Annotated in this window: 52 protein-coding genes, 1 tRNA gene and 2 pseudogenes (1 of these 55 cut by a window edge); 17 read left to right on the plus strand and 38 right to left on the minus strand. The window is 70.6% G+C overall.

Annotated elements, in window-relative coordinates; genetic code table 11:
* Positions 1-144 precede the first annotated feature (144 nt).
* From ACGFIK_RS20660 to ACGFIK_RS20685, 6 genes and pseudogenes are all read right to left on the minus strand, one after another.
* A pseudogene (locus tag ACGFIK_RS20660) lies at positions 145-216 on the minus strand (hypothetical protein); the annotation flags it as partial.
* Positions 212-667, minus strand: a complete 456-nt coding sequence (locus ACGFIK_RS20665; RefSeq protein WP_327022826.1) for a DUF4383 domain-containing protein — start codon at positions 665-667, stop codon at positions 212-214. The pseudogene ACGFIK_RS20660 and the gene ACGFIK_RS20665, both read right to left, overlap by 5 nt.
* Positions 668-804: 137 nt before the next feature.
* Positions 805-2607, minus strand: coding sequence for an ABC-F family ATP-binding cassette domain-containing protein (locus tag ACGFIK_RS20670; protein ID WP_357531229.1), 1803 nt, complete (start codon positions 2605-2607; stop codon positions 805-807).
* A 202-nt stretch (positions 2608-2809) separates the two neighbouring features.
* A complete protein-coding gene (locus tag ACGFIK_RS20675) occupies positions 2810-3757 on the minus strand; it encodes a 4-(cytidine 5'-diphospho)-2-C-methyl-D-erythritol kinase (protein WP_327022828.1) in 948 nt (315 codons plus the stop codon).
* A gap of 103 nt (positions 3758-3860) precedes the next feature.
* Positions 3861-4724: a 16S rRNA (adenine(1518)-N(6)/adenine(1519)-N(6))-dimethyltransferase RsmA gene (gene rsmA / locus ACGFIK_RS20680; protein WP_327022829.1), complete on the minus strand. Its 864-nt coding sequence runs from the start codon at positions 4722-4724 to the stop codon at positions 3861-3863.
* A 56-nt stretch (positions 4725-4780) separates the two neighbouring features.
* On the minus strand, positions 4781-5674 hold the full coding sequence (locus ACGFIK_RS20685) for a TatD family hydrolase (RefSeq protein WP_327022830.1): 894 nt from the start codon (positions 5672-5674) through the stop codon (positions 4781-4783).
* 102 nt (positions 5675-5776) lie between these two features.
* On the opposite strand from ACGFIK_RS20685, the gene ACGFIK_RS20690 reads away from it, so the two are divergent.
* Both ACGFIK_RS20690 and ACGFIK_RS20695 read left to right on the plus strand, forming a co-directional pair.
* Positions 5777-8686 (plus strand): hypothetical protein, encoded by a 2910-nt coding sequence (locus ACGFIK_RS20690; protein ID WP_327022831.1) that lies wholly within the window; start codon positions 5777-5779, stop codon positions 8684-8686.
* A gap of 129 nt (positions 8687-8815) precedes the next feature.
* Positions 8816-9667: an alpha/beta hydrolase gene (locus tag ACGFIK_RS20695; RefSeq protein ID WP_327027276.1), complete on the plus strand. Its 852-nt coding sequence runs from the start codon at positions 8816-8818 to the stop codon at positions 9665-9667.
* A 55-nt stretch (positions 9668-9722) separates the two neighbouring features.
* Here ACGFIK_RS20695 and metG read toward each other — a convergent pair whose 3' ends face one another.
* The gene (gene metG / locus ACGFIK_RS20700) at positions 9723-11525 is read right to left on the minus strand and encodes a methionine--tRNA ligase (protein WP_327022832.1); all 1803 of its coding nucleotides are present in this window, start codon (positions 11523-11525) and stop codon (positions 9723-9725) included.
* Between the two features lie 140 nt (positions 11526-11665).
* Between metG and ACGFIK_RS20705 the strand changes: the two genes are divergently transcribed.
* Complete coding sequence (locus ACGFIK_RS20705) at positions 11666-12559, plus strand: hypothetical protein (protein ID WP_327022833.1); 894 nt, start codon at positions 11666-11668, stop codon at positions 12557-12559.
* Between the two features lie 16 nt (positions 12560-12575).
* Here ACGFIK_RS20705 and rsmI read toward each other — a convergent pair whose 3' ends face one another.
* Entirely contained in the window at positions 12576-13445 is an 870-nt protein-coding gene (gene rsmI / locus ACGFIK_RS20710; protein ID WP_393340691.1) for a 16S rRNA (cytidine(1402)-2'-O)-methyltransferase, read from the minus strand.
* A gap of 66 nt (positions 13446-13511) precedes the next feature.
* Between rsmI and ACGFIK_RS20715 the strand changes: the two genes are divergently transcribed.
* Positions 13512-15206: a dolichyl-phosphate-mannose--protein mannosyltransferase gene (locus ACGFIK_RS20715; RefSeq protein WP_393340694.1), complete on the plus strand. Its 1695-nt coding sequence runs from the start codon at positions 13512-13514 to the stop codon at positions 15204-15206.
* Positions 15207-15537: 331 nt separating this feature from the next.
* Here ACGFIK_RS20715 and ACGFIK_RS20720 read toward each other — a convergent pair whose 3' ends face one another.
* The gene (locus ACGFIK_RS20720) at positions 15538-15843 is read right to left on the minus strand and encodes a hypothetical protein (RefSeq protein ID WP_327022835.1); all 306 of its coding nucleotides are present in this window, start codon (positions 15841-15843) and stop codon (positions 15538-15540) included.
* Positions 15844-16085: 242 nt separating this feature from the next.
* On the opposite strand from ACGFIK_RS20720, the gene ACGFIK_RS20725 reads away from it, so the two are divergent.
* The 5 genes from ACGFIK_RS20725 (at position 16086) to ACGFIK_RS20745 (ending at position 21702) form a co-directional block, all read left to right on the plus strand.
* The gene (locus ACGFIK_RS20725) at positions 16086-16742 is read left to right on the plus strand and encodes a 4'-phosphopantetheinyl transferase superfamily protein (RefSeq protein ID WP_327022836.1); all 657 of its coding nucleotides are present in this window, start codon (positions 16086-16088) and stop codon (positions 16740-16742) included.
* Between the two features lie 109 nt (positions 16743-16851).
* A complete protein-coding gene (locus ACGFIK_RS20730) occupies positions 16852-17829 on the plus strand; it encodes a hypothetical protein (protein ID WP_327022837.1) in 978 nt (325 codons plus the stop codon).
* A gap of 272 nt (positions 17830-18101) precedes the next feature.
* The gene (locus tag ACGFIK_RS20735; RefSeq protein ID WP_327022838.1) at positions 18102-19778 is read left to right on the plus strand and encodes an extracellular solute-binding protein; all 1677 of its coding nucleotides are present in this window, start codon (positions 18102-18104) and stop codon (positions 19776-19778) included.
* Entirely contained in the window at positions 19778-20782 is a 1005-nt protein-coding gene (locus tag ACGFIK_RS20740; protein ID WP_327022839.1) for an ABC transporter permease subunit, read from the plus strand. Before ACGFIK_RS20735 ends, ACGFIK_RS20740 begins: the two co-directional genes overlap by 1 nt.
* Positions 20779-21702: a carbohydrate ABC transporter permease gene (locus ACGFIK_RS20745; RefSeq protein WP_327022840.1), complete on the plus strand. Its 924-nt coding sequence runs from the start codon at positions 20779-20781 to the stop codon at positions 21700-21702. The genes ACGFIK_RS20740 and ACGFIK_RS20745 overlap by 4 nt, the downstream gene beginning before the upstream one ends.
* A gap of 4 nt (positions 21703-21706) precedes the next feature.
* Here ACGFIK_RS20745 and ACGFIK_RS20750 read toward each other — a convergent pair whose 3' ends face one another.
* From ACGFIK_RS20750 to ACGFIK_RS20790, 9 genes are all read right to left on the minus strand, one after another.
* Positions 21707-24121, minus strand: coding sequence for a DUF4132 domain-containing protein (locus tag ACGFIK_RS20750; RefSeq protein ID WP_393340698.1), 2415 nt, complete (start codon positions 24119-24121; stop codon positions 21707-21709).
* Positions 24121-24516: a hypothetical protein gene (locus tag ACGFIK_RS20755; protein WP_393340701.1), complete on the minus strand. Its 396-nt coding sequence runs from the start codon at positions 24514-24516 to the stop codon at positions 24121-24123. The genes ACGFIK_RS20750 and ACGFIK_RS20755 overlap by 1 nt, the downstream gene beginning before the upstream one ends.
* A 36-nt stretch (positions 24517-24552) precedes the next feature.
* Positions 24553-25962, minus strand: a complete 1410-nt coding sequence (locus ACGFIK_RS20760) for a family 43 glycosylhydrolase (RefSeq protein ID WP_393340704.1) — start codon at positions 25960-25962, stop codon at positions 24553-24555.
* A 208-nt stretch (positions 25963-26170) separates the two neighbouring features.
* Positions 26171-26914 (minus strand): 3-oxoacyl-ACP reductase family protein, encoded by a 744-nt coding sequence (locus ACGFIK_RS20765; protein ID WP_327022844.1) that lies wholly within the window; start codon positions 26912-26914, stop codon positions 26171-26173.
* Positions 26915-26967: 53 nt separating this feature from the next.
* Positions 26968-28113, minus strand: coding sequence for an RNA polymerase sigma factor (locus ACGFIK_RS20770; protein WP_393340707.1), 1146 nt, complete (start codon positions 28111-28113; stop codon positions 26968-26970).
* A 4-nt stretch (positions 28114-28117) separates the two neighbouring features.
* On the minus strand, positions 28118-28525 hold the full coding sequence (locus tag ACGFIK_RS20775; RefSeq protein ID WP_327022846.1) for a YciI family protein: 408 nt from the start codon (positions 28523-28525) through the stop codon (positions 28118-28120).
* Positions 28526-28611: 86 nt separating this feature from the next.
* Positions 28612-29592 carry a DUF2804 domain-containing protein gene (locus ACGFIK_RS20780; RefSeq protein ID WP_393340710.1) on the minus strand — a complete coding sequence of 327 codons (981 nt, stop codon included), beginning with the start codon at positions 29590-29592 and terminating at the stop codon, positions 28612-28614.
* A 17-nt stretch (positions 29593-29609) separates the two neighbouring features.
* Entirely contained in the window at positions 29610-30365 is a 756-nt protein-coding gene (locus ACGFIK_RS20785; RefSeq protein WP_393340713.1) for a MerR family DNA-binding transcriptional regulator, read from the minus strand.
* 2 nt (positions 30366-30367) lie between these two features.
* The gene (locus ACGFIK_RS20790; RefSeq protein ID WP_393340716.1) at positions 30368-31618 is read right to left on the minus strand and encodes an MFS transporter; all 1251 of its coding nucleotides are present in this window, start codon (positions 31616-31618) and stop codon (positions 30368-30370) included.
* A 179-nt stretch (positions 31619-31797) separates the two neighbouring features.
* Between ACGFIK_RS20790 and ACGFIK_RS20795 the strand changes: the two genes are divergently transcribed.
* The 4 genes from ACGFIK_RS20795 to ACGFIK_RS20810 all read left to right on the plus strand — a co-directional run bounded on the left by ACGFIK_RS20795 (position 31798) and on the right by ACGFIK_RS20810 (position 37357).
* The gene (locus tag ACGFIK_RS20795) at positions 31798-32493 is read left to right on the plus strand and encodes a proteasome protein (protein WP_393340719.1); all 696 of its coding nucleotides are present in this window, start codon (positions 31798-31800) and stop codon (positions 32491-32493) included.
* Positions 32494-33252: 759 nt separating this feature from the next.
* Positions 33253-33759, plus strand: a complete 507-nt coding sequence (locus ACGFIK_RS20800) for a hypothetical protein (RefSeq protein WP_393340722.1) — start codon at positions 33253-33255, stop codon at positions 33757-33759.
* Positions 33737-34906, plus strand: a complete 1170-nt coding sequence (locus ACGFIK_RS20805; protein ID WP_393340723.1) for a helix-turn-helix domain-containing protein — start codon at positions 33737-33739, stop codon at positions 34904-34906. Before ACGFIK_RS20800 ends, ACGFIK_RS20805 begins: the two co-directional genes overlap by 23 nt.
* A 705-nt stretch (positions 34907-35611) precedes the next feature.
* Complete coding sequence (locus ACGFIK_RS20810; protein WP_393340874.1) at positions 35612-37357, plus strand: IS481 family transposase; 1746 nt, start codon at positions 35612-35614, stop codon at positions 37355-37357.
* A gap of 31 nt (positions 37358-37388) precedes the next feature.
* Here the strand turns inward: ACGFIK_RS20810 and ACGFIK_RS20815 are convergent, their stop codons facing one another.
* The 7 genes and pseudogenes from ACGFIK_RS20815 to ACGFIK_RS20845 form a co-directional block, all read right to left on the minus strand.
* Complete coding sequence (locus ACGFIK_RS20815) at positions 37389-37739, minus strand: hypothetical protein (RefSeq protein ID WP_393340725.1); 351 nt, start codon at positions 37737-37739, stop codon at positions 37389-37391.
* Positions 37740-38098: 359 nt separating this feature from the next.
* Positions 38099-38175: transfer RNA gene (locus ACGFIK_RS20820), tRNA-Ala, on the minus strand.
* A 190-nt stretch (positions 38176-38365) separates the two neighbouring features.
* Complete coding sequence (locus ACGFIK_RS20825) at positions 38366-39202, minus strand: hypothetical protein (protein ID WP_393340727.1); 837 nt, start codon at positions 39200-39202, stop codon at positions 38366-38368.
* 190 nt (positions 39203-39392) lie between these two features.
* A complete protein-coding gene (locus tag ACGFIK_RS20830; RefSeq protein WP_327022852.1) occupies positions 39393-40034 on the minus strand; it encodes a GNAT family protein in 642 nt (213 codons plus the stop codon).
* Between the two features lie 21 nt (positions 40035-40055).
* A complete protein-coding gene (gene glp, locus ACGFIK_RS20835; RefSeq protein ID WP_393340729.1) occupies positions 40056-41369 on the minus strand; it encodes a gephyrin-like molybdotransferase Glp in 1314 nt (437 codons plus the stop codon).
* The gene (locus ACGFIK_RS20840) at positions 41366-42319 is read right to left on the minus strand and encodes a UTP--glucose-1-phosphate uridylyltransferase (RefSeq protein WP_393340732.1); all 954 of its coding nucleotides are present in this window, start codon (positions 42317-42319) and stop codon (positions 41366-41368) included. The genes glp and ACGFIK_RS20840 overlap by 4 nt, the downstream gene beginning before the upstream one ends.
* Before the next feature lie 9 nt (positions 42320-42328).
* Positions 42329-44604, minus strand: a pseudogene (locus tag ACGFIK_RS20845) (diguanylate cyclase).
* Between the two features lie 112 nt (positions 44605-44716).
* On the opposite strand from ACGFIK_RS20845, the gene ACGFIK_RS20850 reads away from it, so the two are divergent.
* Positions 44717-45355 (plus strand): 5-formyltetrahydrofolate cyclo-ligase, encoded by a 639-nt coding sequence (locus tag ACGFIK_RS20850; protein WP_393340876.1) that lies wholly within the window; start codon positions 44717-44719, stop codon positions 45353-45355.
* Positions 45356-45571: 216 nt separating this feature from the next.
* On the opposite strand, the gene ACGFIK_RS20855 is transcribed toward ACGFIK_RS20850, so the two are convergent.
* Complete coding sequence (locus ACGFIK_RS20855; protein WP_327027479.1) at positions 45572-45763, minus strand: hypothetical protein; 192 nt, start codon at positions 45761-45763, stop codon at positions 45572-45574.
* Positions 45764-45785: 22 nt separating this feature from the next.
* Positions 45786-45959: a hypothetical protein gene (locus tag ACGFIK_RS20860; RefSeq protein WP_327022857.1), complete on the minus strand. Its 174-nt coding sequence runs from the start codon at positions 45957-45959 to the stop codon at positions 45786-45788.
* Positions 45960-46181: 222 nt separating this feature from the next.
* Between ACGFIK_RS20860 and ACGFIK_RS20865 the strand changes: the two genes are divergently transcribed.
* Entirely contained in the window at positions 46182-46514 is a 333-nt protein-coding gene (locus tag ACGFIK_RS20865; RefSeq protein ID WP_327022858.1) for a hypothetical protein, read from the plus strand.
* Between the two features lie 6 nt (positions 46515-46520).
* Here ACGFIK_RS20865 and ACGFIK_RS20870 read toward each other — a convergent pair whose 3' ends face one another.
* Positions 46521-47006 (minus strand): DUF2231 domain-containing protein, encoded by a 486-nt coding sequence (locus tag ACGFIK_RS20870; protein ID WP_393340735.1) that lies wholly within the window; start codon positions 47004-47006, stop codon positions 46521-46523.
* 180 nt (positions 47007-47186) lie between these two features.
* Between ACGFIK_RS20870 and ACGFIK_RS20875 the strand changes: the two genes are divergently transcribed.
* Complete coding sequence (locus ACGFIK_RS20875; RefSeq protein WP_327022859.1) at positions 47187-47615, plus strand: Fur family transcriptional regulator; 429 nt, start codon at positions 47187-47189, stop codon at positions 47613-47615.
* 45 nt (positions 47616-47660) lie between these two features.
* Positions 47661-48521 carry an oxygenase MpaB family protein gene (locus tag ACGFIK_RS20880; protein WP_327022860.1) on the plus strand — a complete coding sequence of 287 codons (861 nt, stop codon included), beginning with the start codon at positions 47661-47663 and terminating at the stop codon, positions 48519-48521.
* A 19-nt stretch (positions 48522-48540) separates the two neighbouring features.
* Here ACGFIK_RS20880 and ACGFIK_RS20885 read toward each other — a convergent pair whose 3' ends face one another.
* The 10 genes from ACGFIK_RS20885 to ACGFIK_RS20930 form a co-directional block, all read right to left on the minus strand.
* Positions 48541-49383, minus strand: a complete 843-nt coding sequence (locus ACGFIK_RS20885; protein ID WP_327027280.1) for a PD-(D/E)XK nuclease family protein — start codon at positions 49381-49383, stop codon at positions 48541-48543.
* A 136-nt stretch (positions 49384-49519) separates the two neighbouring features.
* A complete protein-coding gene (locus tag ACGFIK_RS20890) occupies positions 49520-50134 on the minus strand; it encodes a MarC family protein (protein WP_327022861.1) in 615 nt (204 codons plus the stop codon).
* Positions 50135-50167: 33 nt separating this feature from the next.
* Positions 50168-51028 carry a PHP domain-containing protein gene (locus tag ACGFIK_RS20895; RefSeq protein WP_327022862.1) on the minus strand — a complete coding sequence of 287 codons (861 nt, stop codon included), beginning with the start codon at positions 51026-51028 and terminating at the stop codon, positions 50168-50170.
* A gap of 9 nt (positions 51029-51037) precedes the next feature.
* Positions 51038-52267 carry a hypothetical protein gene (locus ACGFIK_RS20900; protein ID WP_327022863.1) on the minus strand — a complete coding sequence of 410 codons (1230 nt, stop codon included), beginning with the start codon at positions 52265-52267 and terminating at the stop codon, positions 51038-51040.
* Between the two features lie 50 nt (positions 52268-52317).
* A complete protein-coding gene (locus tag ACGFIK_RS20905) occupies positions 52318-53103 on the minus strand; it encodes a SigE family RNA polymerase sigma factor (RefSeq protein ID WP_327022864.1) in 786 nt (261 codons plus the stop codon).
* Between the two features lie 100 nt (positions 53104-53203).
* On the minus strand, positions 53204-54091 hold the full coding sequence (locus ACGFIK_RS20910; protein ID WP_327022865.1) for a PH domain-containing protein: 888 nt from the start codon (positions 54089-54091) through the stop codon (positions 53204-53206).
* 6 nt (positions 54092-54097) lie between these two features.
* The gene (locus ACGFIK_RS20915; protein WP_007455302.1) at positions 54098-54256 is read right to left on the minus strand and encodes a hypothetical protein; all 159 of its coding nucleotides are present in this window, start codon (positions 54254-54256) and stop codon (positions 54098-54100) included.
* Positions 54257-54372: 116 nt separating this feature from the next.
* Positions 54373-55047: a TFIIB-type zinc ribbon-containing protein gene (locus tag ACGFIK_RS20920; RefSeq protein ID WP_327022866.1), complete on the minus strand. Its 675-nt coding sequence runs from the start codon at positions 55045-55047 to the stop codon at positions 54373-54375.
* Positions 55048-55133: 86 nt separating this feature from the next.
* Entirely contained in the window at positions 55134-55757 is a 624-nt protein-coding gene (locus tag ACGFIK_RS20925) for an RNA methyltransferase (RefSeq protein WP_327022867.1), read from the minus strand.
* Positions 55758-55806: 49 nt separating this feature from the next.
* Positions 55807-56218, minus strand: partial view of a hypothetical protein gene (locus ACGFIK_RS20930; RefSeq protein WP_393340740.1) — the 3' portion only. The gene runs 98 nt beyond the window's last position; the window shows 412 of its 510 coding nt (coding positions 99-510); its start codon lies beyond the right edge, outside the window — the gene reads right to left on this strand; the stop codon is at positions 55807-55809.

Raw genomic sequence — 56218 nt, forward strand, 5'->3', positions numbered from 1 at the left:
CGGTCGATCGCCCCCACCCCCCCCCCGCGCCGAACCTCCCCCCCCCCAACCCCCGGTGTTTTCGTCTGCCCCACCCGGCGTGGTGTAAACCCCCCCCCCCGCGGGCGGGGGGCCGCCCCCCCCCGAAACCCCACCGCAAGCAGGTCAAACCCCAGCGAAACCCCACCGCAAGACGGTCAGGCCCAAGCCGAACCCAAACCAGGAACCAGACTCAGAGCACGAGCCGAGCCTTCTGCCAAGCCTCGTGCTCCTCGTCCGTACCCACCTTGCTGTACATGCCGACCATCAGCAGGGTCAGGCTGAGCAGCATCAGCACGACGACCGTGGCCACGCTGAAGTTGAAGATGTTGGCCTCGGTGCGGATGAAGGCCAGCCCACCCAGGCTGACCACCATGATCAGGTACGCGCTCCACTGGTTGATCAGCACGTCCAGGTTGCGGCCGATCGCCGTACCGGCCAGCACGGCGGCGCCGAAGATGAGGCTCAGCAGCGAGAGGCCGAGGTTGGTCCCCTGCCCGAGCACCCGGGTGTCGCCCTGCCCGAAGAACGGGTCGCCTGCGCTGGCGAAGAAGCCGAGCACACCGAAGATCACCAGGTACAGACCGATCAGCCCGCCGATCGCCCGGTAGATCGGCCGCGCGGGGTGGTTGACGGGGGTGTGGGCCATTTCTGTGTCTCCAAGGCCGTTGGGTCAGGGTCTTCGGGCGATTCTCCCGCACCCTGTGGTGTGACGCCGCACACGGGGTCCCCGGCAGGCGGCGACGCCGCCGGTCGTCCGGTCCCCGGGCGGGGTCGGCGGGTGGCTCAGCCGGCCGGGATCTCCTCGGCCAGGGCGAGCCAGGCCAGCTCGATCTCTTCCCGTTCCGCGCGTACCTGGTGCAGTTGGGCGTCCAGTTCGGCGACCTTGGCGTAGTCGGTGGCGTGGGTGGCCAACTGGTCCAGCAGGGTGGCTTCCTTCTGCTCCAGCTTGCCGACCTGCCGTTCCAGTCGGGTCAGTTCCTTGCGGGCCTGTCGCGCCTCGGCGGCGCTCATCGCGCTGGTGGCGGTGGAAGCGGGGGTCGGCGCGGCGGCCGGGGCGGTCCCGGGGCGGTCCCGGTCTGCGGCGCGGCTGAGGTACTCCTCCACCCCGCCGGGCAGGTGCACCAGCCGCCCGTCGCCGAACATGCCGTACGCCGTGTCGGCCACCCGCTCGATGAGGTACCGGTCGTGGCTGGCCACCACGATGGTGCCGGGCCAGGAGTCGAGCAGGTCCTCCAGGGCGGCGAGGGTGTCCGTGTCGAGGTCGTTCGTGGGCTCGTCCAGCAGCAGCACGTTGGGTTCCCCGGCTAGCAGGCGCAGCATCTGCAACCGGCGGCGTTCGCCTCCGGACAGGTCGCCGACCGGGGTCCAGAGCCGCCGGTCGTCGAAGCCGAAGACCTCGGCGAGTTGGGCGGCGGAGATCTCCCGGTCACCCAGGCGTACCCGGCGGGCGACCTCCTCGACGGCTTCCAGGACGCGCAGTTCGCTGGGGAGTTCCCGCAGTTCCTGGGAGAGGAAGGCGGGTCGCACCGTGGAGCCGGTGACCAGCCGGCCGCCGTCGGGGCGGGTGATGCCGGCCAGCATCCGCAGCAGGGTGGTCTTGCCGGCACCGTTGGCGCCGAGGATGGCTACCCGGTCGCCGGGGCCGACCTGCCAGGTGGCGTCCTCGAGGATGGTCTTGGGGCCGGCGTGCAGCCGGACGTGCTCCAGGTCGTACACCTGCTTGCCGAGCCGGGCGGTGGCCAGGCGTTGCAGGGAGGTGGTGTCGCGCGGGGGTGGCACGTCGGCGATGAGGGCGTTGGCCGCGTCGATGCGGAACTTCGGTTTGGAGGTTCGGGCGGGTGCGCCTCGGCGCAGCCAGGCGATCTCCTTGCGGAGCAGGTTCTGCCGGCGGGCCTCGGTGGCGGCGGCCACCCGTTCGCGTTCGACGCGGGCCAGGGTCCAGGCCGCGTAGCCGCCCTCGTAGGCGCGGACGGTCTGGTCGGCCACCTCCCAGGTGGTGGTGCAGACCGCGTCGAGGAACCAGCGGTCGTGGGTGACCACGACGAGGGCGCCCTTGCGGCCGAGCAGGTGCCGGGCCAGCCAGTCGACGCCGCCGACGTCGAGGTGGTTGGTGGGCTCGTCGAGGATGAGCAGGTCGGCCTCGCGGACCAGCAGGGCGGCCAGGGCTACCCGGCGGCGTTCGCCACCGGACATCGGTCCTACCGGCGTGTCCAGACCCAGGTAGGGCATGCCGAGCCCGTCGAGGATGGCGCGTACGCCGGCGTCACCGGCCCATTCGTGCTCGGCGCCCATGCTCTCGGCGAGCCATTCGGTGCCGAGCACGACGTCACGGACGGTGGCCTCGGGGCTGAGGGTGAGGTTCTGGGGCAGCCAGGCGACCCGCAGGTCACGGCGGTGGGTGACCCGGCCGTCGTCCGGTTCCTCGGCGCGGGTGAGCAGCCGCAGCAGGGTCGACTTGCCGGCACCGTTGAGCCCGACCACGCCGATCCGGTCGGCGTCGTCGAGGCCGAGGGAGACGTTGGTGAGCAACGGCCCGGCAGCGCCGTAGCCCTTGGACACCCGGTCCAGGTTGACGATGTTGGCCACGAACCCACCTCTCATGATCAAGGCGTCCCGGTGCCGGCGGGCACCTGGGGACGCCTGACTCTCAGGGTACGCGGAGCGCCACCGCCACCGCCCACGGCCGGTACCGATGATCGCGCTCGTTCTGGGATCGAGTGGTCTCGACTCGCTACGAGGCCACTCGATCCCGGATCGAGCGTGATCTGGCAGGTGGCCGGAAAGCAGGTCAGGTGATGCGGGCGCCGTGGACCGGGCCGTGGGCGGTGCGGGCCTGCCGGCACACCTCGGCGGCGGTCAGCTCGGCGGCGATCCGTTGCGCGTCGGCGGCGTCGAGGGCCAGGAAGACGCAGGTGGGGCCGGAGCCGGAGACGATGCCGGCCAGGGCCCCGGCCGCCTCCCCGGCCTTCAGGGTGGCCGCCAGGGAGGGGCGCATGGACAGCGCGGCGTCCTGGAGGTCGTTGCCGAGGGCGCCGGCGAGCACCCGGGGGTCGCGCTGGCGCAGGGCGGCCAGCAGGGCGTCCGTGCTGCCCAGGGCCGGTCCGGCCGCCCCGGCCTCGCGCAGCCGGTCGAGTTCGCGGTACGCCTGGGGGGTGGACAGGCCGCCGTCGGCGATGGCGACCACCCAGTGCCAGGAGGTGGGGCGGGCCAGGACGGGGCTGATCGCCTCGCCCCGGCCGGTGCCGAGGGCGGTGCCGCCGTGGATCAGGAAGGGCACGTCCGAGCCGAGGTCGGCGGCGATGCCGGCCAGTTCCTCGCGGGACAGGCCGGTGCCCCAGAGGGCGTCGCAGGCGACCAGGGTGGCGGCGGCGTCCGCGCTGCCCCCGGCCAGGCCGCCGGCCAGGGGGATCTGCTTGCGCAGGTGCAGTCGGGCGTGGGGCATCACCCCGGCGTACCCGGCCAGGGCGTGGGCGGCCCGGATGACCAGGTTGGAGTCGTCCAGGGCGAGTTCACCGGTGCCCTCCCCCTCCATGGTCAGGGTCAGGGTGTCACCCCGTCGGGCGGTCAGCTCGTCGTAGATCGAGATCGCGTGGTAGACGGTGTTCAGTTCGTGGTAGCCGTCCCGGCGCAGCGGGCCCACCCCCAGGTGCAGGTTGACCTTGGCGGGCACCCGTACCTTCACCGGCCCGCTGGCCCCGCGCCGCTCGTCGTCCTCCGGTCGCCAGGCCTCGGTCACCGGGTGCCACCCCGCCCGTACGACGGCACGAACGACTTCTCCACGATCAGCTCCTCGGCGGTTGTCAGGCGGCCGGTCCCGCGTCGGCGTCAGCCTACTGGGCTCAGGAGGTACCGCTCCGGGCCGACGCGGCCACCGCGGCGAACTGTTCGACCGTGAGGGATTCCCCCCGGGCGCCGGGGTCCACTCCGGCGGCGGTGAGCGCCGCGGCGGCCCGGTCGGCACCCCCGGCCCAGCCGGACAGGGCGGCCCGCAGGGTCTTGCGACGCTGGGCGAACGCGGCGTCCACCACGGCGAAGACCCGCTCCCGGGGTACGTCGGTGCGGGGTGGTTCGCGGCGGGTGAAGGCGACCAGACCGGAGTCGACATTGGGTACCGGCCAGAACACGTTAGGTGGCACCTTCCCGGCGGCGCGGGCGTGGGCGTACCAGGCGAGTTTGACCGACGGGATGCCGTACACCTTCGAGCCGGGACCGGCGACGAGCCGGTCGGCGACCTCCTTCTGCACCATGACCAGTCCGTGCCGGAGGCTGGGCAGCACGGCGAGCAGGTGCAGCACCACCGGCACGGCCACGTTGTAGGGCAGGTTGGCCACCAGGGCCGTCGGGGCCGGGTCGGTCAGTTCGGTGCCGGTGATCCGCAGCGCGTCGGCGTGGTGCACGGTGAGCCGGGCGGCGTACGGGCCGGCGTGCCGGGCGGCGGTCTCCGGCAGCGCCGCCGCCAGGGTCGGATCGATCTCCACGGCGTGTACGTGGGCGGTGGCGGGCAGCAGGCCCAGGGTCAGCGAGCCGAGCCCCGGCCCGACCTCCAACGCCACGTCCTCGGCGGCTAGCCCGGCGGCGGCGACGATCCGGCGCACGGTGTTCGGGTCGTGCACGAAGTTCTGCCCGAACCGCTTGGTGGGGGCGACACCGAGCCGGGCGGCGAGGTCCCGGATCTGTGCCGGTCCGAGCAGGTCTGCGGCCATAGCCCGACAGCCTACGGGTAGCGAAGGGCCCGCTATTACCGCCTCGTGGAGGACGATCAGTGCCAGGGGCCGAAGGCACGCTCGCCGGTGGCGGAGATCGCGGCGCACAGGTCGTCCAGGTCGGCACCGGTGGTGGCGGCCAGGGCCCGCACGGTCAGCGGGATGAGGTACGAGGCGTTCGGTCGTCCCCGGTACGGCGTCGGGGTGAGGTACGGCGCATCCGTCTCGACCAGGATCTGGTCCAGCGGGGTCAGCGCGGCGGCTTCACGCAGCGGGGCGGCGCTGGCGAAGGTGACCGTCCCGGCGAAGCTGAGCAGGAATCCCCGGCGGACACATTCGGCGGCGAACTGGGCGTCGCCGGAGAAGCAGTGCATCACCACGGTGTCCGGGGCACCCTCGTCGTCGAGGATGCGCAGCACCTCGTCGTGGGCCTCCCGGTCGTGGATGACCAGGGTCTTGCCGTACCGCTTGGCGATGGCGATGTGGGCCCGGAAGCTCTCCTCCTGGGCGGCCCGGCCCTCGTCGCCGGTGCGGTAGTGGTCCATCCCGGTCTCGCCGATGCCGCGTACCCGGTCCCGGGCGGCCAGCGCCTCGATCTCCCGCAACGCGGCGTCGAGGTCGGCCAGCCGGGGTGCCTCGTTGGGGTGCAGCGCCACCGTGGCCAGTACGGCGGGATGCCGGTCGGCCACCTCGGCGCCCCACCGGGAGGAGTCGACATCGACGCCGACCTGGACCAACCGGTCGACCCCCACCGCGGCGGCGACCTCGATCGCGGCGGCGACCGGGTCGGCGGCGTCAGCGGCGCCTGGCACCCCGACCTCGCTGACGGTGATGTCCAGGTGGGTGTGGCTGTCGAGCACCGGCCGGGGCAACGGCTCGGGTGCGGGCGGGAACTCACCGGCGCGGCGGGCCGCGCGCTGGCTGCGGGACTCGGTCATCAGCGACAGCATCACACATCCGGCCGCTGCGCCCGCGCACCGCCCGGAAGATGTCGGACCTCATGGATATCGTCAGCGCTTCGGCGCCATCGCCGATGCATCCCGGAGGTACACATGATCCATAGAAGACTGCTCGGTGCCCTGACGGCACTGGCCGTCGGCACCACAGGCGTCGTGCTGGTCGTCTCCAGCCCGGCATCGGCGTACGGGCTGAGAAGCCTGGTCCCCACCACCTGGGCCTGGACCGATTCCACCGCACCCCACACCTCCTTCGTCGACCAGCGGAGCGACATCCCGGTCGGCCGTTGGCTGGACGAGGAGGAGAACACCCACACCTCCCGCTCCTACTTCACCTTCGACCTGACCGCGCTGCGGGGGCGGGTGGCACACGAGGCCTCCTTCGCGGCGCGGGAGAAGCTGGTCACGGACTGCACCCGTTCCGCACCGGTGCAGCTCTGGCGGACCGCCCCGGTCACCTCGACGACCTCCTGGAAGAAGCCGCCGAAAGAGCTGGAGTTGCTGACCACCCTGTCCCGGTCGGCCGACCAGAGCTGCCCCGGTGGCTACCTGACCCATGATCTGACCGAGACCCTGCGCGCCGCGCTGCAGCGAGGTGACCAGACCCTGACCCTCGGCCTGCGCATCGCCGCGTCGAGCGAGCGGGACAAGCGGCTCGGTCGTTGGCTGGCCGCCCTGCCCGGGATCTCCCTGCGGGACAACGGCGTGCCCACGGTCGGTGAGGTGGGCCACCACCCGAGCGGCGCCTGTGGCACCGCCGACGCACCCGTACCGGTCAACCGGCGGTCGACGGAGTTCCGGGCGCAGGTGACCGACCCCGACCAGAACGATCGGGCCCGTGCCACCTTCGCCGCCTGGCCGGTGGCCGCACCCGAGCAGCGGGTGGAGCGCGGTGGCCTCGGGTACGCCGGCGGCATCTTCCGCACCGAGTGGGACACCAGCGGCTACCCGCACGACACCCTCGTCGCCTGGGCGGCCCGAGCCGAGGACGGCTACGACCAGTCCGAGTGGTCCACGCCCTGCTACGTACGGGTGGACGGGGTGGCACCGGCGCAGGCACCGACCGTGACCTCGGCCGAGTATCCCGAGGGGCGGGGGTTCCCGGGGCACGGCGGGCCGGGCATCTCCGGGACCTTCGTGCTCGACTCGCAGGGCGAGGAGGACGTGACCCGTTACCGGGTCTACGACACCAGTGCCGGGATCAACGAGTGGATCGACGTGGCCCCCGGTACGGCGGCCAACTACACCTGGGCGCCCCGTCGCAGCGGTTCACACTCCTTCGAGGTGTGGGCCCTCGACGCGGTCGGCAACACCTCGCCGGTGCGGCGGTACGAGTTCATCGTCCGGGACACCGCGCCCCGGTTCGAGGTGCAGGTCGGGGGCGTGGGGTTGCCCAGCACGGTGACCATGCGCTCCCCGGTGGCCGAGGTGACCAGCTTCGGTTACCGCATCGATGACGGCACCGAGGTCCGGGTGCCCGCGACCGACGCGACGGCCAGTGTCGAGCTGACCTTCCCGGAGCGCGCCACGTACCAGTTGGTCGTCTCGGCGTACGTCGGCGACACCCTCTCCGGGGTTCGCAGCGAGACGGTGCACGTCTCCGACGCCCCGGTCGTGGAGTCGGCGGACTTCGCCTTCCCGGACCGTCCCGGGGTGGTCGGCCGGGAGGGCAGCTTCACCTTCCGACCGCGTACCACCGAGGTAGTGGCGTACCGCTACGCCTTCGGCAACGACGAGGAGATCCGGATCGACGCGGGGCCGACCGGGGTGGCGACCCTGACCTGGACGCCGTCCCAGGGGGGCGGGCACGCCCTGCGGGTGCGGTCGGAGCGGGCCGACGGTGCTCTCTCCGAGGTCGAGCGGTACGAGTTCAGCGTGACCGACCCTCGCCCGACGGTCCATTCCAACGACCTGGAGGTCTGGCCGCGCCAGGACGGTGCCGGGGTGCCGATACGGTTCTCGTTCCACAGCCGGATGGCGGAGGTCACCGAGTTCGTCTACCGCTTCGACGACGAGACGGAGCTGACCGTCCCGGCGGAGTTCGGCAGGGCGTGGGTGACCTGGACGCCGCAGTGGGCCGGGGAGCATGAGGTGACCGTGCGGGCCCGGTACTCCTCCGGCGAGCTGTCGCCGGCGGCCCAGTGGCCCTTCACGGTCTGGTCCGGGCCGGTGGTCCGGTCACCGCAGTACGACGAGATCAGCTCCGAGGGCCGGGTGGGTCGGGAGGCCACCTTCACCCTGCGGCCCGGCCTGCCCGGCGTGCAGCGGTACACCTACCGGTTCGAGGGCGGGGAGGAGCAGACGGTCGAGGCTTCGGCCGACGGTTCCGCCACCCTCACGTACACCCCGGGATATCCGGGCTACCAGACCCTTGAGGTCACCGGTGAGCATGCGGGCGGCATCACCTCCGAGACCCGGACGTACGCCTTCAGCGTCAAGAACGACCGGGTCTCGGTGTACGGGTTCTACAACGAGTGGGGTCCGCAGGGCGGCATCGGGGTGCCAGGCTGGATGTCGTTTCATTCAGAGTTGTTCCCGGACGTGGCCGAGTACGTCTACCGGCTCAACGACGGGCCGGAGCAGACCGTGGCCGCCGACCCGGAAGGCACCTCCACCCCGCTGACCATCACCCCGGACCGCAACGGCAGCAACACCCTCCAGGTACGGCAGCGGTTGCGGGACGGTCATCTCACCCCGCCCACGGAGTACACCTTCCTGGTGGGGACGGCGCCCCTGGTGGCCTCGCCGGAGTACCCCGCCGGGCAGTGGAGCGGTGGGGTCGGCATCGGCGGGCAGTTCACCTTCAGCGGCGGCACCACCGGCATCGTGGAGTTCGAGTATCGGATCGGTGCCGAGCCGCCGGTGACGGTGCCGGCGGTCGACGGCTCGGCGACCGTGGGCTGGACGCCCGCTGAGCCGGGGACTTATCAGATGTCGGTACGAGGACGCACCGGCGAGGACACCTGGACGGACACCGCGAACTACCAGGTCTACGTGCAGTACTGACGGCCGATCGGGTCGGTTGAGGTTCAACCGGTGGCCCCGGTTTCGCTTCTGCGGGACCGGGGCCACGCATATCGGTCGGCGGGAGGGGAATGCGCGAGCGACCGCGTCATGGCGACCGTAGGAGTGGAGATGCCCTTCATCACCGTCGGTACGGAAAACTCCGCACCGATCGATCTGTACTACGAGGATCATGGGTCCGGTCAGCCGATCGTGCTGATCCACGGTTTCCCTTTCAGCGGATCGACCTGGGAGAAGATCTCCGGGCCGCTGCTCTCGGCCGGATATCGGGTGATCACCTACGATCGGCGCGGTTTCGGCAACTCGGCCCAGCCCTCGTTCGGGTACGACTACGACACCTTCACGGCCGACTTCGACATCCTGATGACGGAGTTGGACCTGCGTAACGCGATCCTCGTCGGCCACTCGATGGGCACCGGGGAGGTGACGCGCTACCTGGGCGCGTACGGCTCGGAGCGGGTGGATCGGGCGATTCTGCTGGCGCCCCTGGCGCCGTACCTGACGAAGGCCCCGGACAATCCGGAGGGGGTCGACCCCAGCCTGCTGGAGGAGTTCAAGCAGGCGATCATCGACGACCGGTTCGCCTATCTGACCCAGTTCTGCAACGACTTCTTCAACTACGCCGAGAATCGGGGCACCCTGGTCAGCGATGAGGCGTACCGGGCGCACTGGGACATCGGTGCCCGGGCCTCGGCGATCGGCACCCACGACTGCGTGGACTCCTGGGGCACGGATTTCCGCAGCGACGTGTCCCGCATCGACGTGCCCGTGCTGATCGTCCAGGGCGACCAGGACCGGGTGTTGCCGTACCCCAAGACCGGTCAGCGGTTGCAGCCGATGCTGTCGGACAGCCGGCTGGTCACCCTCAAGGGCGCTCCGCACGGCACCCCGTGGACCAACGCCGACCAGGTACTCCAGGCGATCATGGAGTTCATCGGATCGCCCGTGCGGGCCCGGGCCTGACCGGCCCGGAAGACGGGCGCGGCCCCGGTGCGGGGGTCGCGCCCGTCACGCGATCTCAGCCGCCGAGCCGGGCCAGTTCCTCGTCCACGATGGAGGGGTCCAGCTTGCGGAAGACCGGCTTGGGCGCCGCGAGGGGCCGACCCACCTCGAGGGGTACGGACTCCCAGCGCGCGCCCTGGGTGTAGTCCCCGGTCAACACCGGGTACGCGGGCCCGCCGTCGAGGTCCTCGACCTGCTCGATGACCGGCATCGGGGCGTGCACCCCGGTGCCGCCGAGCAGCTCGTGGACCTTCTGCGCGGAGTGCGGCAGGAACGGGGTGAGCAGCGTGTTGGCGTCGCTGACCACCTGGAGGGCGACATGCAGGATGGTGCCCATCCGGGGCTTGTCGGCCTCGTCCTTGAGCTTCCAGGGGGCCTGCTCGGAGAGGTAGCGGTTGGCCTCGGCGACCACCTTCATCGCCTCACCGATGGCCTGCTTCTGCCGGTGCCGGGCGATCAGGTCACCCACGGTGGTGAACCCGGCGCGGGCCACCGCCAGCAGCGCCTCGTCGGCCTCGGTGAGGCCGTTCGGGTCGACCGCCGGGATCTGGCCGAAGTTCTTCGCCGCCATGGAGATCGACCGGTTGACCAGGTTGCCCCAGCCGGCGACGAGTTCGTCGTTGTTGCGGCGGAGGAACTCGGCCCAGGTGAAGTCGGTGTCGTTGCTCTCCGGGCCGGCCACCGCGATGAAGTAGCGCAGCGCGTCGGCGTCGTAGCGCTCCAGGAAGTCCCGGACGTAGATGACCACCCGACGGGAGGAGGAGAACTTGCGCCCCTCCATGGTCAGGAACTCGCTGGAGACCACCTCGGTGGGCAGGTTGAGCCGCCCCAGCTGCCCCGGTTCGCCGTCCCGGCTGCCCTCACCGGAGTAGCCGGCCAGCAGGGCCGGCCAGATGACCGAGTGGAAAACGATGTTGTCCTTGCCCATGAAGTAGTACGCCTGGGCGTCCTTACCGGCCCCGTCGGTGGACCACCACCTGCGCCAGGCTTCCGGGTCGCCGGTGCGGCGAGCCCACTCGATGGAGGCGGAGAGGTAGCCGATCACCGCGTCGAACCAGACGTAGATCCGCTTGTCGGTGCGCTCCCGCCAGCCGTCCAGCGGGATCGGCACCCCCCATTCCAGGTCGCGGGTGATGGCCCGGGGCTGGAGGTCGTCCAGCAGGTTGCGGGAGAACCGCAGCACGTTCGGGCGCCAGCCCTCGCGGGTGTCCAGCCACTGGCGGAGCACCTCGGCCAGGGCGGGCAGGTCGAGGAAGAAGTGCTCGGTCTCGACGAACTTGGGGGTCTCCCTGTTGATCTTCGACTTGGGGTTGATCAGGTCGATCGGGTCTAGCTGGTTGCCGCAGTTGTCGCACTGGTCGCCGCGGGCGCTGTCGTACCCGCAGATCGGGCAGGTGCCCTCGATGTACCGGTCGGGCAGGGTGCGGCCGGTGGAGGGGGAGATCGCCCCCATGGTGGTCTTCGGGACGATGTAGCCGTTGCGGTACATCCCCTCGAACAACTCCTGCACCACGGCGTAGTGGTTGCCGGTGGTGGTGCGGGTGAACAGGTCGTAGGAGAGGCCGAGGCCGTGCAGGTCCTCCACGATCACCCGGTTGTACCGGTCGGCCAGCTCCCGCGGGGTCAGCCCCTCGGCGTCGGCCTGCACCTGGATCGGGGTGCCGTGCTCGTCCGTGCCGGAGACCATGAGCACGTCGTGTCCGGCCATCCGCATGTACCGGGCGAAGACGTCGGAGGGAACGCCGAAACCGGAGACGTGGCCGATATGGCGGGGGCCGTTGGCGTACGGCCAGGCCACTGCCGCGAGAACGTGACTCATGCCGAGCAAGCCTAGTGACCCGGCACCGGAGCCCGCGAAGCAATAGGGGGTGCTGGGGGCCGCGCCACCCCGATCCCGTGTCCGATTTGTCATCGACACGCTGCCTGAGCTGCCGTCTGTGGCGAAACTGCGGGTGTCAAATGAACCGCGTGACCGGCAGCAGAGCCACCCGTGACCACGACGAAAGTCCTCCCCCGAACCCCCGGCCCGATCCGGGCCCGCGTACCCACCCGGTGGCACCCCAGCCCCGGGCGGTGCCGCCGGGGCGGTCCGAGAGCCCACCACCTGCGGGGGTCGCCGGGGTGGAGGTGGAGCCCACCACCGGAGCGCCGGTGGAGGCGCTGCCCCGGCGGGTTCCGCTGCGCTCCGCCGGGCGCGGTGGGCACCGGGCCGGGACCGGCGCGGCGGAGGACACCTTCTGGGCCCCGATCGAGCAGGTGCACTGGGACGGCACTCCGGTGCGACCGGAGGCGCACGGATCGGTCCACCCCTGGTGGCGTCCCTCCTGGCCGGTACGGCGTCGTCGCAGGCGGTCGAGTCATCCGCCGGACCCCCTGCCCGGGTTGACCGCGCTGGTCGGGTTGACCTTGACTGCGGCCTTCTTCGCCTGGGTCAGCGCCGGCCCGTTCTGGCTGACGGTCGGGCACGGCAGGACGGGCAGTGTGGTGGTGACCGACTGCACCGGCGGCGGGCTGTCCCAGCGCTGCCGGGGCAATTTCACCGCCGAGGACGATCGGTTCCGCAGCTACGGGGTCCGGGTCAGCGGGGTGCCCGAGCGGCTGGCCACCGCCGGCACGATCCTGCCCGCCCGGGTCACCGGCCCAAAGGCCGACATCGCGTACGCCGACCAGGGCGCCGGGGCGCACCTGCGCTGGGTGCTGGGCCTGCTGGGGGTGCTCGGCTGCGCCGCCGGCATCGCCCGGTGGACCGGCGCCACCCGACTGCCCGACCCGGCGGCCCGGCGCTGGGCGGTCGCCACCAGCTTCGGCGGCCCGCTGGTGATCACCCTCGGCTTCCTCCTCGCCGCCTGGTGAGGCCCGCGAGGGGCCCTTACGCCTGGTGTACCAGGGTGTAGATATCGCGCCGACGCAGGCCGAAGGTGGTCGCCACCTCGGTGATCGCATCACGGCGGGTCATGCCGGCGGCCTCCCGTTCGGCCACCTCGGCGCGCAGGGTGTCGTCGTCCGGGCGGCTGGCGGCCGCCGCCGGGGCGCCGCCCACCACCAGGGTGATCTCGCCGCGTGGTTCGCCGTCGGCGGCCCAGCGGGCCAACTCACCCAACGGGCGACGCAGCACCTCCTCGTACGTCTTGGTCAGTTCCCGGCACAGGGCGGCGGGTCGGTCGGCACCGAAGGTCTCGGCCAGGTCGGCCAGGGCGGCGGTGACCCGGTGCGGCGCCTCGAAGATGACCAGGGTCCGCTCCTCGGTGGCCAGCGCCCGCAACCGCGATCGGCGGGCGCCCGGACTGCGGGGCAGGAACCCCTCGAAGCAGAACCGGTCACTGGGCAGCCCGGACAGCGCCAGGGCGGTGGTGACCGCGCTGGGACCGGGTGCGGCGGTGACCGGGACCCCGGCGTCCAGGGCGGCCCGGACCAGTCGGTAGCCCGGATCGGAGACGCTCGGCATGCCGCCGTCGGTGACCAGGGCGACGAAGCTGCCGGCGGTCAACTCCTCGACCAGTTCGGGGGTACGACGCTCCTCGTTGCCCTCGAAGTAGGAGACGATCCGCCCGGGGATGGACACCTCCAGATCGCGGGCCAGCCGGACCAGCCGACGGGTGTCCTCGGCGGCCACCACGTCGGCCGTGCCGAGCACCTCGCGCAGCCGGGCGGAGGCGTCGGCGGGGTTGCCGAGCGGCGCACCGAGCAGAACCAGGCGGCCAAGTTCGGACATTTCACCCACGGATCCGCACTCCTTCATCGATGGTCGTACCGGAATCGGGGACGATGTACGCCATTGACCCCGTTGGCAGCCTACGATCGCCGGGTGACGAGTGCGTCGACAGCACACAGCGCGAGCGCCGACCAGCCGCAGCCGGAGGCCGGGCCCTCCACCGCCGGGGTGACAGACCGGGCCGAGGGGGGCATACCGGCGATGGTCCGTCGCCGGCTGGCCACCGTCGAGGCGCAGCTGGACGGCCGATCGTGGCTGGCCACGGCGGTGGTGGTGGCGATCGCGGCGATCCTCAGGTTCACCAACCTCGGCCACCCGCCAGGCAAGATCTTCGACGAGATCTACTACGCCCGGGACGCCTGGGCGCTGGTGGACAAGGGCGTCGAGTGGAACTACAAGGACGGCGGACCGTCGTACGTGGTCCACCCGCCCCTCGGCAAGTGGTTGATCGGCCTGGGCGAGTGGGCCTTCGGCTACTCCGATGTCGAGCACGGCATCTCCGTGCCCGGTCAGATCTTCACCACCTCCCCCGAGTTCGGCTGGCGCTTCTCGGCCGCTCTCATCGGCACCCTGTCCGTGCTGCTGCTGATCCGCATCGGCCGCCGACTGTTCGGCTCCACGGTGCTCGGCTGCGCCGCCGGTCTGCTGCTGGCGGTCGACGGGTACCACCTGGTGCTGTCGCGTACCGCCCTGCTCGACATCTTCCTGCTCTTCTTCGTGCTCGCCGCCTTCGGCGCCCTGGTGCTCGACCGGGACGCCACCCGGCGCCGCTGGGCCCGGGCCCTGGAGGCCGGGCTCGATCCGACCGCCCTGGGACGGGCCGGTCGCCCGCCGGGCGGCTGGCGCAACTGGCCCTGGTGGCGGCTGGCCACCGGGGTGCTGCTCGGCTGCGCCTTCGCGGTGAAGTGGAGCGCCCTGTTCTTCGTGCCGGTGTTCGCCCTGCTGATGCTGCTCTGGGATGTCGGCGCCCGCCGGTCGGCCGGGGTGCCCCGGCCCTGGCGGGCCACCCTGCTCGACGGGTTCCCCTGGATGGTGCTCGCCGGGGTGCTGATGGCGGTCACCTACGTGGCCACCTGGTCGGGCTGGCTGCTCAGCAACGAGGGCTACTACCGGCTCGCGGAGCGGTATCCGCAGGCCGGGCTCAGCGACACTCCGATCATCGGCCCGCTGTGGAACCTGGTGCAGTACCACCAGGCCGCCCTGGGCTTCCACAGCCAGCTGGACGACCCGCACAAGTACCAGTCGTGGCCGTGGCAGTGGCTGCTGCTGGGTCGGCCGGTGGCCTTCCACTGGGTGCAGCCGCAGGGCGGTTGCGGGGCGGCGGGATGTGCCGAGGAGATCCTGTTGCTCGGCACCCCGCTGCTGTGGTGGTCGTTCCTGCCGGCGCTGGCGGCACTGATCTGGCTGGGCCTGGCCCGGCGGGACTGGCGGGCCGCCGCGATCCTGCTCCCGGTGGCCGGTGGGCTGCTGCCCTGGTTCTGGTTCGCCCTGGACGGCCGGACGATGTTCTTCTTCTACGCCGCACCGGCCGTGCCGTTCCTCGTGCTGGCGGTGGTCTACGTGCTGGGGGCGATCGCCTCTCCGGCCGGGCTGAGCGGAACCCTGCCGGTCGATGGCGCGCACGAGGAGGCGAGTCGAGATCGCCGGATGATCGGGGCGGTGATCGCCGGGGCGTACGTGGCCCTGGTCGTGATCTGTTTCGCGTACTTCTATCCGATCTTCGTGGGCCAGAACATCCCGTACACGGAGTGGTCGGCCCGGATGTGGTTGGGCAATCGCTGGATCTGAGCGCGTCCGTGTGGTCCCGGGCCGGCCCGGGACCACACGGACTGCCGGCAGGTGGACCCTGATCGACGAAAGGCCCGCACCTTCGGGTGCGGGCCTTTCGGATTCTTTCGAGCAAAAGGACGCGCCCCGATCGCCTGCCACGGGGGAAGCGGGCGATTGGGGCGCGCACCAGAAGCTTAACCACCCATGACCAGCGGCACAACGGGGCGGCACGGGTCAGATTTCCGACCGGCCTCAGCCGGCCGCGTCACCAACCCGCGCGGTCACTGTCGTATGACTGATCGCAGTCGAGGGGTCGCTCGTTCAGGGGGCCACCGCAGGGGCGACGGACTCAGAACCTCCTGGGTCGGCGGGGCAACCAACCGAGGAAGCGGCCCTGCAGGGAGGTCGACCCACACCGGTGCAGATCCTCGGTGGCAGCAGCCAGGCAGGCGGCCAGGTAGACGCTGAGCATGGCGGGATCCGCCGCGTACTCGGACAGCAGCCGAGCACGCTTCTGCTCACACGGCCAGTCCGCGCCACAGGTGCCGCAGGTCCAGCCGGGCACTACCGGCGCATGATCACCTAGCGTCGTCGCTACCGCGATCGTGCTCGCCTGAACCCTCCCGACCTCCGAGCGATCCGCACCACCCGTCATCGCGCTCCTCTCCGCCTCGCTTGGACAACCAGGTCGACTTCCGCCGTGGTTCATCGACCGAAGTCATGGTCTCGCGCACAAACAACAGCGCACAGGGAGGTGGCGGTGTTACATCCTTGCGGTACGTTCACCAGCCATGGCCGCCACGACCCGCCACACCCCACCCCCACCCTTCACCGCTAGATCGATGCCTGACGATGTTATCGGGATCGCGCCGAGGTCACGACGACAGGGAGCCGACGATGCGTGATCTGCTGCCGCCGACGGTCGCGGTGGCGGTGGCCGAACCGGCCGACTGGACCGGCGAGCTGTACGACGCCGAGGCCGCCTGTCTGGGGGAACGGGCGGTGGACAGCAGACGCCGCGACTTCACCGCCGGACGGGTCTGCGCCCGCCGGGCGATGACCATGCTGGGTCTCCCGGCGGTCGCCGTACCTGCCGCCGCCGACCGGTCGCCGGTCTGGCCAGCGGGCACGGTCGGCACCATCACCCACACCCAGGGCTACTGCGCCGCAGCGGTGGGGCGGGACACCGAGATCCGGGCGGTCGGCATGGACGCCGAGCAGCACCGCGACCTGGGCCCGGAGGTCGGTCGGCTGATCTGCCTGCCCGAGGAGCAGGACCTTCTGGCCCGGTTGCCCTCCGGGGTCTTCTGGCCGGCGGTGGTGTTCAGCGCCAAGGAGACCGTCTACAAGATCTGGCATCCGATCGTCGGTGACTGGCTCGGCTTTCACGACGCCCTGGTGGTGTTGGACCCCGCCACCGAGACCTTCACCGCCCGGATCACGCCAGCCAAGATCGACGCCGCCACGGTCCCCCAACCCCCTTCGGTGATCATCGGCCGGTTCACAGTGGAGGCGAATCTGGTCCGTACCGCCGCTACCCTGCCACCGCTCTAGGCCACCGGTCGATGTCGACCGATCGGAGCAGGACATCGACCGATCGGTGTCGTCGATGCGCGGTAGCGTCGAACGGTTCCCGTCCCGCTTCTGGTGTCCTAGGAGTACGGTGAGTCACCCCCAGCCCTCAGACGGACCGCAGGACCCCCAGGAGCGACCTCCCAGCGACCCCTGGGCTCCGCTGCATCCGCCCGGGGAACCGCAGGACGGCACCTGGGCGGGCTACTCCCCGGACCACTCGGACTACCTGTGGGCCACCCCGGAACCGCCCGGCGACACCCTCTCCCCCGCCCACCCGCCGGCACCGGTCTACGGCACACCCCAGCCCACCTCGGGCACGCCGTACCCTCAGCCGTACCCGCCGGATCGGCCGACCTCACCGCCCGGGCCGTCCCACGGCCCCTATCCGCCGGGGTTCGGCTCCCCCGCCGGGCCGACCCCGCTCGGTGGTGCCTACCCCCCGGGAGGTTCCGGCCATCCGACGGCCCCGGTCCGTCCCGGCGGCCGCAAGAGCCTGGCCGCGGTCTCCACGCTGGTGGTCATCGCGGTGCTCGGCTGCATCGGCGGAATCACCGCAGTGCTCCTCGCGTGGTGGCAGCTCATCGACGAGACCAATGAAGTGCTGCAGGATCCACCGAGCGCCTCCGCCCCGCAGCAGCCCGGCACGCCGGCCACCGAGGGCCCGACCTTCAACATGCGACCCGGCGACACCCTGGTCCTCACCGACGACCAGGGCACGGTCGAGATAACCGTGACGAAGTTCCATCTCGTCAGCAACTGTCATCCCTCAGCCCCCGCGCCGGAGAAGGGGAAGCTGCTGATCGCCGAGGTGACCGCGAGGGTCACCAAGGGCACCGGCGCGATCGACTCGGCCGACTTCCACTGGACGGCCGCCGACGGCAACACCACCGACAACGGCCTGATCGGCTCCATCTACGGGTGCAGCGGCCATTTCAAGGACGACGGCAACGACCTGCCGGCCGGCAGCACCCGCAAGGGCCAGGTCGTCTTCGACGTCGCCGACACCAACGGGGTCCTGGAGTACCGCGATCCGGCCAAGGCCCTCGGGTCCTGGAAGCCGGAGTAGGCCGCTCGCCTCCGGATAGGCGAGGGTGACATGGCACCACCGAGGCCATCACCGGGTCCCAGGTGTGCCGCCACCGCTGAACCAGGTCCATTTCCGGACCCTGTGGAACTGCCAGTAAATGCCGTCGCACGCTGCGCAGCCTGATCGGACACCGGGGCGGCAGGTCGCCTCTTGTTAGGGCGCACGAACGTCGATTAGTTTGTTTACCATCCAGACGAACTATTCCCCGAGCGAGTCTGCTCACCCCCTCAGCCCTTCTCGAAGGGAGTCCGATGACACGGCACAACCCCGGCGTGCCGACCTCGCGCCGTAACTTCCTCAGCCTGTTCGGCCTCGGCGCGGTCGCCGTCGCCGGAGGTCCCCTGCTGGCCGGCTGTTCCGAGGCGCCGGCCGGCAGCGGCAACGCCCAGAACCTGGACGCCTTCGGCCACCTGTTGCCCACCCAGAAGGACCTGACGGGCAGCATCGCCCCCGACATCGTCGGCACCCGGCCGGTTCCGGACGGCTACACCAGGTACCCGGCCAACCTCGTCGACCTGATCACCGAGAAGCCCGGCACCAGCGGCAAGGAGATCACCGCGATGACCCCGGCGTGGGGTCCCGCACCGCCCGGGATCGGCCAGAGCGCCTACCTCCAGGCGGTCAACGCGGAGTTGGGCGTCCCGGTGAACTTCACCATCCAGGACGGCAACACGTACGCCGACAAGCTCAACGCCATGCTCGGCGCCCGAGACGTGCCCGACCTGCTGTGCATACCCAGCTGGGAGGTGGACAAGATCCCGCGGTTCGCCGAGGCGATCGGGGTGTTGTTCGAGGACCTGACCGACCACCTGAAGGGCGACGCGGTCGAGGCGTACCCGATGCTGGCCACCTTCCCGACCGGGGCCTGGCGGCACGCCATCTGGAACGAGCGGCTGGCAGCCGTGCCCAACCCGACCGACGGGCCCTTCGCCTGGGTCATGTTCACCCGCAAGGACCTGCTGGACGCCCGCAGCCTGACCATGCCCACCACGCTGGAGGACCTGCTGACCGTCGCCAAGGAGGTCACCGACCCGGCGCGCAAGGTGTGGGCCTTCAACGACGTCTTCGCGATGATCCAGATGTACCACAAGGTGCCGGGGGCCAAGCAGGGCTGGCGGCTGCGCTCCGACGGCACCCCGGAGTTCAAGTACGAGACCCCGGAGTTCCGTCAGGCCCTGGAGGTCATGGCCAAGATCTACCAGGACGGCCTGGTGCACCCGGACATCGTGGCCAGTCGGGGTGCAGACGCCAAGCAGTTGTTCGCCAAGGGCGGCAACATCGTCTTCATGCAGGACGGTTTCGGCTTCTGGCAGGGCGGCCAGGCCGAACACCAGAAGGTCAACAAGGCACTGAACATCCAGCCGGTGCCGAACTTCTCCGCCACCGGCGGCGACCCCCTGGTCTGGGGCAGTGACCAGCCGATCTCCTACACCTTCATCAAGAAGGGGGTCGGCGAGGACCGGGTAAAGGAGCTGCTGCGGGTCATCAACTGGTGTTCGGCCCCGCTGGGTAGCCAGGAGGCCCAGCTACGCGACTTCGGGGTCGAGGGCAGGCACCACACCCGCACCCCGAACGGGCCGGTCAAGACCGACCTGGCCTTCAAGGAGATCAACAACCAGTACTTCTTCATCAGCGGTCGCAACCCGACCATCGGTCCCTTCGCGGACACCCCGAACTACGTGCGGGACGCCCTGGCCTACTCCAACGCCACGGTCGGTTACCTGGAGAAGGACCCCTGGGCCGGGGTGAAGCTGGAGATGCCGGCCGCCTTCAAGGCCAACCAGGTGCCGACGGAGGACAAGTTCACCGACGTGCTGCGGGGCCGCCGTCCACTGTCTGATGTGGACGCGATCCTGCAGGAGTGGAAGTCCGCCGGCGGGGAGGCGGCACGCCAGTTGCTAGCCGACTCGCTGCCCAAGGCTGGCTGATGAGCAGCACCGAAACCACCGTCCGGGCCGGGTCCGACCAGATCCGGCCCGGCGGGGCCACCCCCCGACGCCGACGCCTGCCGTTGCGCACCCGGCTGCGCCGGGACTGGCAGTTGCTGGCCATGATCGCGCCCGGCTTCGTCATCCTGCTGATCTTCAGCTACCTGCCGATCCTCGGTAACGTCATCGCCTTTCAGGACTACAACCCGTACGTCGGCAGCAATCCGCTGGAGGCGTTCGTCAAGAGCAACTGGATCGGCTTCGGGCAGTTCCAACTGCTGTTCGCCGATCCGGCGTTCTGGCACGCCTTCCGCAACACCCTGGCGATCACCGCGTTCCAGCTGGTGTTCTTCTTCCCGCTGCCGATCCTGCTGGCGATCGTCCTGCACAGCCTGCTCTCCAGTCGGCTGCGCGGCTTCATCCAGACCGTGGTCTACCTGCCGCACTTCTTCAGCTGGGTGCTGGTGGTCAGCTTCTTCGTCGCCATGCTCGGCGGCGCCGGACTCCTCGCCCAGACCATGCGCGAGGCCGGGATGGAACCGTGGAACGTGATGACCAACCCGGACACCTTCATCCTCCTGGTCACCGTCGAGGCAGTCTGGAAGGACGTCGGCTGGGGCACGATCGTCTTCCTGGCCGCCCTGTCCACCATCGACCAGAACCTGTACGAGGCGGCGGCGGCGGACGGTGCCGGCCGGTGGCGCCGGTTGTGGCACATCACCCTGCCGGGCCTGCGTCCGGTGATCGTGCTGCTGCTCATCCTGCGCCTCGGTGACGCCCTCTCGGTCGGCTTCGAGCAGTTCCTGCTGCAACGCGACGCCGTCGGTAGGCAGGCCTCCGAGGTGCTGGACACCTTCGTCTACCACTTCTCCATCGCCACCGGGAACTACGGCTACGGCGCCGCGGCCGGGTTGTTCAAGGCCGCCGTCGGGCTCTGCCTGATCCTGGCCGCCAACAAGGTGGCACACATGCTCGGCGAACGAGGGATCTACTCACGGTCATGACCGCCACCTTCCTGCGGAAGCCACCCGGAACCCGTCCCCGCCGCCCGGCCTGGGAGGAGCCGCCCAGCCCGCTCGGTCAGGGAGCCAAGGCCGTACTGCTGGGCCTGCTGGTGCTCAGTGTGCTGTTCCCGCTCTGGGTGATCCTGGTGACCAGCCTGTCCTCCCGGGAGACCATCGCCGAGGCCGGGGGCCTGGTGGTCATCCCCAAGGGGATAGACACCTCCGCGTACGCCACCATCTTCGCCGGGGGCGCGGTCACCCGGGCCCTGTGGATCAGCACCCTGGTCACCGTCATCGGCACCATCCTGGCGTTGACCATCACCGTGCTCGCCGCGTACGGGCTGTCCCGGCCCGGGTCCCTCGGCTACCGCTGGCTGCTGGCGTACTTCCTGCTGCCCTTCCTGATCTATCCGCCGCTGGTGCCGAAATATCTCGTGGTCACCGGGCTGGGGCTCAAGGACACCATCTGGGCGTTGATCCTGCCGCCCGCGATCAGCGTCTTCAACCTGGTCGTGGTCCGGGGCTTCTTCCAGGGCATCCCCTCCGAACTGGTGGACAGCGCCCGCATCGACGGGGCCAGCGACTTCCGCACCCTGACCCAGATCGTGCTGCCACTGGCCCGGGCGGTCATCGCGGTGGTCGGCCTGTTCTACGCGGTCTCCTACTGGAACGTCTGGTTCGACGCCCTGCTGTTCATCGACCGCAACGACATGTACCCGATCCAGCGGGTGTTGCAGAGCTACCTGCTGGCCGGTCAGGCACCGACCAACTCCGGTGCGGCCACCGGCGTCACGATGCCACCCACGGAGGCCATCAAGATGGCCGTCGTCGTGCTCACCGTGACGCCGATCGTCGCGGTCTACCCCTTCATCCAGCGGCACTTCGTCAAGGGCGTCCTGATCGGCGCCATCAAGGGCTGACCGGTCAGGCGAGGCTGATCTGCCGGGTGATGGTCGGATCGGTGATCTCGGCGTCCTTGGCCAGCAGCATCGCCTTGCTGAGGATGACGGCGAGCAGACCGTCACCCTCGAAGGGCAGGAACTGCTGCTCCTGCACCCGGCCCGTGGCACGGTCGGGAACGATGCAGAGGTAGGCGTCGTTCGGGCTCATCAGGATGTTGCCCGACCCCAGGTGGATCCGGTACGTGCGCAGGTCACCGTCGACCACCAGGAACCGGCCGTCGATGCGGGCCCGCTGCCCCACCGCCAGCCGGGGCAGCAGCCGGGCCAGCAGGTCGCGCCGGGTCTCGGCCGTCGCGGACAACTCCCCGAAACTGTACGAGGACCAGTAGTCCCGGAATCGGCCCTGCGGGCCGCCGTCGGACCAGGTCGGGTCGTTGCCGACGCTGGCCACCCCGACGAACAGGTCGACGTCCCGCATGATCTCGCTGAACACCAGCGGCGGGATCTGGTCGAGCGGCAGGGGCTCGCTCGGCAGGGCATTCGTCCACCGCCCCGGCGAGTAGCCGCCACCGTCGGCGTGCGACCAGTTCTGTGCGGCGGCGATCGGGTAGAAGCGCACCTGGTCGGTGACGAGCCGCAGGTAAGAGCCGCTCTCGGTGGTGTCGGCACCGTACTCGTCGCCGATCCCCTCCACCCAGTACTCGGCGCGCAGGCCCCAGCCGGGCAGTTCCCGGAAGGTCGGCGGGTACGAGTCGTCGACCATCAGCCGGAGCCGGTCGGTCCAGCCCCGGACCGCGGCCAGCGCGTGGAACTGGTGCTGCCGCAGGATGTGCCCGGCGAACCGGTTGGAGTAGGTGCCGGTGGTCTCCTCGGCCGGGGTTAGCAGGTAGACCTCCCGGTGCGCCTGCTTGAACGGCTGGACGACCCGGTGCCGCTCCAGCCACTCCCGCCAACCGACCACCTCCGGCACCGGCCGCCCGATCGGATGCCAGATCCGCACCTGCGCGTCGTCGGCAACGGCGACCGGACTGTCGTCCACGGTGCGCAGCGCACCGTCGGCCCACCCGCACGGCACCCCGTCGACCAGCCAGAGCAACCGGCGGGCCAGCACGCCGACCAGCGGATGATCCAGGTAACGCTGCCGCCACACGCCGAAGGCCCAGGTGCGCTGGGCCAGGAACAGCCCGTCCAACCGGGCCGTCTGGGCGGCCAGCATCCCGCTGACCTCCTTGGCCAGGCCCTTGAGCTCGGCCAGTTGCGCCGGGTGGTCCCGGCGTACCGTGGCCGGTGGGCTCTTGACCTGACGGCCGGACTCGTTGCACCAGGCCAGGGTGACGCTGGTGCCGGCGATCAGCAGCTCGGCCCGGCAGCCGCCGAGGGTCACCTCGTGCCGGCCCACCCCGGTCAGGCCGTAATCCGGGACGGCCAACTCCTCGATCTCGTCCCGCCCGATGCCCATCGCCGCCGCGCGAGCGTCGAGCGCCTTGTCGATCTCGTTGCGGGTGCCCTTGTAGGTGACCCGGGTCGACAGCCGGGCTAGCTGCGCCAGGGCCGCCTCCCCGTCGAGGCGGCCGAGCACCCCGACCGCCGCGTTGGCCACCTTAGGGCAGGCCGGGCCGATGCCGGGCAGCCGACGCAGCATCGCCTCGACCAGGCCGCCGATCAGGCGTACCTGCTCGGGGGCCGGACCGGTGCGCTCGACCAGCCAGAGCAGGCCCCGCAGCAGGTCGGCGTTGATCGGAGCCGGCGGGCGTTGCGGCGTCCGCGCGGCGGTGGCCAGCCACCGGTCGAGGACCTGCCGGGCCTCGGCCGGGTCGGCCGGGGTGAGCAGTCGGGACGCCTCGGTCGACCAGCCGGCCGGGGGTCGGGGGGTGGTCGCGGTGCTGGCATGGGCGACCAGCCGCTGCCAGACCGGGCCGAGGGTGGGCAGCTCGGCCAGGATCTGCTCGGCCCACGGGTCGGCCGGGTCGAGCTGCGGCCCGACCAGGTCGGCGATCAACTGTCGCAGCCGTTGGCTCTCGTCGGACCGGTCGACCAGCACCGCCATCAACTCGCCGGAGAGCGGACCGGTGGCGAGCAGGCTCCGGGCCACCGTCTCCAGCGCGGTCGGCGACAACGAGTACGGCTCCTGCACGGCGTACGCGGCAAGATCCTGAAGCTGGTCGGGTGCCAGGTCGGTGGGGAGCCGGCGGGACAACTGCCCGATCAGCTCCCGCACCGGCCAGGTCCGGACCGGGTCCTGTCTCACCAGGGTGGCCATGGCCTGCACCAGCCGGGCCACGTCTGCGCGGGACAGTGGCCGCAGCGCGGCGCGTACCTCCGGGTTGTCCCGGCAGAGCCGGGCATGGGTGTGGAGGTGGTCGGCGAGCGCGGTCAGGTCGTTCGCGGCGACCAGGTCACGGACCCGGGTGGCGTGCCCGACGGTGGTGACGGCCATCAGCCACCGACCAGCGCGACGAGCTTGAGGAAGGTGACCTCGGTGTCGCGGCGCAGGTCGACCTCCTCGTCCAACTCCTCCACCTGACGGTCGCCGACCAGCACCACGAAACCGTTGCGGCCGAACGCCTCCTCGGCCAGGGCGACCTGCCGCGCGGCGTCGACCCGGCGGTGCGACCGCTCCCCCAGGTCGCCGTTGAGCGTCCGCTCGGTCGAGGTGGGCTGCACCAGCAACCGGCGGGGTGCCGAGGTGGCCGCGTTGTACTCGGCCACCTCCTGGTGGATCCGCCGCCGGATCAGCTCGCGCAGCGTCAGCCGCTCCTCGAAAATCTGCAAGGCCCACGCCGGGGTACGAGCACCAGCGGTGCTCTCATCCACAAAGGTCACCGTCGCCATGCCGGGGGAGTCTAGGTAGGGCCCCCGACACTTCCGTCAGTCCAGCGCGAAGGTGGCCGAGGCCCGCCCGGCCGCATCCGGTATGGCCTCCAGGTAGAGCAGCCCGTCGCGGTGCCGGACGTACTGGCCGGGGAAGTTCACCGATTCCAGGGACACCTTCCCCGCGTCGGCCAGCCCCGCCCGGCGGGTGAAGGTGGCGTCCTGCCGGAACAGGTTGGAGCCGTCGTTGCGCTCCACCCAGAGCTGGTGGTTGCGGTGCCGCAGGTAGTAGCCGGGATAGTTGGTCGACTCCAGGGAGATCGCTGCGGAATTCGACAGGCCGGTGACGATCCGGAACTGCGAGTCGGCCAGGTTCGTCACGTTCGGCTCCAACCGGACCCGGAACTCCCAGTGCCGCAGGTAGCGGTCCGGCAGGTCGTGGGCGCGCAGCCGGACCGGGGTGGCGCCGTCCGGCACCGGCACCCCGAAGTTCGGCGTACCGTCGGCGTTCCAGTACACCCGCTGGATCCGGGTACGCCGGTTCGGGTCGTTCAGCGGGTCGTAGCCGTTGCCGAGGTACCGCTCGTAGTTGCGGGAGTGGTAGACGATCACATCGCTGCCGTCCTCGGCGACCGTGAAGGAGTTGTGGCCGGGACCCCACTGGCCGGTCCGGGCGTCGCTGGCCAGCACCGGGGTGGCCCGTTTGCTCCAGGAGGCCGGGTTGAGCAGGTCGCTGTTGGCCGAGGCGGTGAGCAGTCCGACGGCGTAGCTGGCGTCGGTGGCGCTGGCCGAGTAGGTCATGAAGACCCGACCGTTGCGGATCAGCACCGCCGGGCCCTCGTTCACCCGGTAACCCCGGGTCTCCCAGGCGTACGTGGGGGTGGCGATCAGGGTCGGGGTGCCGGCGTACGTCCAGGGGTTGATCGCCCGGGCCAGGTAGATGTTCGAGTTGCTGCCGGCGTACTCGGCCCAGGCCAGGTACCGCTGCCCGTTGTGCACAAAGGTGGTCGCGTCGAGGGAGAAGCTGCTGCGGGCCGGCTGGAGTTGGCCGCGTTCGGTCCACGGCCCGTCCAGCGGGTTGGCCGCGCTGCTCTCCAGCACGTACGGCCGGATGGCCCAGATGTCGTCCGTCCGCCCGGCGGCGAAGTAGACGTACCACCGGCCGTCGATGAAGTGGATCTCCGGGGCCCAGATGTGTGCGCCCATCTCACCACTGCTGTGTTTCCGCCAGATCACCCGCTCGGGTGCGGTGGCCAGCCCCTGCAGGGTGGTGGCCCGGCGCAGCACGATCCGGTCGTACTCGGGCACGGTGGCGGTGAAGTAGTAGTAGCCGTCGGTGTGCCGGTAGATGTGCGGGTCAGCCCGCTGCTCGGCCAGCGGATTGCTGAAGACCACGGCGGCGGCCCGCGCCGGCGCACCCGGCCCCACCACCACCCCGGCACCCACCACCACCAGAGCGGCGAGCACCCCCGTCACCCTCCTGCCGAACCCCTTCACCCACATCTCGACCCGCCTCTCACCCCGCGACCCCACATCGCGCTACCGAATTGATAACGCTCACATCGAACTCAGTCAACGCATACCCGTCGACCGAAGCGTTGATCAAGAGGTTTTGGTCGCGGGAACGGGTTCCGTAGACCAGAACCTCTTGATCAACAGGGTGAGGAGGGGTGGGTCAGGCGGTGGCGGCGCCGTCTACGGCGATCGAGGCGCCGCTGATGTGGCGGCCGCCGTCGCCGACCAGGTGGCTGACCGTGGCCGCGACGTCGGAGGGGGAGGCGTACCGACCCAGGGCGATCTGGCTGCGCTGGGCGTCGGCCTCGGCGCTGTCCGCCGGGTTCATGTCGGTGTCGGTGGAACCGGGCAGGATCAGGTTGACGGTGATCCCCCGTGGGCCCAGTTCCCGGGCCAGGGCCCGGGTCAGGCCGTTGACCGCACTCTTGGTCATCGCGTACGCGCTCACCCCGGGCACGGTGACCCGGCTGGAGAAGCTGCTGCCGATGTTGACGATCCGCCCGCCCGCGCCCATGTGGCGTACCGCCGCCTGGGTGGCCAGGTAGACCCCGCGCACGTTCACCGCTACCGCCCGGTCCAGGTCTTCGAAGCTGACCGACTCGATCGGCCCACCGGCGAAGACCCCGGCGTTGTTGACCAGGATGTCCAGCCGCCCGAACTCGTCAACCGTCCGCTCGACCGCACCCACGACCGCCGCCGGGTCGGCACTGTCCGCACTGATCGCCAGACCCCTGCGGCCGTACGCCTCGATGCCGGCGACCACGGCCTTGGCGCTGGCCTCGGCGGCGCGGTAGGTGAAGGCGACATGGATGCCGTCCTCGGCCAGCCGGCGCGCGATGGCGGCGCCGATACCCCGGCTTCCGCCCGTGACCAGTGCAACCCGATGAGCATGTCGGACAGTCATGGCCTCAATCCTGACAGTCGACTCAGGACCTGAAGCAGCCGGGTCTCGGTGCCTCAGCGGGACCGGTGAGTGTTCAGGCGGGCGGCCTGGCGGGTCAGGTGATCCCGTTCGGCCAGGTTGAGGGCCTGGTGGGCGGCCTCGGCGTACAGGCGTGCCGCCGTCACCAGGTTGCCGTCGCGTTCGTGCAGGTAGGCCGCCACCGCCCGGTAACGGGGCAGGGACTCGTCCAAGGCCGCGAGCGCCGCCAGGCCGGCGCGCGGACCGTCGGCCTCCCCGACCGCGACCGCCCGGTTGAGTCGTACGACCGGGCTGTCGGTCAGTCGGACCAGTTCTTCGTACCACTCGACGATCTGCACCCAGTCGGTCTCCTCGGCGGTCAGGGCGTCGGCATGCAGTGCCGCGATGGCCGCCTGGGCCTGGAACTCGCCCAACCGGTCCCGGGCCAGGGCTCCCTGAAGAAGCTGGACCCCCTCGGCGATCGTGGTGGTGTCCCAGCGGCCCCGGTCCTGCTCGGCCAGCGGCACCAGGCTGCCGTCCGGTGCGATCCGGCTGGCCCGTCGGGCGTGGTGCAGCAGCATGAGGGCCAGCAGCCCGACCACCTCGGGATGATCGATCACCGTGGCGAGTTGCCGGGTCAGCCGGATCGCCTCGGCCGCCAGGTCGACATTGCCGGAGTATCCCTCGTTGAAGACCAGATACAGCACCCGCAGCACGGTGGCGACCTCGCCCGGCTGATCGAACCGTACCCCCGACACGGTGCGTTTGGCCCGGCTGATGCGCTGGGCCATGGTCGCCTCCGGGACCAGGTAGGCCTGGGCGATCTGCCGGGTGGTCAGCCCACCGACCGCGCGCAGGGTCAGGGCGACCGCGGAGGAGGGGGTCAGCGAGGGATGGGCGCAGCGGAAGTACAGCTGGAGGGTGTCATCCACGTCCGGCACCGGCCCCGGTGCCGGCTCCTCCTCGACGAGGTTCTCCCGGCGACGGCGCGCGGCGTCCGCCCGGGTCAGGTCCAGGAACCGCCGCCAGGCCACGGTGACCAGCCAACCCTTCGGGTCCCGTGGCGGGTCGGCGGGCCAGGTCCGGATCGCCTCGATCAGGGCCTCCTGTACGGCGTCCTCGGCCGTCGCGAAGTCCGCCCCGCGACGGCCGAGGACCCCGAGCACGCCCGGGATGAGACCCCGAAGCAGTGCCTCGTCCATCAGGTCACTGGGTGGCGTTCGGCGGGACGGTCAGGAAGGGGCGTACCTCCAGCCACTCGTGGATCGGCTTCCCGCCGGCCCCCGGCGCGGCCGACAACTCCCCGGCCAACTCGATGGCCCGCTCGTAGCTGTCGACGTCGATCACCATCCAACCGGCGATGAGGTCCTTGGTCTCCGCGAAGGGACCGTCGGTGACCGGGGGGCGGCCCTCCCCGTCGTATCGAACGAAGGTCCCCTCCGGGGCCAGGGCCTGACCGTCGACGAACTCCCCGGTCGCCACCAGCCGGTCCGCGAAGTCACTCATGTACTGCATGTGTGCCGAGATCTCCTCCGGCGTCCACTGCGTCATCGGCACGTTGTTCACCGGGTCTGGAGCACCTCGGTAGTGCTTGAGCAGCAGGTACTTGGCCATTGGTGGTTCCCCTCGATGCTGGTGTGACCCATTCTGGTCAGCCTCACTCCGGAGACGGAGCCGACCGGCGGATCTCGACATCCCCGCTACCAGCGGTTGCGGGCCTCCTCGGCCCAGCCGACCAGACCGTTTAGGTCCACCCGCTCACCATCATCGGTCGTCGCCCAGCCGGTGAAGTGCCCGAAGCACTGGTGTGTCTCGTTGGCGAGCACACCCAGGTTGGTCCGGGCCACCTTCTCGTGGAAGGGGTGAAACCGCACCTGGACCCGTGCCCCGCTGATCCGCCACGGCCGCAACCAGTCGGCACGGTCGTACTCCCAGCGCAGCTCATCACCGATCTTGTGCAGCCGGCCGTCCAGGAAGAGACCGTTCTCGGTCGAGCCGGTGCCGTCGGTCCACCGACCGCCCAGCTGGATGGCCCGGCCCGGACCGCAGCCGGCGGCCCAGTTCCAACGGATCGAGTACGGCCACCGGCCCCGCCCGTGGTCCAGTACGGCGAAGGAGTCAGCCTCGTCGACCACATGCGGCACCCCGCCGACCCGCAGGGTGCCGCGTACCGGCCGACCGAGGTCCTTGACGGTGTACTGGAACCGGCGGGTGCTCCAGGGCACCACCACGCTGAGTGATTCATGTCCCTCCGGCAGCGGCACCACCAGGTCGACCTCGATGTCCTTCGCGGTGGCCCGGATCGTGGTCCCCGCCGCCGTCTGGTCGATCTCGATCGAGATCCCGCCGCCGCGGGCCCGCACCTCACCCGCCCCGCTGACCGGCGGAAAGAGGGTGCCCCGGGCGAAGGGAACCACCGCGCCCCGGTCGATCTCCACCCCCGTAGCCCGGTCGAGCACATAGAGGCTGTGCACCCCGGCGTAGTCCAGCGAGGAGGCCACCAGGCCGACGATGTGGCTGGGGGTGACGATCCCCCAGTACTCCCAGCGCTTGTTGCGGCCCCAGCCACGCAGGTTGGCCCGGTGTACCGGACGGCGGCTGAACCCCACCGCCTCCGGCCGCAACCGCCCATCGGCCAGGCACAGGTCGATCGGCTCGGTGATCTCCTTCTCGTGCGTCACGACGGCGAGCCTAGCCACTACCGTGGTTCCGCGATCTGGTCCGGGGATCCGGTGGCGATCTGGTCCCAGATGAGGCGCATGACCCGCCGTTGAGCGGGGTTCATCTGCTCGACGGCGACGGCATGGAGCACCTCCACGTTCGCCTTTCCCGTACGGCTGTCGTCCAGGTCCGGGAGGGCTTCCTGATGGGCATCCAGGAAACCCTTCAGGGCGGTGGCCGCCCGGTCGGCCAGCAGGAGAATCTCCTCCTCCGCCGCCTCGGCGGGCAGGTCCAGGATCGCCCGGTTGAGGCCGGCAAGCTCCTCCGGTACGCCTTGCAGGAAGGTGACCAGCCCGGTCGTCTCCTCCCGGGGGATCAGGTGGGTCAGGACGATCGCGAGATTTCGTGACGCGGAATCGTCTCCCAGGGCCTCCATGGTGACCAGCGCTTCGGGGGACAGATCGGGTGCCACCCCGAGGCGGATCAGTTCCTCCACCTCGGCGCGGATGCGGTGCAGCTCGGCGATCCTGGTGTCGAGTTCCGCGCGCAGTCCGTGCAGGGACTGCTGGCCGTGCTCCTCGGAGTCGAGCATCCGCCCCACCCGCTCCAGGGGGAAGCCGAGCCGGGCCAGGCGGCTGATCCGCAGCGCAAGAATCAGATGACCGGCGTCGTACTGCTTGTAGCCGTTCGTGCGGCGTTCCGGTTCGGGCAGCAGCCCGATGTCATGCCAGTGGCGGATCGACCGCAGGGTGACTCCGGCCAGGTCCGCGAGTTGCCGGGTGCTCCATGCCACGATCAGCCCGCTGCTTCCGCTGCCGGCGCCAGCCCGTCCAGCGACCGGAAGGCCGGGGCACTCAGCGCGACGATGACGGTCAACACCATGACGACCGCGATCCCGATGCCGGCCACCTCCAGCCCACGATCCGAGGCGATCGCGGCGATGGGGGCCGAGGTCAGGGCGGGGGCGGCGAGCATGAGGGCATTCTGGGCGCCAAGCACCCGTCCGCGCATCCGGTCCGGGGTCGCCTCGATGGTCGCCACCCCCAGCACCGCCGACATGGGGCCGCTGGTCAACCCGATGAACACGGCCGCAGCGAGCACCAGCCACGGTGCCGCCAGCAGACCGATCACGGTGAACCCGACCCCGAGACCGACCATCCCGATCACGAACCAGGTACGTCGCGACACCTTGCCCACGGTCGCCGCGTACAGGCCGGCGCTGAACAGGCTGCCGACCGCGATCCCCATGATGGCGAAACCGCTGAACTCGGGCAGCCTCTCGCTGGTGAAATAGGCAGGCATGATCGTGGCCTGGAGCGCCGCGATCACCGCGATGAACACCGCCGTCAACAGGCTAGCCCCCAGCACCAGTCGATGCCCCACCAGGAACCGCCACCCAACCAAAAGATCAACGAACACGGCACGCACACCCACCCGCGCCGAACTCCCCCCGGCCCGGTTGATGTCGCCCACCTCGGGCGACATCGCAAACGACAGCACCGCCGCCGCCGCACTCATGGCGGCGGTGATGAACAGGGCGGTGGAACTCACCCCGACCAGCCACACCAGCAGTCCGCCCAGGCCGGGGCCGATCAACACCAGCGCACCGGACAACGACTCGCGTACGCCGACCAGCCGGTCCAGCGCCCCCGGCCTACCTCCGTCGAGTTCGACGAGCCGGGGCAGCAGGGTCTCCCGCGCCGTCATCCCCGGCATGTCACCGAACGCCCCGACCACACCCAGCACGATGAACCAGGTCAGGTCCAACCCCCACAGCGCGTCCACGACCGGCACCGCCGCGACCGACCCCGCCGACAGCACATCGCTGATGATCGACACGGTACGCCGGTTGACCAGATCAACCAGCACCCCCGCCAGCGCCCCGACGACCGCCGCGACAGCGGTCGTCACCGAGGCGAGAATCCCGACCGCGAGGATGTCGCCGGTCGTGGCGAGCACCAGCAGCGGAAACAGGACCGAGGCGACCCCGTTCCCGAGCAGAGACAGACTGTACGATCCCAGATACGCCCACGTGCTCCTACTCATGGGGCCGATCACAAACTATGCCGCCACGGCACAGTCAACCCTGAACGCCCACTCCTGCCCGGGCAGGTGGGGATTCTCGTCCGGACCGATTGTGAACGGGCCGACACCTGTCGGGGTGTAGGCAGGCGGGATGCCGGGTACCTCGCGCCCTACCCCTTACCCCTGCCCAGGAGGACCCCATGACCGTCGTACTCGCCATTGTCTGCAGCGACGGGGTGGTGATCGGCGCGGACTCCCAGATCACCGAGAGCGACCGTGGTCTGAGCTTCCCCGCCCAGAAGCTGCACCCCCTGGGCGCCTGCGCCGCCTGGGGCGGCAGCGGGGCGCGGGGGGTGCTCAACGACCTGCGCCCCCTGCTCGAGGAATCGGCCACCGCCATCCTCGAAGCACCCGACATCGGCGACGAGTTGCAGGAGCGGGTCCTGCCCGTCTTCAAGAAGCACTACAAGAACTACATCCCGGACGTGCCCGGCGAGGGCAGCGGCGGCGGTGTGTCGGCGTACCTGCTCGTGGCCGGCTACAGCCAGGGCGGGCCGTGGATCGTGGAGATCAACCCCAACGGGCTCATCGGCCGCTACGAGGACGTGGGCTTCCACGCCATCGGCTCCGGCGCCCCCATGGCCCAACAGGCCGGCGCGCTGCTGTCCCACTTCCGGATGACCACCCGCACCGTCGAGTACGGCGTGGTGGGCGTGGTACGGGTACTGGAGGCGCTGGAGCAGACCTCGCCGTCGGTCGGCAGGCCGTTCAGCGTCGCGTGCATCCGCGAGGAGGGTGCCCACCACCTCGACGAGAAGGAGATCACCAAGGCGCTGAAGGACGTCCAACGCTGGTGCGACCTCGAACAGGAAGCCCTGGACCGCCTGTTCGACTGACCTCTGTGCCGAGCCCTACGAACTGAGCTGGACGTTCACCAGGAGCAGGGGGCGATCTGCGTCGCGATGCTGTCGGATCAGCTAGCGGCCGGCCCATCGCCTCTGCTGCGCGACATCGGAGGAGGCCGTCTCCGACTGGCGGAAACGGCCTTCAAACTGGGTGGATCTGCGGGAATTTGAACCCCTTACACCAACGGTGCCCGTAGATCTACACCGATCGGACAGATCCAAGCTCTACGCTGCGGCGGGCCGCTCGTCGCCTCTCGACGTTTGCAGTCATCGTCGCCCTCGGCTGTGCCGAATCTGTGCCCGTTGATCTTGACACGATCGCCGCTCGGCCTTGAGGGCTACCAACACGGCCACCCCTGCCCTGCAACGATCAAGGCTACTGTCGGCCAGCGTCGATTCATGTCGCTGGCCTGCTCGCTGTGTCACCCCTTGTCAGCCTCGGACGGGGTCCGTCGACGGGCTTGGCTGTACGGATGACTGCACAAGAGCCTGCTCCGTACCACCTCCCGCAATCCCTGCCGTTCACTGCCGCTCGGTCGGCCAACCAGCCGCCACGCCAACAGGGCAGCAGGCGCGGTGCTTCCATGTTAATTATCTCGCTGATAATATCTCGCCCATGCTTAACGAAGACGTCGAGCGCATCCGTGAAGCCCTTGTCCCGCTCTGCGAGCCCCTGCACGACGTCTTCACTTGGGCTGATCAGCAGCGCAAGGAGGCGCTGCCGGAGTTCGACGGCCTGCCGGAGTACAGGTGGCACGCGACCACACCATCCGCGCATTCGCTCACCTCCGACTTCGACAGGTCAAGATCGACTCCTGGAGCGTCGCCGGCAACCACTCACGCAACGGTGAGCTCTGGCTCACTGACGGCGATTATCGAGCACGGCTTCTACACACGGTCCGTGACGCAGATGTCCCAGCAGCGGGAAGCAACGCTGCGAGGCAGGCCTACTACCGAAACGTGCCGCTCTTCACTCTGGCTCAGCAGCGACTCACGGGGCCGCCGGACGATCGCCTGCTGTTCGTCTGGCGGATCGATCTGAAAACCGGCGTTCCGGCCTTCCGGGTGGTAAGGCCCATCGGGAACTGGAAGTGGGGCGACCACGCCCAGACTGACATTGACTTCATCTTGCCCGAGACGGCAGAGGATCTCGCTGCACTAGAGTTTGAACCCTCGGACGAGGGCATGGAGTTGGACATCCCGAACGAGGACCAACTGGAAGGCGGGATCGAAGATGCTGGCGGCAGCGCCGGGTGAGCGAATTAAGACCCTGCGTGACATCCTGGGGTTGACGCAGAGTCAGCTAGCCAAGGTGTCTGGCGTCAGTCAACCCTGGATATCAGATGTCGAGACGTCGAACAAAGAGGCAACGCAGGACAAGTTGCAAAAAATCGCGGACGCAACCGGTACACCGGTGAGTTTCTTTGCAGCCCGTCCCGCATCACTCCCTCTTGATACCCTTCGTTTCCGAAAGACATCTGCTGCCAGGAAGACCACCACTCGCCGAGTGCACGCTGTCTACAGTGAGAGTTACCGCGTAACCGAGGATTTAATTGAAGCCGAGGGCTATCCGACGCCTTCTCTACCCTTCGCTTCTGGCGATTCAGACCTTGCCAACACTGAGATCGAGCAGCTCGCAAACGAGACACGGGAAGCACTTCAACTAGCCCCCGGTAAGCCCATCCCGCACCTTACGCGGGCTCTTGAACGAGCCGGCATCGCAGTAGCCCCTATGGTTCTTTCAGACCATGACGGAGAAGAACAAGTTGCGGTCGGTCACTTTGGCGTCTCCTACTGGGGCGGCCTCGGCGCTACTGCGTTGATTGGATATTTCCCAGGACGACAAGGGGATAGAGACCGTTTTACCCTGGCTCACGAACTCGGGCATCTGGTCCTGCATACATTTCGGCCAAGAATCGCTCACAATCAAGCCGAACAGGAAGCGAACTTTTTCGCGACTGCTCTGCTGATGCCACTTGAGCGTGCTCAGGAAAGCATCTCAGACAGACTCTCACTGACCGACTATGCCCGACTCAAGGCAACCTGGGGTGTTTCCATCCAAGCTTTGATTATGCGCGGGCATACAGTTGGCGCGGTAGGAGATACTCGCAAGAATTCCTTGTTCGTCCAGTTGTCAGCGAAGGGGTGGCGCAAGCGCGAACCCGTCTCGGTGGGGCACGAATCACCGAAGCTACTTTGGACATTACTGTCCCGTCGTTATGGACCTCGTCCTTACCTACAGGGTGCAGACAAGCTTGCGATTCATCCAACTCTTTTGCGTTCGATCGCGCCGACTCCCCAATTGGCTCTTGCTGCCCATAGTCAAGTCGACTCGACTCAGACCGACGGGGTGCAGGTAGTCGATTTTGGTACGGGGCGTAGGACGGTACGGCGGAGAGCCTAGCGGTCCGCCGATCAACATCCTTTGCCGTCCCGTCTTCCGCAGACCCACACACCGTGGAGCGGGCCAGGCTCGGCGGCGAAGGGATGGCATCCCCTCAACCGCTACCACCCACGGCCGCAACCGTTCGGCAACTCCATCCTGGAGTCGTCTGGCCCCCGCCGGAGGCACAAGCCCTAGCCCAACCCCTCACAACACTTCGCCCCTCTTCCCCACTCTCACCTCTTCCCCACCTCGGACCCGTAAGCGGTCGGCGTGACTTCTGTTCGGCAACTCGACTGGCCCGGCCGTCGACTGGTCCGCGGTTCCCGTCGTGAGGCTGAATGCGTGACGCGAAGGTAGGACGTTGTCGTCCTGGTCCCGGTCGATCTCCGGGACTCGTCACCGGTTCCCTTCACGGAACCACGGGTGACGCGCGGGGCGGGCGTGGGTTTCGGGCCGGCTGACTTACCGCCCCGCCGCCGAAGGCGGGCGGGGCGGCGGCTCCGTCAGGAGCCGGCTACCGCGCCCGGCCCGCGCCGCGCGGAGCGCGCTTGATCTAGTACAGGCCAATTCGGCAACAGATCACAGAAAGCTCCTGTCCCGTCACGGGACATGCTTGACAGTGGCGTCCCACCAGATGCTTGACATGATCAATGTGCGGCTTCTTCATCACGTGATGGTTGCGGTCATCGCGGGCTGGGGAGGCCGGGATTGGCACTGGTGGAGTTGTCGATCGTGGAGCAGCGGTATCGGGCGGTGTTGGCCGTGCAAGCCGGAGAACCCGTGGTGGAGGTGGCAGCCCGGACCGGGGTGTCCCGGCAGACCATCCACTCCTGGCTGGCCCGCTATGCCGAGGTAGGGCTCGCCGGGTTGGAGGACGGGTCTCGCCGGCCTCGCGGATGTGCTCATCAGGCGTCGGCGGAGGTGGAGGCGTTGGTGTGTGAGCTGCGCCGGCATCACCCGCGGTGGGGCTCTCGGCGGATCGCGTTCGAGCTGGGCCGGCACGGGTGCCCGGATCCGGTGCCGTCGCGGATGACGGTGTATCGGATCCTGGTCCGTCGCGGCCTGATCGAACCGGCCAAGCGCCGCCGGGGGCGTAAGGACTATGTGCGCTGGCAGCGGGCTCGGCCGATGGAGTTGTGGCAGATGGACATCGTCGGCGGGATCATGCTCGCCGACGGCACCGAGGCGAAGGTCGTCACCGGGGTGGATGACCATTCCCGGTTCTGCGTCATCGCCCAGGTCGTCAGGCGGGCCACCGGCCGGGCCGTCTGCCTGGCCTTCGCCGACGGGTTGCAGCGGTTCGGGGTGCCCGAGGAAGTCCTGACTGACAACGGCAAGCAGTTCACCGACCGGTTCGGCAAGGGCGGTGAGGTGATGTTCGACCGGATCTGCCGGGAGAACGGCATCATCCATCGGCTCACCCAGCCTGCCTCCCCGACCACCACCGGCAAGGTGGAACGGTTCCACCAGACCCTGCGCCGGGAACTCCTCGACGAGGTGCCGGTCTGGCCCGACCTGGAAACCGTCCAAGCCGCGGTCGACGTCTTCCGGCACGAATACAACACCGACCGGCCGCACCAGTCCCTGGACATGGCCTTCCCCGCCGACCGGTTCACCCCCGCCCTCACCGCGGAGCAGGTGGTGCCGGTGAAGCTGCCTGCCCGGCTCACTCAGCCCGTCGACCAGGCCCTCGTCTCGCCGCCGGCACCGGTGCCGCTGCGGGTGGTGCCGGAGGCGGTGGAGTTCGACCGGGTCGTGCCGCCGTCGGGGAACCTGCAAGTCGCGGGCAAACAGTTCTGGCTCGGCCCCGTCCGCTCCGGCGTGACGGTCACCTTCTGGGCCGACACCGACGTCATCCACCTGCTCATCGCCGGTTCCCGGATCAAGACGATCCGCTCTCACCTATCGGTGGCGGACCTGGCCATGCTGCTGCGCCAGGGCGGCCGACCCGCCGGCCCGTCCCCGCTCCCACTAGACACCGCCGGACGTCCGGGCGTCGTGGAGGTCGACCGGACAGTCAACCGGGACGGGAAGGTCTCACTGGGCCAGCACGTCGTCCTGGCCGCCGAGATCCTCGCCGGCCGCCGCGTCGGCGTCCGCATCGACCCCACCACCCTGGCGTTCTTCGACCTCGAAACCCGACAGCTGCTGCGCACCCGACCCAACCCGCTCACCCCGCAGCAGATCATCGGCTTGCGGGGCGCCCGACCCGCCGGGCCGCCCCCGCAGCCATCCACTGAACCGGTCCGGGTCCGGCGCCGAGCCTCCAACAGCGGCGTGGTCATGGTCGCCTGGCAGAAAGTCGCTCTCGGCCGCGTCCACGCCGGCAAGACCGTCACCATCACCGTCTCGGACACCGAGCTGGCGATCGAGTGCGACGACGGCCTTCGCACCATCCGCCGCACCAACGACCACCCGGTCACCCGGATCAAAGCCCACCGGCCCCGCAAGGTCGCCCTCGATGGCTAAACCAACCGCCCGGCCCAGCGGTGCTCCGGCATCAACCGCGAGGTCGTACTACCTCCCCGCCCTGCGGGTCATAGATCGTCAGCCCGTATCGCGCTGCGAGATCCACGACCAGCTCGAGGGTGGGAGTACTGCGCTGCCCGAAGCTCATGCTCATGCTGACGTGATCAATACCTACCTCGAGCGGCATCGACATCCACGGCGAGTCATCGGGGTATGGCGGGAAGTCGGGGTAGCGGGCACGCAGACTCTCGTAAAAGCCGATGATGCGTTCGTCCACCTCACCCTCAGGGTGCTGGCCGCTGCTACAACGCTTCACCATGGCGCGCACCGCGTCATCGCTCGCCGCCGGATCGATGGCCAGCACGTCAAGGTCGAAACTCACCGGCACATGCTGCCGCACTCGCACTCAACAGTCGAGCAACACCTGAACCCGGTTCCCCGCAAGGAACCCCCACGAGACCTAGGCCAAAGCGACAAGCATCTGCTGAGACGGATCCGTAAAGCATGTGGTGGGACTAGACAAGCGGGCGCTACGTCACGCAAACATGCGGATCACCTTGGAGACGTACGTGCACTGGTGGCCAACGAAACAGCGCCGTCGAAGCGTCGTGGGCACTGCTCTCCGAGAGGCTGCCAGCAGGCGACAGAGTGACGCCCTGGGCGTCCAAGATCAGAGCTGATTTGTGCCGGATCTGTGCCGAATGATCAATGGCCAGCGTTTCCGCTGGCCATTGATGTTACTGGTGGAGCTGAGGGGATTTGAACCCCTGACCCCCTCGATGCGAACGAGGTGCGCTACCGGTCTGCGCCACAGCCCCTCCGCCGGCTAACCGGCATCGGTCCCACCTGGCTTTCACCAGGCGGGCCGGCGACAAGGCTAACAGGTCTGCCGCCCTCCCCGCGAACCGGCCCGGGTGAGGGCGCGCGGTTTCGGCGATATGGCGGGGTCCGGGACGGTCGGATACCGCCACATCGGCGAAACTGAGTCGATCATGGAAGAAGGGCGGATCAGGCGGAGTGGGAGCCTCGGCCGGCTTCGTAGGGGCGTCCGCGTAGGCCGCCTACGCGGCGGTAGGAGACCGAGCCGCCGCTGGCGGCCGGGGGCAGGTCGGCGGGGCGGTCCAGGCCCATGGCGGCGCGTCGGACGGCTTCCCGCTGGGCGGCCAGGCGACGTTGGGCCTCGCGCCGGGCGGCGGCGCGGCGGGCCTGCTCGCGGCGGACCTCGGCCTGGCGGGCGGCGAGCCAGGCGGCCTCGCGGGCGCGGGCCCGGCGGCGGCGCTGGTCTGCCAGGGCCCGGGCGCGCAGGTGCACGACGTACACCAGGAGCAGGGTGGCGGTGACCGCGAAGCTGATCCAGAACCCGGGGCCGACCACCACGACCCCGACCAGTTCGACGGCGTTGAGCAGGAGCAGCGCGGCGAGCACGCGGCGGCGGCGGTAGACGGCCGGGGTGTGCGGGCGACGCCGGTCCCCTCGACGGCGGGCCCGACCTGCGCCGGACGGGACGGACCGCAGCCGACCAGACCGCCCGGACCGGCGGGACGGCGACCCCTCAGGCTCGGCGGAGCGGCGCCGAGTCGCAGGGGGGCCGGAGACCGGAGCGGCGAGTTCCCCGGAGGCGGAATTCTCACTCAGGGTGACGACTAGAGCGCGCGGCGCATTGACCGGGCGGCGACCCGGGACAGTACGGCGTCGTCGGCGGCGCTGAAGCACCCGCGCCGTCGACTGCGCCCGCTCCGCCACCAGCCGCTCGGCGGCGTCGTACCGGCGAACCAGCGCCGGAGCGAGGGCGAGCAGCCCGGCGGCGGCGAGGACGGCGAGGAGCACCGAGGTCGGCACCCTCAACCCCTCCCGTCACCAGATTCGAAGCAGCCACCCACCGGCCGCAGAATCTTCCACCGAACGGCGTCGGCGACGTGAGACATGCGGAGCCGGCAGCGCCTGCCGCAGCTTGCAGTTACTTGAGGTTACGGGTCGACGTCGCTGGAACCACCGCGCCGCGCCGAAACTGCACGTGGGACGCCTCACGGCGCGATCATGGAGTACGGGCGCGTATCCGGTGCCAACGGGCCAGCAGCCCGCCCTCGGCGGCCACTTCCTCACTGGTCATCGCGTATCCGATGTGGTCACGCCAGGCGCCGTCGATGTGCATGTAGCGCGGGTGGTACGCCTCCTCGCGGAAGCCCAGCTTCTCCACCACCCGGCGGGACGGCCCGTTCTCCGGGCGGATGTTGACCTCCACCCGGTGCAGCTCACCTGCGCCGAAGGCGTGGTCGACGACCAGGGCCAGGGCAGTGGGGATGACTCCTCGGCCGGCCACCCGACGGTCCACCCAGTATCCGATGTAGCCGGAGCAGAAGGCTCGGCGCACGATGTTGCCCACGTTGATGTGCCCGACCAGATGCTCCTGGCCCTCGGTGTCAAGGCAGACCGCGAAGGGCATACTCTCGCCGGCCCGGGCGGATCGCCGCTGGTCCCGGTAGACCCAACGGAAGGTGGCCGGGGAGTTGAGCTGGTCCCAGTCGCCGCCCAGGGAGGACTCCCAGGGGGCCAGCCAGTCCCGGTTGGCGCAGCGCACCTCCGACCAGGCCATCGCGTCGGAGCGTCGGTACGGTCGCAGGGTCACCGGGCCGTCGGTGAGCACCGCCGGCCAGCCGGGTGCCTGTCGCAACCGCACCAGTCCTCCCACTTCCCAGCGTCAGCGTCGGCGGTCGAGCAGCAGCACGTCCACCGTGGAGCCGGCGGCGGCGGCGGTCACCCGCTCGCCGAGTACGAGAAGTCCATTCGCCTCCGCCAGGCCGGAAAGGGTGAACGGGCCGCCATTGAGCGGTTGGACAGTGTATCCCCCGCCCCGCCGCTCGGCGACGTGCGCGGGCCGGAACTCCCGCAGCCCGGCCGGCGAGGAGACCGTCTCCAGCAGGTGCGCCCGGACGCTGGGCCGGAACACCGGCTCGGCGCCGGCCAGCAGGTTGATCGCCGGGCGGGCCAGCACCTCGAAGCCGATCATCGCCGCACCCGGGTCGCCGGGCAGGCAGACCACCGGCACCTCCTCGGCTCCGACCGTGCCGAACCCGAGCGCGGTGCCGGGGTAGAGCGCCACATCGGTGAAGGTGACCGGCCCGGCCCGGTGGCCCTCCCGACGGGAGAGGATCCGGCGGACCATGTCCCCCGGCCCGGTGCCGGTGCCGCCGGTGGTGATGATCAGGTCGGCCCGCAGGGTCTGATCCTCCAGCAGGCCGCGTAGTCCTTCCGGGTCGTCGTCGCAGATCCCCACCCGGTACGCCAGGGCTCCCGCTTCCGCCGCGGCGGCGGTCAGCGCGTGCGAGTTGGCGTCCACCACCTGGCCCGGCTGGCTGCCCCGGCCCACGTCGACGAGTTCGTCCCCGGTGGCCACGATCACCACCCGGGGACTGGGGCGGACCACGACATGCCCGATGCCGGTGGCGGCCAGCACCGCCACCAGGGCCGGTGAGACGTAGGTGCCGGAGCGGGCGAGGACGGCACCCGCGGCCACCTCCTCGCCGGTACGGCGTACCCCGTACCCCCGTTTGGGGACGCGGAAGATCTCCACCGCGGCCATGCCCTGGTCGGTCCATTCCACCGGCACCACCACGTCGGCGGCGATCGGCAGGGGCGCACCGGCGGCTACCGAGAAGCACGAGCCCGGGGTCAGCCGCACCGGACGCCAACTGGCCGCACCGAGGTCACCGACCACATTGAGTCGTACGGTGCGACCGCCGGCACCGCCGGACTGGGCCGGGACGTAACCCACGCCCCGGGCCCCGCCGGCGATGTCCTCCCAGCGCGCGGCGTACCCGTCGACGGCCGCCTGATCGAAGGCCGGGAACGAGTGCGGTGCGATGACGTCCTCGGCGAGGACGTTACCGTGCGCCTGGGTGAGGTCGAGGTCGAGTGGAGGCAGCGCGCGTAACCTGCGCAGCACACTGCCCAGGTAGTCGGCGAGCGGCGTCAACCCGTTTTCGGCCGCCTCGGCGTCGGCCGTCGCGGTCATGTATCCCGACCGCCCGACGCGTCGTTGTTGACGAACTCGGTCAGCCACTTACGGAACTCGCTGCCCAGATCCTCGCGCTCGGCGGCGATCTGCACCACGGTCTGCAGGTACCCCAGCGGCATCCCGGTGTCGTAGCGGGTGCCCCGGTAGACGATCGCGTGCACCGGGGTGCCCTCGGCCCGCAGCAGTTCCATCGCGTCGGTCAGTTGGATCTCGCCACCGCTGCCCGGCTGAGTACGACGGATGGCCTCGAAGATCTTGCCGGGCAGCACGTAGCGGCCCAGCACGGCCAGGTTGCTCGGGGCCTCCTCCGGGGCAGGCTTCTCGACCATTCCGGTGACCTTGACTACCTCGCCGATGTCGGTCAGTTCGGCCTCCGCCGGCTCGACCGAGGCGATGCCGTACCGCTTGGTCTCGGAGGGGTCGATCTCGAAGAAGGCCAGCACCACCCCGCCGGTACGGGCCTGAAGTTCCAGCATGGCCGGCAGCAGGGGTTCGGAGAGGTTGACGAACTCGTCACCGAGCATCACCGCGAAGGGTTCGTCGCCGACATGCGACTCGGCGTACCCGACGGCGTGGCCCAGCCCCAACTGCTCGGGCTGGCGGCAGGTGTAGATGGCGGCCAGTTCCTCGGTGCGTTTGACGGCGGCCAGCAGGTCAGGTTTCTCCGCGAGCCGTTCCTCCAGATCGGGCCGACGGTCGAAGTGGTCGACCATGGATGTCTTGCCCCGGCCGGTGATCAGCAGAATGTCGCCGATGCCGGCGTGCGCGGCCTCCTCGACGATGTACTGCAACACCGGGCGGTCCACGACCGGCAACAGTTCCTTGGGCACCGCCTTGGTGGCCGGCAGGAACCGGGTAGCCAGGCCCGCGGCCGGGATCACGGCCTTGACGGCACGGGAGCGGCCGGTGGCGGCGGCCGCTGAGGGGTTCGCTGAGTGCTCCGACATGTCGCGAGACTATCGGCCACAGCGGCAACTCGGCGGGTGAGGACCACAAAGACGCGCCGCCCGCCCGACCGGTTCTGCCGATGCCGGGCCCCGAGGGCTCAGCCGGGCTCGCCGGGTTCGGCCGAGGTGCCGGTGGCGCCGCCGGGACCAGCCCGGGGCAGCCCGTCGGCCGGGCTGCGGGCGGCGGCGGTCACCTGCATCTCCCGGGTGGGGGGCACCGCCGGGGCGCGGCGGACCCCGGCATCGCCGTCACCCAGGTCGGCGATCCGACTCGGGTGCCGCGCCACCCGCCAGGTGTCCCGACCGGCCGCCTTGGCGGCGTACAGCGCCTCGTCCGCGGCCTCCAGCACCCGCAGGCCGCTCTCGGCGTGATCGGGGTAGACCGCGATGCCGATGGAGACCGTGAACCGGATGGAGTGCCCGACCCCCGCGTGCCCCGGCACGGTGACCGGGGTGTTGCGGATGGCCGCGCCCAGCCGGTCGGCGACGATGGTGGCCCCTCGGGCGTCGGTCTCCGGCAGCAGCACCACGAACTCCTCCCCACCCTGCCGGAAGGCCAGGTCCACCTCGCGGATCTCGCCGCGTACCCGGCGGGCGAATTCGGCCAGTACGGTGTCACCGGCCGCATGGCCGTAGCTGTCATTGATCTTCTTGAACCGGTCCAGGTCGAGTACGAGGACACTGACCATCCGGCCGAACCGACTGGCCCGCTCCACCTCCCGCCGCAGCGACTCGCGCAGGTAGCGGTAGTTCCACAGGCCGGTCAACGGGTCGGTGAGCGACAGCCGCTGGGCCTCCTCGTGGACCCGTACGTTGTCCAGGGCCACCGCCACATGCCCGGCGAAGGTACGCAGGGTGGCCAGGTCGTCGTCGTCGAACTCCTCCCCGCCCAGCCGGTCGTAGAGGGCCAGCACCCCCAGCGGCCGGGCGGGGACGGTCGGTGGGGTGTCCTCCCCCGGTCGACCGCTCCCCGGCTCCCTGGTCCTGCCGGCCTCCACGGCGAAGGGCACGGCGATGTAGGTGTGGCAGGGCGGCTCCTCGGCAGAGGTGGCCTCCGCCCGTCCCCGGCAGGGCTGGCCGGTGGCCGCTACCGTCCGGACCACGCTGTCGGCCAGCGGCACCCGGGGTGCCGTGGGGCCGCTCCGGCGCCCGTCGAGCCCCTCGGTGCACTGGGCGACGAGCCCACCCCCCGGCTCGGTGAGCAGGACCGCCCCGGCCCGGGCCCCGGTCGCCGCGAGTGCACTGTGCAGGATCACCCGCAGGATGCGTTGCAGGTCGTGGGTGCTGGCCAGGGTGTCGCCGAGCACGGCCAGGTGGCCGCGCAACTGGTCCCGGCTGCTGGCCAGCGCCGCCAGGTAGCCGCCGGTCTCCCGGGTCATCCGGTTGAACGCCTCGGCCAGCCGGCCGATCTCGTCGCCGCTGCGCACCGGCACCCGGGCGGTCAGATCACCGGCGGTGACCCGGTCCACCGCCCCGGCCAGTTCCACCAGCGGCCGGGTGGTGACCCGGGCCAACCGCCACGCCACCGCCACCCCGAGCAGAGCCGCCAGCAGTACGACGGCGACCAGCACCGGGTACAGCCCGGCGGGTTGATCACTGGGCACGGAGAGCACCAGGGGCAGGGGTTGTCCTCGGGTGGGGCCGGCCCGGCGCAGGTACCGCCCGTCCGGGGTGCTGATGACCTGCTCCTCGTGCAGGGCGGAGGCGGCGGCCAGGACGGCTTCCCGGCCGCCCTCGGACTCGGTGGAGTGGGCCACCGTGACCCTGGGCGCGGCCTCGTCGAGCAGGGTCACCGCGACACCGGTCACCGCCGCCAGCCGGGCGACGAGCAGGGGGTCTACCGGGTGCGCGGCGGTGACCGTACCCAGTGGGTTGCCGCCGTCGTCGCGCAGCTCGACCCGGACCGCCAGGGCGGCGACCATCCCGTCGGGCCGGTCGGGGGCGGCGCAGTCCCGCCAGGGGGTCGGCGGGGCGTCCGGGGTGGCGACGACGATCCGGCCGGTGACGTCGGTCACCTGCACGGCTGCGGCGAGTCCCCGACCGACCACCTGGGTGGCCGCGCCCGGTCGGTCGACGGTCAGGGCGACCGCGTCCGCGGCGGCCCGCAACTGCTGGCAGAGGGCGTCGATCGAGGTGCGTACGGCGGTGGCGGCCACGGCCAGCCGTTCGGTGGCGCGGCTACGGTCGACCGCGGTGACGGTCGAGGCGACGAAGACGGCACCGAACAGGATCGGGCCGAACGCCACGGCCAGGAAGGCTGCTGTCAACCGCCCGCGTAGCGTCAATACTTCCCCCCGGAAGTTGCGCGACCGTCGCCTGCGATGCTGACACAGAGCAACCACCAGAAGTGCTTTGCGTGAGGAGTGTTGCGTGCCGGAATTTGCGGAAGACGCGGAAGTGACGCATGACGCGAAGCGAAGAGTGCGCAGGGAGTTGCTGGCCCGCCGCCGGGCCCTCACCGCAGCCGAGCGCGACTCCGCTGCGGCCGGCGTCCAAGGCGAACTGACGGCCCTGGTACGCCGACTCAGGCCGGACCGGGTAGCGGCGTACGTGCCGGTCGCCAGCGAACCCGGCGGAGCGCAACTGCCGGAGGTGCTGGCCGACGCGCTGCCGACCGGGGCGCAGTTGCTGCTGCCGGTGCTGCGCAGGGACCTGGACCTGGACTGGGCCACCTGGGCCGGGCCGCAGGCGCTCGTCGCCCCCGGCCGGGGCATCCGGGAACCGAACACCCCACGGCTGGGGCTGACCGCGATCTCCACCGCCGACCTGGTCGTCGTACCCGCCCTGGCGGTGGACCGTCGGGGGATACGCCTGGGTCGAGGCGGCGGTTCCTACGACCGGGCCCTGGCCAGGGTGTCCGCGACCGCGCTGACGGTGGCCCCGCTGCACGACGGGGAACTGCTAGACACCCTCCCGGCCGAAGAACACGACCGGCCGGTACGGGCCGTCGTCACCCCCAGCGGGGGCCTGCTCCGGCTCGACACCCCCTCAGGTGTCGTGCCCCACACTTGCGCTGGACGAACCGGGGGCCGATGACGCACCATTGGCACTCGAATGCTTCGAGTGCCAACCGGCCGTGTCAGATCCGGAGGAGAACGTGCCCACCTACCAGTACGCCTGCACCGCGTGCGGTCACCAGCTCGAGGCGGTGCAGTCTTTCTCGGACGAGCCGTTGACCGAGTGCCCCGCGTGTGAGGGGCGGCTGCGGAAGATGTTCAACTCCGTCGGCATCGTCTTCAAGGGCTCCGGCTTCTACCGCACCGACTCCCGCTCCTCCGGCTCGGAGAGCACCTCCAGCAGCAGCACCAGCAAGTCCGCCACCGGGTCCGACTCGTCCTCGTCCAGCACGAGCACCCCGGCGAGTTCCTCGTCGTCCGGTTCGACCAGCGGGTCGTCGAGCAGCTCCTCCGGTGGGGGCACGGGCAAGGCAGCAGCCGCCAGCACCACCTGAGCCGGTCCGGTCGGATCAGTCCCAGTGCGGCGGGCGTTCGGCCAGCAACCGGTCGTCGTTGTCACCGGTCCGCTCGCCCCAACCCTGGTCGGTGTCGTCGAGGGTCTGCTCGGGCAGCACCGTGAAGTCGTCGCCCAGGTCGACCACCCGATCGTCGTCGCCCCGGCTGCGGGGTTCCAGCGTGCTCACGAGGCGCAAGGTTAGCCGCTCGACAGGCACCACCGGCAACCCGACGCCGCCGGTGGGCCCGACCTCATAGCCGGGGACGGCGGATCAACTGGGCGCGGCGGAGTCGACCTCGTGACGTGGCCGACCTCATGGCCGAGGGCGGCGGACCGACCGGGGGCGGCGGGGCCGACCATCGGCCGGCCGGACCGCCGTACGGCCCGGTGGTTGGTAGCGTCGGACGGCGTGACGACCTCCCGACCCGGCCCGACCTCCGACGAGCCGTGGCGCCGGCCCGACACCGGCGACGAGGCCACCTCCGGCGATCCGACCCAGCACCGCCCGGCTGGCGGGCCGGAGCGCTATGCCGGCCCTCCCCCTACGGTCGCTCCGCCGGCCGGCTGGCGACCCCCGGTACACCTTCAGGCCAACCCGCCCCGGCAACTGCCGCCGCAGGACATGATCAGCCTGGACGCGCAGGAACAGCAGGCGCAGCGGGTCACCTGGGGGGTGGGTACGGTCGCCGGGGTGATCCTCGTCGCGCTGGTCTGCCTGCTCTGCACCCGGGCGCTGTTCTGAGGCCGACTACTCGAAGGTGTTGCCCCAGACCATCTCGGCGCCGGAGTGACCGGTGAGCCAGACGTAGATCAGGGCGGCCACCCCTAGTCCCAGTACCAGCACCGACAACACCGGGGCGGTCCAGCCGGGCAGCTCCGGCAGCCGGGCGTACCGGCCGGTCGCCACCAGCAGCAGCACCACCGTCACCGCCAGGGCCAGGGTGAGCCAGAACAGCACGTCGCCGTAGTCGGCATGTTCTCTGATCTTGTCCAGGATCTCGCCGGAGAAGCCGCGAGCGATCTGCCGCTGCTCCAACGCCTCCCCGGACTGCACGCTGACCCACGCGGTGATCGGGGCGACCACCGCCAGAGCCAGCACCGCCCAGTCCAGGCGGGCCCGGAAACGGGGCAGTGCGACGTACGCGAGGGCCAGCAGCACCAGCAACGGTACGAAGACCACGACGGCGTGCACCACCAGCACGTGCAGGGGCAGACCCAGCGCCTTCTCGAACATCGGCACCTCCGGCTAAATGATCGTGGCGGTCAGCGTACGACGCGTCGGGCAACTCGCCCATCGTCCTGCTGGTTCACACGCCGCAGGAGTCTGCGGGGTTCAGGGTCCATCGACTGATCCACTCCTGGTGGCATCGAGCGCCTGGTTGTCGCACCGGGCGTAGCGTGTTGTCATTGACCCATGCCAACCGGTGAGGAGCTGCTCCGGTCGAAGGGCCTGCGGGTCACCCGGCCCCGCCTCGCCGTGCTCGACGTGCTGGCCAGCGGCGGCCACCTGGAGGTCGAGGAGATCACCCGCCGGGTACGGGACCGCCTGGACTCGGTCTCCACCCAGGCGATCTACGACGTGCTGGGGGCCCTCTCCCGCGCCGGCCTGTCCCGCCGGATCGAACCGGCCGGCAGCCCGGCCCGGTACGAGGCCCGGGTGGGCGACAACCATCACCACATGGTGTGCCGGGGCTGCGGCGAGATCGTCGACATCGACTGTGCGGTCGGCGAGGCCCCCTGCCTAGACTCCGGCACCTCCCACGGCTTCCAGGTCGACGAGGCCGAGGTCACCTTCTGGGGGCTCTGCCCCGCCTGCCAGGGCCTCCGTCACACCGACCGCTGACCCGGCCGCCCCGGCCTGGGCATGGGGCCGTGGCAGGCTTGGGTGATGGAATCTGCCGACACCGGGCTGTTCGGCCCCGGATCCGTCTCGTGGAAGTTGCACGCCGAGCCGATTCTGTTCGTAGCCGGTCTGCGCTCGCTCTACCTCCAGGCCCTGCACCCCAGGGCGATGGCCGGGGTGGCGCAGAACAGCAACTACCGCCGGGACGCCTGGGGTCGCCTGATCCGCACCGCCAACTACGTCGGGACCACCCTCTACGGCACCACCGCGGAGGCGGAGGAGGCCGGCCTACGGCTGCGGCGGCGGCACGCCCGGATGACCGCGGTCGACCCGGACACCGGGGAGCGGTTCCGGATCGACGAGCCGGACCTGCTGCGCTGGGTGCATGTCACCGAGGTGGAATCGTTCCTGGACACCGGCCGCCGGGCCGGTGTGCCCCTGGACGACGCCGAGGTGGACGCCTACTACACCGAGCAGCGCCGGGTGGCCGCCCTGGTGGGGCTCGATCCGCAGACCGTACCCGGCACCGCCGCCGAGGTGGCCGAGTACTACCGGCAGGTCCGTCCGGAACTGCGGATGACCAAGGAGGCCGCGGAGACCGCGCTGTTCCTGACCGCCCCACCGTTGCCGTGGAAACTCAGCCTGCCGGCCCGGATCGGGCTGAACCTGGGCCCGCCGAGGTGGGCCTACCTGGGGGTCGCCGCCACCGCGTTCGCCCTGCTGCCCGCCTGGGCCCGACGGCTCTACGGCGGGCTGGGCCTGCCGACCACCGCCCTCTCGGCCGACGTTTCCGTACGCGCGCTGCGGCTGGCTCTCACCGCCCTCCCCCGGGACTGGCGGGAAGGCCCGATGCGACGCGCCGCCGAGGAGCGGGCCGCCCGCCTGGCCGGCGCCCCCACCGGCTGACCGTCAAGAGCGTGGGGGGTCAGTCCTGCTCGGCGAGCGGCAGGGCGGGACGGTCGACGGCGGCCCAGGGCTCCTTGCCGGGCAGGTCGGCCCCGGCCGGGCAGGTGCGGCGGAAGTCGCACCAGGAGCAGCGCGGGCCCGGGGTGGTGGGGAAGGCCTCGTCCGGGTCGCCGCCCTCGGTGACCGACCGCTCGGCGGCCATGATGTCCCGGGCGGTCTCCTCGGCCCGGGTCACCTGCCGGGCCAGTGACTCGACGGTGTGTTCGTGGGCCGCGACCGTGCCGCTGGGCAGATGGTGCAGCTCGACCCGCCGGCAGGGGCGGCGGAAGACCCGCTCGGCGGCGTACGCGTAGAGGGCCAGCGCCTGCGAGCCCCGGGCGTCGTCGGCATCCAGCCCGGCCCGGCCGGTCTTGTAGTCGACGATCACCAGCTCCGGGCCCTCGGCTCCGGCCCGGCCGTCGATCCGGTCGGCGCGGCCGTTGAAGGCCAGCACCCCGGTCTTGACTGCCACCACCCGCTCCACCCCGACCGGCTCGTCGGTTGGATCCAGCCCGTCGACGTACGCCTCCAGCCAGCTAAGGGCCCGTCGGTAGACCTCGCGTTCCTGCTCCTCGTCGCGGTATCCGTCCCGCACCCAGGTGCCTTTGAGCAGGGTGGGCAGCACCTCGGGGCGACGCCGGTCGACCGGCAGGGCGTACCAGTTCTTCAGGGCGGTGTGCACGCTGGCGCCGAGGGAGTTGTGCGCCCACGGCGGGCCCTTGGGCGGGGCCGGCCGGTCGACGTAGGAGTAGCGGTAACGGCGGGGGCAGTCGGCGTACGCGCCGAGCCTGCTGGGGGTGCAGACGAACAGCCGCTCCGGCATGCCGTCGAAGCCGAGTTGCTCCGGCTGGGGGTCACGCGGCCGGGGCGGGCGCCCACCGGCGGCGGGTCGTCCGGTCGGGGAGGTTCGTCGCACGTCTTCGATCCTGCCATCCACCCCCGACACTGCGCGCGACCGGTCATCGGGTGGCGGTGAAGTCGGTCACGAAGGCGAAGATCGCATCCGCGATGAGCTGGACGGCGATCGCGGCCAGCAGCAGGCCGGCGATGCGGGTGAGCACCTCGATGCCGCCGGGTCGCAGAATCTTGACGATGCCGCCGGAGAAGCGCAGCACGATCCAGACGGTCAGCATCACCGCGACGATCGCGGCCGCGATGGCCAGGTAGTCCGCCGTAGCGTCGGCCTGCTGGACGAAGAGCATCGTCGCCACGATCGCACCGGGGCCGGCCAACAGCGGCGTCCCCAACGGCACCAGAGCGATGTTCGAGGTGGCCTGCTTGGTCGGATCGTCGGCCTTGCCGGTCAACAGCTCCAGGGCGACCAGCATCAGCAGCAGTCCGCCGGCCGCCTGCAACGCCGGAAGATCGACATGCAGGTACGCGAGCAGGGTCTGCCCCGCGACCGCGAAGACCACGATCACCCCGAGTGCCAGGGCGACCGCCTGCCAGGCGGCCCGGTTACGTTCGCGGGCCGCCAGCGGGCCGGTCAGGGCGAGGAAGATCGGCATCATGCCCGGCGGGTCGACGATGACCAGCAGGGTCACGAAGACCTCGCCGAAGAGCTTGAGATCCACTTGATCACCGTAGCGGTGCCCACCTCCCGCAGGTCAGCCCGATACGACCTCGATCACACCTGAGGAGGCGGCCACGAGCTGTTCGTACACTTCCGGGGCGGTGGTGAAGGCCCCCAGCCGGACCGTCTTGTGGGTGCCGTGGAAGTCCGATGATCCGGTCACCAGCAGTCCCAGGTCGGCGGCGAGGCCCCGGACATGCTCCCGCTCGGCCGGCGAGTGGTCTTCGTGGTCGGCTTCCAGGCCGACCAGGCCGGCCGCCGCCAGCTCGGCGATCAGCTCGTCCGGCACGATCCGGCCGCGCCGGGTGGCCCGGGGGTGGGCGAAGACCGGCACGCCTCCGGCCGCCCGGACCAGTTCCACCGCCCGGAAGACGTCGATGTCCTCCTTGGGCAGCCGGTAGCGCTGCCCCAGCCAGTCCGGGCCGAAGGCCTCGCTGGTGGTGGCGACCAGGCCGGCCCGGATCAGCGCCTGCGCGATGTGCGGTCGGCCGACCGTTCCGCCGCCCGCCCCGGCCAGGATCTCCGGCCAGCTGACGTCGATGCCGTCGGATCTGAGCAACGCCACGATGCGCTCCCCCCGCTCCACCCGGGCGGCCCGCACCCGGGCCAGTTCGGCGACCAGCTCGGGGGCCTGCGGGTCGAACAGGTACGCCAGCAGGTGCAGCGGCAACGACGGGGTGACGCCACCCCAGCGGCAGGACAGCTCCGCGCCTCGGACCAGGCGCAGCCCGGTCGGCAGGGCCCGCACCGCCGGTTCCCATCCGGCCGTGGTGTCGTGGTCGGTGAGGGCCAACACGTCGAGCCCGGCCTCGGCGGCGGCGCGGACCAGTTGGGGTGGGGTGAGGGTGCCGTCGCTGACGGTGGAGTGGGTGTGCAGATCGATCCGGGGGATCATCGCCCGAGGCTACCGGTCTCCCCCGGAGCCGCTGACGACCACGGGTGGCTGATCGGCGGGGACGGCGGTGAGCTCGACACGGCTCGGGGAACCACCGGTGATCGCCCGGTCGATGTCCACCCGGGTCAGGCCACCGACGGACTCGGCGTGGTAGTAGGCGGTTCCCGGCGAACTCCACGCCACCGCACCGCTGATCGCCGGACCGGCGACGACCGGCCCGGCGGCCTTGTCCAGCGCGGTCAGGTCGACCAGCAGGGCCTTGTCGCCGTCCTTGGAACGCCCGTTCGCCAACAGCCAACGCCCGTCCGGCGACACCGAGCCCAGACCGTCTCCGCCCAGGCGGGGGCCACACCCCGGGCGGGCTGGGGCCAGGTCGCGGGCCGGATCCAGCAGGGTCAGGCAGGTCGCCTTTGAGGCCCCGGTGACGACCTCACCGACCACCCGACCGTCCGGCAACGCACCGAAGACGCGGTGAGTCGACTGGTCGGTGCCCGGATGGAAGGCCCCGGAATGCAGGCGCCACAGGGTGTGCCCGGGACGGTCCGGCGCCAGTCGGACCAGCACGGCGTCGCCGACGAAGCGGATCGGCCTCGCCTCGGCCGGCACCTTGGCGCGGGAGATGGAGGTCAGCGCACCGTTGATTACCCGCGCGCTGGCCAGCACCTCGCCCTGCTTCCAGGCGATGTGGTGGCCCTGGGCATCCAGGACGATCTCGTCGGCGCCGGCGAGCAGCACCTGCACGGTGCCGGCGGGTGACACCTCCCACAGGAAACGACCGGCCGTCACCGGCGCGCTGACGGCCAGCCAGCCACGGCCGTCGGAGAGGCGGTGGGCCCGCTCGATCCGGCCGGCGCCGACGACGGTCACCCGGTCACCCTGGGCGGTGGCGATGGTCTGGCCCAGTACGAGATCGACCCCGGCGAGCGGGGTGCCGGTGTCCGGGAGGGATGGCGCGACGGTCGGCGTCCAGGTCACGCGGCTCGGGTGGTCCCCCTCACCGATCGCTATGGTGCTGCCGTTGCGGGGCGGCTCCTGGCCGAACTGAAACGCCCCGGCAGTGACCGCGATGATCGCCGTGGCGGCCAGGCTCATCCCGGTCACGGCGCGACGACGTCGAATCCGGTTCGCCCGCCGGATCACCACGTCCGCCGGATCCCGGATCAGCCTGTGCGGCGTCCCGGCCTGCCGGGACAACACCTCCCGGACGGCCCGTTCGAGTCCGTCCTGCTCCACCTTCACTTGACGACTCGGAGTCCCGCTCGGGTTGTCGTGACCTTTGGAAACGGCGTTCACCGTCGGTCTCCCACCAGGGTCCCGTCGGGCTGGGCCGGGGCGGTCGACGACTGCGCGGGGCTGCTCTCCCCGGTCGGCTGCGCTGCGACGGACTCATCGGGCCGCTCCTGGCCCGCGGCGACCGCCGAGCCGGGCTGACCGGCTGGGGTCGGGACACCGGTCCGGCCCTCCCCGGCCGGGGCGGCCTCAGCCGGGGTCGGCTGTCCGGTACGGGCGGCGGCGCGAGGCCGGCCACCCCGCCGGGTCGGCGGCGGGTCGGTGCCAGCCGCCTCGGGCAGCACGAAGCTCGCGTCCGCACCGATCCTGCGGCGCAGGGTGGCCAGGGCCCGCGAGGTCTGGCTCTTGACCGTGCCGGTCGAGATGTTGAGCAGGGCTGCCGCCTGAGCCTCGGACAGATCCTCGTAGAAGCGCAGCACCAGCACGGCACGCTGCCGGGCGGGCAGGGCCCGCAGATGCCGCCAGAGGGCGTCCCGGTTCAGTTGCTGCTCGATCTCGTCGGCGGCGGGCCGTTCGGGGAGCACCTCGGTGGGGCGCTCCCCGTGCCAGCGGCGCCGCCACCAGCTCGTCGAGGTGTTGATCATCACCCGCCGGGTGTACGGCTCGATGGCCTCGATGCCACCGAGGCGTTTCCAGGCCAGGTAGGTCTTGGTCAGGGCGGTCTGTAGCAGGTCCTCGGCGGTGCCCCAGTCCCCGGTCAGCAGGTAGGCGGTCCGCAGCAGGGCGCTGGAGCGGGCCGTGACGAAGTCACGAAACTCTTCCTCCAACGGATCACTGCGGGCCACTCGCCACCTCCGTACCGGGCTCTGCGGGCAGCCTGCCACGGCTGGGCAAGCAGGTCGAGGTCGGCACCGGGGTGCGGCTTCGGCCTGCGATCAGCAGACCTCAGGCGCCGTCGTCGGCCTTGGCCTCGTCCTGTTCCTTGCCCAACCGCGCCTCGACCGCCTGCGGCTCGTACATCTCCTCGACCACACGCAGATAGAGCTCGTTGGGGTTGGGCAGGTTCTTGACCTCGCGCAGCGCCTGCTCCTGACCGGCCGACTCCAGGACGAAGGTGCCGTAGTTGAGGGCGCGACCCGCCGGCGACTGTTCGTACTTCATGTCGGTGACCCGGGTCAGCGGCATCATGGCCACCTTGCGGGTGATGATGCCGTTGACCACCATGACCCGTTTGTTGGTCAGGATGAACCTGTCGTACCACCAGTCGGCGACCTTCCAGGCCACCCACCCCATCACCGCGAACCAGAGCAGTACGGCGATCGTGGTGAGGGCCCCGACGTCCTGCCCGGCGAGGAAGCCGGAGAGGTAGCCGAGCACGAAGGTCGCGGCGACCCCGACGATGATCGGCGTGGCCAGGTGGACCCAGTGCCGCTTCCACTCGCCCCGGTAGCGCTCGGTGGGGAACAGGTAGCGGGCGACCAGGGAACTGGGCTCGTCCTCCAGGGGCAGCACCCGGCGTGGGGTCATGCCACTGGCGTCGGCGCGCAGCCCGGCCAGCTCGTCTTCGGAGATCTGTGGGGGCTGGTAGCCCGCCTCGGGGTCGCGTACCCAGGCCCGTCCCGACCGATCGTCGTCGACGTAATCGGGCCCGGGACCGTAACCGGCATCATCGGAGAAGACCGGGCTGTCCGAGGGGTACGGGTCCGGGCGTGAGCCGGGGCCGCGCCCCGGACCGTCGTCGGGATCGATCCGGGGAATCGGCTCGGTGTCCTGCTCCCGACGGGCCCGATCGGGATCGTCAGGGTCGAAGGGCGGGCCGGAGGGGCTTCCCATCGGTGGCTAAGCGACCAGGCTGGTGAAGAAGTCGCCGAACCCCTGGGCGATGTCCATGATGCCGCCACCTAGCGACTTGAACACATCTGCCGCAGAATTTGGCCGGTAGGCGACAAAGAAGATCAAGAATGCGATTCCGGCCCAGGTGAGGACCTTCTTGACCATGGCGGGCCATCCTCTCGCGCGGCGCCGGGTCCCATTACCGCAGCGGCACCCAGAGTATCAGCGTGGTGTCTTACCGTGAATATCTGCGTCCGTTCTCCGACATTCCGGGGGGCTTGTCAAGCCTTCCCGTGCAGGTAGGGGGACGGTGCGCCGTACACGAGCTCGGATGGCGTCCATTCGACCAGGTCGTGTAGGACCACGTCCTCGGCGAGCAGATGCCCCGCGCTCGCCGGCCAGGCTATCGCATACAGCCACAATCCCCGAGCTTCGCCGGCGTACGCGCTTCGATCCGTTAGCGAATTGATGAGCCAAAGTGGAGTGGGATGGCCCGCCACCCTGATCCCGGCCCGTCCGACATGCCCGGGATGCCCAGGGCCTGGCTCGGTCAAGGCCTCGGCGAGTTCCGGGCCGGCGTCCGGACCGGGCACCCCGGCGTACCGGGCACCCAGCCCCACCCCCGGCTCCTCGGCCACGAAGACCAGGTCGGCCGGCCCGCCACCGAGGGGTTCCGGCCCGGCGCAGGCGACCGCGGTGGCCCGTACCCCCAGCCGGTCGTCACCGGCCCACGCCACCCCGGTGGTGGTCCACCCGGGCGGCAACGGCCAGGGGCACCACAGCGGCACCGCGGGTTGCGCGGTGGCCTGGATCCGGTCGACCACACTCGCCACGATCTCGGCACCGATGTGTTCGGGTACGTGCAGCGGAGCGACCGGGCCGCAGTCGGGGCAGCGCGACTCCGCGTGCATCAGGTCCGGCGGCCGTACCGGCCCGCCGCATCTCGGACAACTCACCGCAACAGCCACACCTCCACCGTCGCCCGCCCGACGCCGGCCGTCAAGCGGAGCGGCGGCATTGCGGCGCGCCGCCGCGCCCCCGATCAGTCCGGAGGTGGGCCGGCGTAGGCCCGGATCCAGGCGTGCATGGCTATCCCACTGGCCACCCCGGCGTTGATGGAGCGGGTCGAGCCGTACTGGGCGATGGAGAAGAGTTGGTCGCAGGCGGCTCGGGCCGCCTCCGACAAGCCCGGACCCTCCTGACCGAACAGCAGCACACACCGCCGGGGCAGGGTGGTGCTCTCCAGCGGACGGGAGCCGGGCAGGTTGTCGATCCCGACCAGCGGCAGGTCGTGTCCCTGCGCCCAGGCGACGAACTCGTCGATCGTCTCGTGATGGCGTACGTGCTGGTAGCGATCGGTCACCATCGCCCCCCGACGGTTCCACCGGCGGCGACCCACGATGTGCACCTCGGCGGCCAGGAAGGCGTTGGCGTTGCGCACCACAGTGCCGATGTTCATGTCGTGCTGCCAGTTCTCGATGGCCACGTGGAAGTCGTGTCGTCGCCGGTCCAGATCGGCGACCACGGCCTCGCGCCGCCAGTAGCGGTAGCGGTCGACCACGTTGCGCCGGTCCCCCTCGGCGAGCAACTGCGGGTCGTACCGAGGGTCCTCCGGCGGATCCCCACGCCAGGGGCCCACTCCGACCTCGAACTGCTCATCGGTCACGGTCAGGCAGGGTACGCGCCGAACCGGTGGGCACCGACGGGTGCCGAGGTCAGCCCAGGGCTAGAGCGGCACCGAGGCGGTCGAGCAGGCGGCGGTCGGCCGGGGCCAGGCTGTCCTCCGGCCGCGTCTGGGACCCGGTGCGGCACACCCGGGCCGCCACCGACTGCACCCACTGCCGGTAGGCCGCGGAGTCGGCCGGGTCGGCCCGCCGGTCGAGCATTCGGACCACCGCCCGACAGGCTTCCAGGACCTCCACCAGGTCGACCGGAGGGCCGGCTGTCGGGGTGACCTCGTCGTGGCGGGAGTAGATCGTGGCCACCACCGCCCGAACCAGGTCGCTGTCGAAGGCAAGCCCGGCCGCGATCGCCTCCAGGCCGGCCAGGCCGGCGGCCATCCCCGGGTCGGGCCGATCGGGGCCGGGCCGGGTGGCGAGCACGATCACCCGGGCGGGCAGGTCGGTG

Source organism: Micromonospora sp. NPDC048871, assembly GCF_043198155.1.
GTDB lineage: Bacteria > Actinomycetota > Actinomycetes > Mycobacteriales > Micromonosporaceae > Micromonospora.

What these genes read in the sequence shown, in the direction of transcription:
- ACGFIK_RS20665 (WP_327022826.1), bottom strand. Translation starts at nt 667, where the DNA reads ATGGCCCACACCCCCGTCAACCACCCCGCGCGGCCGATCTACCGGGCG.
- rsmA (WP_327022829.1), bottom strand. Translation starts at nt 4,724, where the DNA reads ATGGCCGCAGACCTGCTCGGACCGGCACAGATCCGGGACCTCGCCGCC.
- ACGFIK_RS20685 (WP_327022830.1), bottom strand. Translation starts at nt 5,674, where the DNA reads ATGCTGTCGCTGATGACCGAGTCCCGCAGCCAGCGCGCGGCCCGCCGC.
- ACGFIK_RS20690 (WP_327022831.1), top strand. Translation starts at nt 5,777, where the DNA reads ATGATCCATAGAAGACTGCTCGGTGCCCTGACGGCACTGGCCGTCGGC.
- ACGFIK_RS20695 (WP_327027276.1), top strand. Translation starts at nt 8,816, where the DNA reads ATGCCCTTCATCACCGTCGGTACGGAAAACTCCGCACCGATCGATCTG.
- metG (WP_327022832.1), bottom strand. Translation starts at nt 11,525, where the DNA reads ATGAGTCACGTTCTCGCGGCAGTGGCCTGGCCGTACGCCAACGGCCCC.
- ACGFIK_RS20705 (WP_327022833.1), top strand. Translation starts at nt 11,666, where the DNA reads ATGAACCGCGTGACCGGCAGCAGAGCCACCCGTGACCACGACGAAAGT.
- rsmI (WP_393340691.1), bottom strand. Translation starts at nt 13,445, where the DNA reads ATGAAGGAGTGCGGATCCGTGGGTGAAATGTCCGAACTTGGCCGCCTG.
- ACGFIK_RS20720 (WP_327022835.1), bottom strand. Translation starts at nt 15,843, where the DNA reads ATGACGGGTGGTGCGGATCGCTCGGAGGTCGGGAGGGTTCAGGCGAGC.
- ACGFIK_RS20725 (WP_327022836.1), top strand. Translation starts at nt 16,086, where the DNA reads ATGCGTGATCTGCTGCCGCCGACGGTCGCGGTGGCGGTGGCCGAACCG.
- ACGFIK_RS20735 (WP_327022838.1), top strand. Translation starts at nt 18,102, where the DNA reads ATGACACGGCACAACCCCGGCGTGCCGACCTCGCGCCGTAACTTCCTC.
- ACGFIK_RS20740 (WP_327022839.1), top strand. Translation starts at nt 19,778, where the DNA reads ATGAGCAGCACCGAAACCACCGTCCGGGCCGGGTCCGACCAGATCCGG.
- ACGFIK_RS20745 (WP_327022840.1), top strand. Translation starts at nt 20,779, where the DNA reads ATGACCGCCACCTTCCTGCGGAAGCCACCCGGAACCCGTCCCCGCCGC.
- ACGFIK_RS20750 (WP_393340698.1), bottom strand. Translation starts at nt 24,121, where the DNA reads ATGGCCGTCACCACCGTCGGGCACGCCACCCGGGTCCGTGACCTGGTC.
- ACGFIK_RS20755 (WP_393340701.1), bottom strand. Translation starts at nt 24,516, where the DNA reads ATGGCGACGGTGACCTTTGTGGATGAGAGCACCGCTGGTGCTCGTACC.
- ACGFIK_RS20765 (WP_327022844.1), bottom strand. Translation starts at nt 26,914, where the DNA reads ATGACTGTCCGACATGCTCATCGGGTTGCACTGGTCACGGGCGGAAGC.
- ACGFIK_RS20770 (WP_393340707.1), bottom strand. Translation starts at nt 28,113, where the DNA reads ATGGACGAGGCACTGCTTCGGGGTCTCATCCCGGGCGTGCTCGGGGTC.
- ACGFIK_RS20775 (WP_327022846.1), bottom strand. Translation starts at nt 28,525, where the DNA reads ATGGCCAAGTACCTGCTGCTCAAGCACTACCGAGGTGCTCCAGACCCG.
- ACGFIK_RS20790 (WP_393340716.1), bottom strand. Translation starts at nt 31,618, where the DNA reads ATGAGTAGGAGCACGTGGGCGTATCTGGGATCGTACAGTCTGTCTCTG.
- ACGFIK_RS20795 (WP_393340719.1), top strand. Translation starts at nt 31,798, where the DNA reads ATGACCGTCGTACTCGCCATTGTCTGCAGCGACGGGGTGGTGATCGGC.
- ACGFIK_RS20805 (WP_393340723.1), top strand. Translation starts at nt 33,737, where the DNA reads ATGCTGGCGGCAGCGCCGGGTGAGCGAATTAAGACCCTGCGTGACATC.
- glp (WP_393340729.1), bottom strand. Translation starts at nt 41,369, where the DNA reads ATGACCGCGACGGCCGACGCCGAGGCGGCCGAAAACGGGTTGACGCCG.
- ACGFIK_RS20840 (WP_393340732.1), bottom strand. Translation starts at nt 42,319, where the DNA reads ATGTCGGAGCACTCAGCGAACCCCTCAGCGGCCGCCGCCACCGGCCGC.
- ACGFIK_RS20870 (WP_393340735.1), bottom strand. Translation starts at nt 47,006, where the DNA reads ATGTTCGAGAAGGCGCTGGGTCTGCCCCTGCACGTGCTGGTGGTGCAC.
- ACGFIK_RS20875 (WP_327022859.1), top strand. Translation starts at nt 47,187, where the DNA reads ATGCCAACCGGTGAGGAGCTGCTCCGGTCGAAGGGCCTGCGGGTCACC.
- ACGFIK_RS20880 (WP_327022860.1), top strand. Translation starts at nt 47,661, where the DNA reads ATGGAATCTGCCGACACCGGGCTGTTCGGCCCCGGATCCGTCTCGTGG.
- ACGFIK_RS20885 (WP_327027280.1), bottom strand. Translation starts at nt 49,383, where the DNA reads ATGCCGGAGCGGCTGTTCGTCTGCACCCCCAGCAGGCTCGGCGCGTAC.
- ACGFIK_RS20895 (WP_327022862.1), bottom strand. Translation starts at nt 51,028, where the DNA reads ATGATCCCCCGGATCGATCTGCACACCCACTCCACCGTCAGCGACGGC.
- ACGFIK_RS20910 (WP_327022865.1), bottom strand. Translation starts at nt 54,091, where the DNA reads ATGGGAAGCCCCTCCGGCCCGCCCTTCGACCCTGACGATCCCGATCGG.
- ACGFIK_RS20915 (WP_007455302.1), bottom strand. Translation starts at nt 54,256, where the DNA reads ATGGTCAAGAAGGTCCTCACCTGGGCCGGAATCGCATTCTTGATCTTC.